Origin of the sequence: Alteribacter natronophilus (assembly GCF_006007885.1) — a bacterium.
In the GTDB taxonomy this organism is placed as follows: domain Bacteria; phylum Bacillota; class Bacilli; order Bacillales; family Salisediminibacteriaceae; genus Alteribacter; species Alteribacter natronophilus.
The window spans coordinates 74920-131773 of sequence record NZ_VCRO01000006.1 but is presented as its reverse complement, the minus strand read 5'-3'; the positions used below and the strand labels follow the sequence as shown (position 1 = coordinate 131773).

Below are 56854 nucleotides of genomic sequence, written 5' to 3'. Positions count from 1 at the left end.
ACTGTTCACGGTTCTGTTCCGTAAGTTTTACCATAGGGGAGAGCCTCCTTCTTACAGGACCGGCCGCTCAGTTGCGGAATGGGTCCTGCTCCTTAGTATCTTTTTTCCGAAAATGATTATGCTAAAACACCTGTATGAGTCAGGTTCGGGACTCGGATCCATTCCACAACACCTCCCTGGGTACTTGAGATTCCAAATAAATTAGCATCAAAAAAAGCCTTCATTCCATACGAATGAAGGCAGGTTTCTGCGCATTGCAAATAACTGTGTGATTTCGGCCACACGCCTCCATTCGTAGAGCTTTAGCACTGTACGGCATAGGACTTTGCCAGCTGCATTAGGAAACACCTTATGTCGATGAATCCAGCTGACCCATTGGCGTCTTTGGACATTTTTGGGCAGCAGCGTATCTCCGTACAGGAGCCTCACCTAACGAGGAATGTTTTTTTCAACTGTTTGCAATGATATCGAACTGCCAATCAGCTGTCAACAGAAATTAACCAACTTTACGAAATAAATATATGCCTGAATCCTGGAAAGTGCGAGCCCCTTTTTTAGGAAGGCCCTGTTAAAGTTCGTTGTTGATTTTCGCTCACTGCGCTCCCTTTCCGCGGGCACCACTGCAGCCTGCACAGATGTTAGCGTGCTTCTTCCTCTTCCAGTATCGCTTCGAAGTGTCTGCGTCGAAGCAGCTCGAAGAGGACTCACGATGTAAACGCTCGTCCCTGCGGGGTCTTCCGTTGGTGCTTCTTCCTCTGCAGGAAAAGCTCCGAAGCAGCCTGCGTCGAAGCAGATCACAGCATACTCATGAAGCAGATGTTCTTTGCTGTTCCCGCAGGAGTGTCGCGCGTTCGCTCCAATTCACTTTTAAAACAGGCTCCTGATTGTAGAGGGTTTTCTTCGCTGGTCACCGAAATAGTAGAGGATGCACGATTTGCGAAACAGGGGGAGAAGACGGAAATGGAACAACAAGTGGTAATTGAAAAACAGAGAAAACCTTTACTGAGAAGGGGATGGGTGAAAGTGACGGGCGTCGTCCTGGCCGTCCTCGTTTTTTTATCGATCGTCGCAGCAGGCACAGCATACTGGTTTGTCACGAAAAGCCACCCGGTGCTGGAAGGGGAGAAAACCCTCGCGGGGATTACAGATGAAGTGCAGGTAGTCCGTGACGGGCGTGGAGTGGCCCGGATTACTTCCGGAAACCTTGAGGATTTGTTTTATGTGCAGGGTTACGTAACCGCGCAGGATCGCCTGTTTCAGATGGACATGACCCGCCGCCTGGCTGAAGGGAGACTGTCGGAAGTGGTGGGGGAGGCGGCAATTGATTCGGACCGGTTCTTTCGGACCTACGGGATGCACCGGTATACAGAGGATATGCTTGCTCTGCCGGATCCCGAGGCGGAGCGGATGGTGAATGCCTATTCAGCGGGTGTAAATGCCTATATTGATGAAACTTTTAATGCCGGTACACAGCCTCTGGAATTTTCCATCCTTGGGTACGAGCCGGCGGACTGGACGCCGGAGGATACCGCACTCGTAATTAAATACATGGGCTACACCCTTTCCGGTAATTTCCGGAATGAAATCGAGAATTATCAGCTCGTACAGGAACTCGGGGAGGAGGCGCGTTTTCTTTTCCCGGAGTATCATGTTGACGATCACTTTCCGACAATTTATGACCAGATAGATATTGAGGAGCTGCCGTTTGATGGGGAGGCTCTCGGACGTCTTACGGCTTTCGCCCCGCACGAACATAATGGAAGCAACAACTGGGCCATTAGCGGGGAATACACGGAATCGGGTTTTCCGATTGTCGCCGATGACCCTCATCTGGGTATGGATATACCGAGCGTCTGGTACCAGACCAACCTGGAGCTTGAAGGGGAGTTTCATTCAATTGGCGTAACGGTTCCGGGCGTTCCCGGCGTCGTGTTGGGCCATAACGATCATCTTGCATGGGGTGTGACATCCCTCGCCATCGACCAGGAGGATCTGTTTCTTGAAAAAGCCCATCCGGATCTTCCGTACACCTTCCGCTACGATGACGGCTGGGAGGAAGCCGAAGTAATTGAGGAAATTATCCAGGTGGACGGCGGTGATCCGGTCGTCGAGCAGGTGACAGTAACGCGGAACGGACCGATTATGAGCCACCTGTTCCACGACGAAGATGAAGGGGAGGAGCCTGTCGTCACTTCAGATGCACCATATGACGCTATGAGTCTGCGCTGGTCCGGACGGGAAGCGGGAGAAGAGCTGAACGGGGTTCTGAAACTTAACCGGGCCACGAACGTGGACGAATTCACGGAAGGGCTCGACGACTTCGTAAATCCGGCACTCTCCTGGGTGTTTGCAGACACTGAAGGAAACATCGCGTTCCGCGGCCAGGGCAGTCTCCCGGTAAGGGAAAACTCCGATGGACTCCTGCCGGTGCCCGGCTGGGATCCGGATTACCAGTGGCAGGGTTTCATTGAGGCTGATGAACTGCCGCAGATTGTGAATCCGGAATCAGGCTACGTAATGACAGCCAACAACAAACCGGTGGACGATGAATACCCTTACGAAATCGGCCGGAGTTTTTACCCGTACCGGGCAGAGCGGCTGAAAGAAATGATCGAGGATCAGATCGAGGAAGGTGTGCCGTTCACGATGGATCAGAGCCGGGACATGCAGCTTGATTTTCTAAACACCCAGGCACGCTCCCTCGTCCCTCTCCTTACAGATGCCGCTGCCTCGGCTGACGGGGATCTTACTGAAACAGAGGAGGAAGCGCTGGAGCTGCTCCGGAACTGGGACTACGTCGAGTCAGCCGATTCACCGGAAGCTCTCGTATGGCAACAGTGGTACAACCAGTTCAAAGAGCGCATGTTTGAGCAGATCATTGATTTTGAGTATGGCAGCGCTCTTGTAATCCACAATACAATTCACGAAGCAGCAGCCGATCCTGGCGGGCAGATGTTTGCTTTTCTTGAAGATGAGAGGTATCACCGTGATTTCGAGTCATTTTCCCGGGAAACTTTTGTGCACGCAGTAGAGAAAAGCACTGAGCTTCAGGGTGGAAGTCCTTCTGACTGGGCGTGGGGAGAATGGCATACCATGACGGTCCGCCATCCGCTCAGCAGCGTCTGGCCTCTTGAGCACCTGTTTGATGTGGGGGCATTCGAAGTGGGAGGGAGCGGTGCCACCCCCGGTGCTCACTCCTACAACGAAGAAACAGGCCGTGTTACGCACGGGGCAGGATGGAGGTTCGTTGCCGATCTCAGCTTTGAAGAACCTGCCCGGGACGTTTTGAACCCGGGACAGTCCGGCCAGGTGCTCTCGCCGTTTTATTCCGACCAGGTGGATACGTGGGCCAAGGGAGGACTTTACCCGATGAACCGGATGGTTGATCCTGATGAAGAAGGGGCAAAAATGAAGCGGTTTGTTCCGGAGTAGTAGAGAACATTTGATGAATCCCCTCCTGCAGCGGCGCTGGAGGGGATTCATAATGGGACAGGAAGATAGTAATGGCAGGTAATAAACCCATTTCATTCATTTGATGGGTGAATGGCATAATCATGAGGATAATTGCGTAATTTTGATAGGAAATTGCGTATCCTGAGGAAAGTTGCATCATTTTGAAAGCGAATTATACATAATAGAAATGACATAAGTTCGCTCTTCTAATCAGGCCCACCCTTGAACCGGAACTGCTTTTTCGGTACAGTAACAGCTAGACAAGATCAGACAAGGAGAACCGGAAAATGAAATTAAACTGGTACCTGCTCGCAGCCATTTTCATCGGAGGGGCACTTGGGACGACAGTCCGCTACTGGATCAACGTCCAGACGCTGTTTACCCTGTACCCCATCGGAACACTGATTGAAAACATAGCCGGCAGCTTCCTACTCGGCATTCTTACCCGGTATGTGCTGCACCGGAAACCCCATGAAGCCTGGAAAGCAGGGCTCGGCGTGGGGTTCTGCGGATCCCTTACAACCATGTCCACACTTGCGGCAGATGCTTTCATGCTCGCGGGGGAAAATTCCATGCTCGCCTCATCCCTGTACATAAGCATGTCCCTTACAGGCGGGCTTCTCACAGCACTCGCTGGATTTGTGCTGGCCGATCGGTTTTCAAAAAAGAAGGAGGCGGTCAGCCGTGATTGAAATCCTCATTACTGCGTTCGGCGGAGGTGCGGGAGCTGTCAGCAGGTTCATGCTCGGGGCCAAAATACAGGAGCGCTGGCCGGAACCGCCAATTCCCGTAGCCATGATGATTGTCAACATACTTGGATCAATTGGCCTTGGAATCTTCTTTGGTGCCATGTTTGAAGGCATTCCGATTTATGAGTATCATAACCCGTGGTTTCTCCTCCTCGGTATCGGATTTTTCGGTGCCTTCACTACATTTTCCACGTTCAGCGTGGAGGCAGTCACTCTCCTTGAACGGCGGAAGTATAAACAGGCCGGAATATATATTATGTTGAGTATCGGGGGATCACTGGCTGGTTTTATAATCGGAATCTACTGGTTTATCTGAAACAGGACGCAAAAAAAGTGCCGGGAAATCAATCCCGGCACTTTTTTCTAATCTTCATCCTGTACAAACTCTTCAGCTTCGCCGCTGTCTATCCCCAGATGTTCCTTTACTTTTTTCGACACACGCTCTCGTTCATCCTGGGAGACTTCATAATAATAAACCCCGTCAATCGTCGTATTCTCACCTTCGATTTCAAACTGCTCGATGTTGTGGCGGGCACCGCGGTAGTTTTCAAACATGTGGCGCATCTCTTCCAGAGTCATATTTGTCCTGAGGTTGTCACTTACCACATCGAGAACATTATTTACCCTTGTAATTGAAGAAAACGAAGCACCCTCGCTGATCAGTTCGTTAAGCACCTCACGCTGACGTTCATTCCGGCCGAGATCACCCCGGGGATCCGATCGGCGCATCCGGGAATAGTGGAGCGCTTCTTCCCCGTCAAGGTGGATTTCTCCTTCAGGATAGTCGATGCCGTCCTGGCGGAATTCAAAATCATTTTCAACCGTGATACCGCCGAAAACGTCCACAAGCTGCATGAAGCCCTCCATGTTAATAGAGGCAAAGTAGTCAATCGGAATATCGAGGAACTCCTCAACCGTTTCCATCTGCATATCGGTGCCGCCGTAGGCATAGGCATGGTTGATTTTGTCCTCAAAATCACGACCCACTATCTGTGTCCGGGTATCACGGGGAATATTGAACATGTACATCGATTCCTCTTCAGGGTTGACCGTCAGCACCATGATGGAGTCGGCTCGCCCCGGGTCGTCCGGGCGGTCGCCGATTCCCATAAGAAGGATGGAGACCGGTTCCTCCTGCTCCATATCCAGAGGAACGTCACGGCGCTCCGATTCTTCTCTCTCCGATTCAACGTACACACTGTCAGCTGTCTGGACGACAGTCGACTGATAGAGATAATTCACAGCTAACCCCGCTACACCTGCCAAAAGGACAATAAGAACGCCAATTTTTATATAGATTTTTTTCCTCATAGTAAAGGGACCCCTTTTATATTCGAATAACTCTCCTAATACCGTACGCCTCTCTCTAAGACCAGTCAAGAACCCCCGCACAGACTAAGACAAAAGTACTGTTTTTAAAAGACTGGTATTTCTTTTCCCGTTTCAGCATAAAATAATACGTTGTATTTAACATTTTCTGCAGAAAAAAAAAGAGAGCCCGCAAAGGACTCTCTTTTTACATGGCTGTTACAGAAACAGGGCGAAAACGATCCCGGCAAGACCGATAATCGCCATCGTGTAAACCGGTTTGACCGGCATTTCGCCGTCGTTCTCCATCGCTTTTCCGAACATGAAGAACACGAGCGGGTGCACGAGGAACGGCATTGAGAAAATAAACGGAATGAGCAGGGCAGCTTCTGAGCCGAACATGCCTTCCTGGATCGCTGCAAACAGTCCGAAGTGGGAGATTGCAGAAGCCTGTGCCATGGCAGCGTAATCGATGGCGAGCGTGCTCATACCAAGAAACGCAAGGCCGCCGAATACCGCACACAGCTGCCACCCGAACGAAAACTGCATAAGCGCGGTTACTTCCTTACGATCCTCACCACCGGATTTTCGCAGGTTCTTAAGTGAAAGCACCGTCAGGAAGACACCAACAGCTACAATAATAAGGGCCGGTCCCATCCAGAGGCTTCCCCGGTCTGCACTTACTGCTAGCACGGAGAACACGAAAATATGTCCGAAAAACGGGATGTTAATCATGATCGGTGCACGGCTTGCGGCCGTTTTTCCGAAGTCACCGGCTGTACATGCCCCTGTCAGCCCTGAGTGGGAAAGGGCCCCTGCCATACCGGGAGCGAGATTGCGGGCATTCGCCGTCCGGGCAAAGAACATAAGAAGAGCAATTCCGCCAAACATCCATAGAAGCTGGCCGAAGAATCCGTAAACGAGTACCGAGTTAACCCCCGGAATCGCGAACGCATCCCCGATCCGTGATCCTCCCACAAGGAAGTTTGCTGCAAGAACGATCGGGATCCCGGCAAACAGAAGCGAGCGGAGTGTCGGACCAAACGTCCACTTATAGCAGACCGCCCCAAGTCCGGCGGCAATCATCATGGCAAAGAAAATCTGCGGCAGGGCAATGATCGGTGCCACCGCCTGCGCCACATAATAGGACCCTAGCAGAATACCGATGATCACGGCAATTTCAATGACACCTTTACGAAGATAGCGGTGCTTGTCCGCAATCCATGCCTTGTTGTCGATCAGAATGATGGCTGCCGCAAGACCGATGTACGCTGCAAGTGGATAGTAGCCGGCAAGAGGACTGTCCCCGCCTGTACCGAGAAGCACGTAAGTAATTGCCTGAATTCCGAGAAGAAGGAAGAATGCCCGGACGATGAAGAAAGACTGAGTCCGCGTTGTACCGAGAATCACTTCTTCTTCGGACGGGACTACCATCTCGTCAGCATCGAGTGACTTTTTCCCTAAAATTTTACGAAGTTCCTGACCACCCACAAAGAAAGAAGCAATGAGGGCGATGATTGTCGTTGCCGCCATCAGGTTGATGAACGGAAAGTTTTCAAGTCCCGGGTTCGAGACACCGGATGTTTCCAGCAGGTACCCCATTGCCAGACCGAAAATCACGATAATGAGAATCGGTGAATACCTCGTTCCTGCCACAACCGTGCGGGAAATGAGCACGATCGGGATTAGGAACAAGAGAATAATCCAGAACTGGTTGAGTAGGTGAAGATGCGTAATCTGTTCTCCAATTTCCATAGTGAGGATCCTCCATATTTTCACTGCGCCTAAGGCACAGATTAGTCTATGTTTTGTTCAAAGTTGAGCACACAAATAAATATCTTACCCTATCTTGCCCAACCGGACAATCGATGTAAGCGGTGTCTTTCGAAGTTGTTGTGAAAAGTTCAAAATAAAAGGTGTTGAATCGTTCTTTTCAGAAGAAATCCCTCGGAATCAAAAAGATGATCCTGTGATCAGAGAAGTTTTCTAACAAGGTGTTGGTTCTTCGGAAAAACCTCCAGCCGGCAGCCGGCACAGGACAAGTTTGCTTTTCCGGGACATCTAGTCATCATCCTTCCGCCCAACCTGACATAAACATGTGAGTAACAGGCTATAGGGAGGAATCATACATGACTGTTCATGATCGTGATAAAGAGTTAATCAGGGCAATAGATGAAATTACCGAAATTGCGGACGGCTTTGGACTCGATTATTATCCGATGCGCTATGAGATCTGTCCGGCAGACATCATTTACACGTTCGGTGCCTACGGCATGCCGACCCGTTTTTCCCACTGGAGCTTCGGGAAGCAGTTTCACAAAATGAAGCTGCAGTATGATCTTGGTTTGAGTAAGATTTACGAACTCGTCATCAACTCGGATCCGTGTTATGCGTTTCTGCTGGACACGAATACGCTGATTCAGAACAAGCTGATCATTGCCCACGTATTGGCACACTGTGACTTCTTTAAAAACAATGTCCGTTTTTCCAACACACGTCGGGATATGGTGGAAAGCATGACCGCCACAGCGGAGCGTGTGGCCCACTATGAAATGGTTCACGGGCGGGAAGAGGTGGAGCAGTTTCTTGATGCCGTACTCGCAATTCAGGAACATATCGACCCCAGCCTCGTGCGGCCAAAGCTCGCCTGGTCAAAAACCGATATCTGGCTTGATGAAGAGGAAGAAGACGACACGCGCGAGAGTCCCTACGACGATTTGTGGGGTCTTGATGATGCGGAAAAAGTAAAGCCGAGCCGCCATAAAAAGAAACGGAAAAAGAAGCTGCCGCCGCAGCCGGAAAAGGATATCCTGCTGTTCATTGAGGAATACAGCCGTGAGCTTGAAGACTGGCAGCGTGACATCCTAACGATGATGCGGGAGGAGATGCTCTACTTCTGGCCGCAGCTCGAAACGAAGATCATGAACGAAGGGTGGGCAAGTTTCTGGCACCAGAGGATTATCCGCGAGCTCGACCTGACCGAGGAGGAAGCGATCGAATACGCCAAGCTGAACGCAGGTGTGGTCCAGCCGTCCAAAACTCAGATCAATCCGTACTACCTCGGTATTAAAATATTCGAGGACATCGAGGAGCGTTATGACAATCCGACTGAGGACATGATCAGGCGGCAGGGCGTTAAGCCCGGCAGCGGCCGCGAGAAAATGTATGAAGTCCGGGAGATTGAGTCGGACATTTCCTTTATCCGTAACTATCTGACCAAGGATCTCGCCACCAGGGAGGATATGTATTTATTTCAGAAGAAGGGCCGGGACTACAAGATCGTGGATAAGGAGTGGCAGGCGGTCCGTGATCAGCTTATCTCGAGCCGCGTAAACGGCGGTTTCCCGTACATTACGGTCACTGACGGTGATTATCTGAAAAACGGGGAGCTCTACCTGACTCACGCCTACGAGGATATCGAACTGGATACAAAGTACCTGGAAAAGACGCTCCCGTACCTGTACCAGCTGTGGGGACGTTCGGTTCACATGGAGACGGTGCTCAGTGAGCGGAATATTGTATTCACGTATGACGGAAAGAAGATTCACAAGAGGTACCTGTAAAAAAACGTGCAGGGGTTTTAAAACTCCTGCACGTTTTTTTTGTGGTTTTTTCTGCCGCTTTTTACCAGGCACTGTTAAAGTCTGTTGTTGAGTTTCGCTCACTGCGCTCCCTTTCCGCGGGCACCACTGCAGCCTCCTCGGGAAAACCACCCTGCGGGGTCTTCCGTTGGAGCTCTTCCCGCAGGAGTGTCCCGCATTCGCTCCAAGCAAATTTTTTAAAGCAACATTAAGCTTTAATAGAGCCTTTTACAATGAGCGATCTACAGCCCATCAGACAAACGCAGAACCAGGTGGTCGAAATGAACACTGCACCAGCAATATCGGTGGGGTAGTGGGCTCCTGTTGTAATGCGACTTATGGCCACTGCAATTAATATGAGGGTGAAAAGGAGATAAAGACTCATTCTGGTTATCGGCACTTTGCTGAGATGATGAGTCAGGAATATTAAAAACAGTATTAAGATTGTCGTCCGCATCGTATGTCCGCTTGGAAAACTGTACGAAGCAAGTTCAAGGGAATACCCAAATACTTCAATCACACTCATTTCTCCAGGTCGTTCCCTCTGAAAGAGAACTTTAAGCGCATAGTTCAGGATTATTCCTCCAAATACAAGCACACCGAGCATGACAGCATTATAATAGTTTTTCTTTAAGGCCAGGCCGGCTCCAATAAGTACGGTTATAATCAGAATAAATTCTCCTGAGCCGGCATAAGTAAAGATTTGCATTGCAGATAACAAGCCCGGAGGAATGTCCGTCAGCCTTGAAATGAGAAACTCATCGAGTACCTGGAGGTCATTCCTGAGAAGAGTAACGATTAAAAAAAGTAAAAAACTGATTACTGCTGTTAACACATATTTATTTCTGATTGCTTTCATACTAATCACTCATTTCAAAATGTAAAATGAAGCAGCCACACGAATTTCGTTTCCGTGTGGCTGTGTTAAATTTAACCTGGGTCACACACACTTACTATATTTCCGGAACGCTTTTTCTCTCACCAAGCAGGCGGGTGAGATCCTTTTTACTTTTTCTTGAAACGAGAATATACAGAATATCATTTGCCTCTATAACTGTCTCGCCGTAAGGTGTTACCAGTTCACCATCACGTATGATAGCATTTATCAGTACGTCTTCGGGGAAATCAATTTCCGCAAGGTTGCGACCCACTATTTTTGTTTCCTCGTTTACAGAGTACTCCACGATTTCCGCATTAGCCTGGCCAATGGAGATCAGTTCGAGTGAGTGAAGAGGAGTTACCTTCTTCGGTCCTGATAATCCGAGCAGATTTGCAAAAGGGGATATTGTGGAACCCTGAATTAAGGCTGACGTCAGAACAACGAAAAAGACGACATTAAAGAACATCTGAGCATTTTCAAGTCCTGCTATTAAAGGGAAAGTAGCCAGAACAATCGGAACGGCGCCTCTTAACCCTGCCCAGGAAAGCAGTGTCTTTTCCTTCCACGTGTACTTGAACCCGAGTGTGGAGATAAGTACGGCCAAAGGGCGGGCAATAAGAATTAATACAAAGGATAACAGAAGACCGCGAACAATGACTTCCATTGTAAACAGCTGACCAGGGAAGACGAGAAGTCCAAGGATTACAAACATGAGAAGCTGCATCATCCAGGCAAATCCTTCGTTAAAGCGGAAAATGGTGTGACGGTATGTCAGATCCGAATTTCCGATGTAAAGGGCGGCAACATAAACCGCCAGGAGACCACTGCCACCCAGGCTGGCAGTTGCGCTGTAGGTTAAGAGAGCGAATCCCATCGCGATAATCGGGTACAAACCACCTGAATCCAGATTGACCCGGTTAATAACCCAGGATGCAATCCATCCCAGACCGAGTCCCATAATCAGCCCAAGACCCATCTGGAGCACGAAAGTTCCCACTGTGTCCCAGACAGTATAATGGTCGATCGTAATAAGCTGTATAAGTGCAAGCGTCAAAAACATGGCCATCGGGTCATTTGTTCCCGATTCCGCTTCCAGGGTCGCACCGAGCCTGGACTGAATGTTCTGGCCTTTCAAAGCTGCAAATACTGCAGCCGCATCTGTTGAGCCCACAATAGCCCCGAAGAGCAGCCCTTCAAGCCAGGTTACATCCAGAAGGAATGTCGCTGCAACTGCAACGGTAAAACTGGTCACAAGTACACCGACTGTGGCGAGCAGTAAGGAAGGAATGGCAACTGGTTTGATTGTAGACCACTTAGTGGAAAGTCCACCTTCAAAAAGAATGACCACCAGTGCAAAAATTCCGATCAGCTGTGCGTAGGACGCATTATCAAAATAGATGAGTCCCAGACCGTCACTCCCGGCAATCATGCCAATAAGTATAAATAAAATCAGTGCAGGAACACCAAGACGGGAAGAGAATTTCGTTGTTACTACCCCGATAATGAAGAAGAGAGCGAGAATGAGTATAAAATAATCTGTATTTACGATGTCTTCAAACATTGAGCGCCTCTTCCACCTTTCTACAGGTCTACATCAATCTTAAGTGAATTCTTGTTCCCCGGATCAATACCGAGGTACTCATAGGTTTTCTTTCTGCTTGAGTGGTGATATATTTTCTGAATCAGAGAGATCGCTACCCCTCTGTGATAGGCATGATACCCAAAAGTCTTACGCATTGTATGGGTTCCGATTTTACTCGTAATGCCGGCTTCACGGGCTGCCTGGTGGATAACTCTGTAGGCATGCTGCCTTGAAATGGGGAAGGGACCCCTGCTCGATTGAAACAGGTAGTCATCCGGACCCAATTTCTCTGAGAAAAGGTACTCATTAAGGGCCTGACGAGTCTGTCCGTTCAGGTAAAAGCGGTTGAAATGAGTGGATTCTTCCGGCCATGGGGAATAAAATTCAGCGATACTGCCGGAACTGTCCCATATATCCGACAATTTAATTTCAAGTAATTCCGTTATTCGGAGACCAGTATTTATACCCATTGTAAACAGAGCATAATCACGCAATGAATGCCGTTTAAGGATCTCTTTGACTTCCTTAATCCTGTTAACATCAGTGATCGGTTCTACATACTCCATACTGACCCTCCTTGTTACTTATGTTCAGTTTAACATACCATTATGTAACATTGAAAGAATTGAACTTACGATTGCATAGACCATAGTTTATCCAGGCTTCTGCAAAATGTATGGCTTTATCCTGGCCGGCTTTTCCCACAGGTGTCATGATCGTTCGCGGTAACTTATATACTGTGATTAGAAAGGGGGGATTTGCTGCTGTACCGTAAAAGGAGAATTTTATTTAGGAAAAGACGGCCGCGCAGCTTCAAAAGATACTTACTCCTTTCCCTGTTCATTTTTATTCTCCTGATGGCCAGTGCTGTGTACCTTGTCGATCATCAGATTCGTCCCATTCTTATAGATATTGCAAACAACGAGACACAGAAAATTGCTACTTCTGCAATTAATCATGCTCTTGCCACCACGCTGCAGGAAGTGGATATGAATAAGCTGATTCTTCTAAGTAAGAATGAAAGCGGAGATATAATATCTGTAGGATATGACTCGGACGTCTACAACGAGATAATGGTGGAAGCCGTGGCGAGTGCCCAGTATTACCTGAGACTCGTTGAAGAAGGAAGATTAAATGAAATTGATTCCATAAAAAAAGAAAACTACGATGAGGGGATTATTCACTATATCCCTCTTGGGGCAGTGACAAATAACGCACTGCTTTCCCACCTGGGCCCTAAAATCCCCGTCAGGTTTTCAGCCATCGGCGACGTGGGTGCGGACTTAAACGAAGAAATAAAAAACGTAGGAATTAACAACACCTGGGTAAGGGTAGCGCTGGATCTGGAGGTACAGATCGAGGTGATCATCCCATTTGGAACCGAGATGGATGTTGTATCCACAACAGTACCGGTGGGAATGAATTTAATACCGGGCGAAGTTCCCTACTTTTATGGCAGTGGTGTAAACCCCATAGCAGCTCCCGCGATCAAACCGGAACATACAGACCGTTAAAAAGTGAATTGAATACAAAACGGAAGGATGGAGGGTTTGGCCCTCCATCCTCTTAAGTGTGTATACAGAATGGTTTAACTCATTAATTCAATTTTCGCTCCCCGGCATCCGTCTGCTTTGTGACCGCCCCTATACTTAAAAAGTATTTCTGATTGATTAAAAGCAATACGAAGCCAATCAGAGACAGCATGCCAGCCGAAAAGAAGACCAACTGGACACTTGTGACATCAATCAGGTAACTGAACAGCAGAACCGAGATGGAAAATGTAAGAAGATAGGAAGCTTCCTGAGCCGCGTAGACGTATGGCAGCTCGTCCTGCTCAACGTTCATCTGAGTATAGGTGACTTCAAGCAGTGCTTTTAGCTGATTGGCAAATCCATACGTGAAGGCCAGAACTACTGCGAGAATCGGAACAGTATTTACCGACAGGGCCAGTGTACTGAGTGTCATCATCAGCGTCATGAGGAGCAGCAGCGGTTTAAATGCCTTTTCAGTTGTCGAGTACCGGACCAGTGTGAGCAGGCTGGCTGCCAGTAAGCCCGTTACTAGCAGGGAGTTCATGTATCCCCACCAGGCGGCACTGACGTTCAGTCTTTCTTCTACATAGACGTACATGATTGAAGCAAGCCAGATTATGTTGGCACTTGAGATCAGGATTCCTGACAAGGTGATTGCCAATACATCCTTTCTTCGGAGGATGAATATCCAGCCTCTTTTTGCCTCACTGCGAATTGATGGAGAGGATTGCTCCTCAAAAACCGGTTTGTGCACGTATATCCGTGAAAGCAGCAGTGTCGAAACCGTATACAGAACAGCTGTGATGACCAAAGCAGACACTGTGCCTGTAAGAGCCACTAACAGTGCACCGAGTGGCCAAATTGCAATTTCAATCGTCTGGCTGATTGATTCCAGCCAGCTGTTTGATTTCATCAGTTTATCCCTGTCAACAATTTCAGGGATCAGAGCACTGCTTGACGGGCTGGCCCATCCGTCTAAAAAACCCAGTAAACAGACAAACATGTATACCAGGTAGAGGTTGGCAGAATCCAGATAAAACAGTGTGAAAAAAAATAAAGTAACGATCGTGACTGTTTTTAAAGCCTGGCTCCAGACCAGGATGTCCTTTAGGTGAAAAAAGCGAAACAGTACAGGTGCTGCAAAAGCGCTGAAGAACCTGGAAAGTGTTGTTACGAAAGGAACCGCTGCCATCAGCAGGGCAGAGCCCGTGAGAGAGTACAGCAGCGGCATCAGTCCGATAATAAAAAGGACGTCACCTGTATTTGATGACGTCTGTCCAGTTCATAAATAAAAGAACGAATGTTTGGATTTATTCATCAGTAAGCTTCCCCTTTCAACCTCAATATTCAGTTTTAAAGTTTAGTAGGGGAAGGTTTACATATGAAGACCGCTCCTGAAATTTGAAAATTCTATTATTGTTGTTCATAATCAATTGTAGGATACTGGAAAATTAAATACAAGGTGTTTTACTGCAAAGAAGGAGGATCCTGCCGATGTGATACAAATCCCTAAATCGATATAGATAGACTTATTAGGGATGTGGAAAAAATGAATCTGTTTAAAGAACGCAATTTTCGTGTGATGTGGATCGGTCAGCTGGCAACGATTTTCGGTAACCGTTTCAGTGAAATCGCGATTCCACTCATCGTCTTACAGTTAACGGGCTCCCCCTGGCATGCAGCCCTGGTGGTGGTCTGTTCCCAGGCTGCTCCGCTTGTCCTGTCACTTCCGGTGAGCAGCTGGATCGAAACCCGCAGTAAAAGAAGCGTTGCCCTCTTTGCCCAGGCAGTCAGTTTTCTGACCATGGGTGCGCTTGTCGTTTTTGTCCTGCTGGATCTTCTTACGATCTGGACACTGGCGGGGAGTCTTCTGATTCTCGGGGCCTCCGGTTTGTTTTTCAGGGTTTCATTCGGTGCAATGGTACCAGGAGTCGTCGGGCGGGACCGCTTAATCGAGGCTCATAACAGCTTTGAAGGTGCAGATGCTGTCAGCACCCTGATCGGACCATTTCTCGCAGGAATCGTCCTTACTTTTTATGGAGCAGCTGCTGTTCTCACCATTGATGCAGCAACCTACCTCATCTCCTTTTTAGGCATCCTGTTTTTAACCTACAGAGAGCCTGTTAAGGATAAAGGTGTTAAAGAAAGCCTGTTCATTCGTATGTTACCTCAATTAAAAATATCAAATATCTGTTTAAAAACGAGTATCAGAGATTTATTACGTTCCAGCACGGTAATCTTAATTTTGCCACTACCGCTGTTACGCTAACGGTTATTATCTATACAAGTCAGACGCTGGGCATGAGCGAATGGCAGACGGGCCTTGTATTATCCGCAGCTGGAGCAGGCAACCTGGCAGGTGTCTTTCTTCTTCATAAGATCAGGCATTTCCCCTGGCGCTACCTCTTTGGAGCGCTGATGGCGGTCTCCGGTGGGGGAATATTCCTGCTGCTCTCATCCGACATGCTGATTTTTATTATGGCGGGGATGTTTTTATTTGATGGTGCCCTGTCCATGGCGTTCGTGGTTAACGGATCAGCCAGGCAGGCTGTTACCCCCGATGGGTTTCTTGCACGGGTCGGGGGAGGCGGCGTACTTCTGTCGGGGCTGGCTGCCATAGGAGGGAACCTTTTTGCAGGCGGTGTGGCTGAATGGATCGGGGCGACTGCAGCCTTGACCATTTGTGCAGTTATTATGCTGGCTGGATGTTTAGTGTCCATTTGTTTCAGAGGAGGCAAAAATCCTGTAAAGATGCTGGAACCGGTTAATTTTTAAAATCTTTATAACCGTTGGGAGAGAGAATGGAGAACTCAAATATCAATCGTCACTTTAAAACGCTGTATGAACAGAGAAAAGACTTTCTTGATGCCGTAAGCAGACTCGATGAACAAACCATCCGGACAAGCCCGCAGGCAGGTAAATGGTCGATCATTGAAACACACTATCACTTATATCTCATGGTAAAAAGACTTAGACAGTTAAACAGATTTTACTTTCCACTGTTAAAACCAATCGCCCGGCTGAGAAAGAAGCAGCCCTATTCAGCAGTTTCCGGGGATATTTATTCAGAAGAGGCAAGGCGGAATAAAAAATCGCTTAAGGCCCCCGCTGTTTTAATGCCTCCTGAAGGGGAGAAAATTAAATTGTCCCTTGCTGAGCTAACACAAATGACTGATCTGGAAACGAAAAGGCTGGAAGAGATGACGGTATGCCTGGATGAACGTGTGGCAGGTCACATCAGATACCCGGATCCGGTTGCCGGGTTCCCTAATGTTATCCAGAGCGTACATCTTCTGGCCATCCACGAAAAACACCACTTTACGCTTTGCGGCAGATATTATCATTTCAGAGCTTTGGGGAATCTTGAAAGCCTGGAATGAGAGTGGGGCGTCCGTAATCTTCTCTTTGCCTGTAGAGAGTAAAGCTGTAATACCGCAGGTTAAAGGAACTATGCCAGGGAGCATGGATAACATTATCCATGCTTTTTGCTTTGTAATACATTAGATAAAACAGTGAAGGGTTTTACATATTTTGTTATAATTATATTGAGCCTGATGGTCCAATGGTTCAGGGAGCGATACTATGAAAAGAGATTTATCAGGGTGGAAAAATCCTTCCGTTCTCCTGACTTCCACCGGCCTTGCTGGCCTCGGAGACTTTATCTATCTTGTAGCGATCAATATTCTTGTTTATCAGTTAACGGGTTCGGCTGCAGCTGTAGCGGGGTTGTGGATTATAGGACCTCTTACCAACATTTTTACGAAATTCTGGACCGGAAGCTACATTGACTATCGCAGTAAGAAAGCGATTATGATGAAGACCTACCTGATCAGGGCAGGAATCATTGCCTTAATTCCCTTTGCACCAGGCATCGTGGCCATTTACGGGATGCTGATTCTCCTGAGCATTGCCAAAGCCTTCTTTGTCCCCTCCTCGGTGACTTACATAACAATGACAGTGCCAAAGGAAAAGAGGAAGCGTTTTAATGCGATCCGTTCCTTTACTTCATCAGGTGCATTTATCGTGGGACCGGCTGTGGGTGGTGCACTCATTTTCCTGACCTCCATCGACCTCACACTGTGGCTTAATGCCCTTTTCTTTGTATTTGCAGCACTGCTGCTCATTCCTCTTCCCGATGGGGAAAAAATTGATAAAGCTTCCGTGCCATCTTTGAATTTATCCCAGGTATTATCCGATTTTACGGTTGTTCGTTCATTTATGGCCGATAATCGTTACTTCACTTTTATTTACCTGATGTTTATTGCGGTTTTGCTTTTTTCTTTTGCCATGGACGCCCAGGAAGTGGTTTTTACACAGAAGGTGATCGGGCTTTCCGAAGTGGATTACACGCTTTTAATCAGTATTACGGGGATTGGGTCTGTTACGGCCGCTATGCTCCTGTCTGTTTTCTCTCACAAAATATCCATCCGGATGATGATTGCCGCCGGATTAATCATGATGACGGCTGGTTACGTGATTTATGCGTTTTCGTGGTCATTCACGTCCATTGCCGCAGGTTTTATTATTCTCGGATTCTTCAACGTTTTTCTGAATGCAGGAATGGCTACTTTCTATCAGAACAATATCCCCGTTGAGGTTATGGGGCGGGTCACCAGCATTTTTCAGCTTGTTCAGAGCGTACTACAGGTATTTTTCATTCTAATGATCGGGGTGATCGCTGACATCGTATCGCTGCGTCTCACCATTGTCGTTCTTGCTCTTTCAATGCTCGCTGCAGCAGTGGTCTTTTCAATCGGCGTTCTAAAGCGGGACAAAGTAAGATATTACCTGGAGACGGATGAACAGACTGACGGCAAAAAGACCGGTTAGAGGCAAAGGAGGGGGAATTATATGTATCTTGAGGATGAACTTTACGGTGAACATACAGCGGGAAAAGTACTGGAGGAATTGATTTTAAGTAAGCCTATGCAGAGACTCAAAGGAGTGCACCAGGGAGGTGCAAGTTATCTGGTGAATAAAGAGTGGAATGAAACCCGTTATGATCACTCTGTAGGTGTAATGCTTCTCATTAAAACACTTGGCGGTTCAGTGGAAGAGCAGATTGCCGGGTTACTGCACGACGTCTCCCACACAGCTTTTTCCCATGTGGTGGACCATGTCTATGAAAATACGGAAGAGAATTATCATGAAAGAATCTACCGGAAAGTAATCGAAACATCTGAAATTCCGGCAATTTTAAAAAAGTACGGCTATGATTATAAGGATCTGCTGTTTGATGACAGCAGATGGACACTTCTGGAACAGCCGGCTCCGGAGTTATGTGCAGACAGGGTGGATTCCACTCTGCGTGATATGTATAAATACGGGCAGATTAGCCTTACTGAAGTTCACAGTTTTTTAAGCAGTATCACCGTTTCAGAAGGAAAAATGTACCCTGAAAACATTGAAACAGCTGAATGGTTTGTTGAAACCTACTATAAGGAAGTTATTGATTTTTTTATGGACCCGCTGAATATCTATGGCTATGATACATTAACCAGGATTCTGAAGCTTTCATTGGATAAAAATATTATCAGTAGTGAAGATTTTCTAAAGGAAGATGAAGAAGTAATGAGGAAACTGAAAGACTCCGGCGACAGGGAACTGAGTGATCTGTTAAGTATTTTAAATGCCGGTGTGCAGGTTATAGAGGATCACAGTCATTTTACAATACATAGAAAAAACAAAATCCGAATCATAGATCCTTCTGTTTTATATAACGGAAAACTGATACGTGCCTCATTGCTGTCCAGGAAGGTGAAGGATATGAACGAAGCAGCCTACAGAAAAGCTGCAAACGGCATGTATGTAAAAGTTCTGTCAGGGTAGTTTAATAAAATCATATAGTAGTAGAGAACTGGGAGTGATTTCATGAAGAAAATCGTTTTAGCCGGAGGAACCGGATTTATCGGTGAATATTTCAAACAGAAATTTAAGGGCGCAGGTTACGAGGTGAAGATCATCTCAAGGAGCAGCCCGCACATCCGATGGGAGGACAGGAAAGGCATAATGGAAGCCCTGGACGGAGCAGAACTGCTGATAAACCTTGCAGGCAAGTCCGTAAACTGCAGGTATAATGAAAAAAACAAAAAAGCAATCATGAATTCAAGGACGGAGACGACAACAATTCTCGGTGAGGCTGTAAAAGAGTGCAGCCATCCGCCCGGGGTATGGATGAATTCCAGTACAGCTACCATTTACCGGCACGCAGAAGACCGGCCGATGACAGAGGATGAAGGTGAGATCGGTTCAGGGTTTTCCGTGGATGTGGCTAAAGCGTGGGAGAAAGCGTTCTTTTCCTTCGATTTGCCTGAAACAAGGCAGATTGCCCTGCGCATCGCAATTGTGCTGGGAGAAGGCGGGGGAGTCATGACCCCTTATCGAAACCTCGTAAAGTTCGGGCTCGGGGGCGTTCAGGGTAAAGGAAATCAGATGTTCAGCTGGATCCATATTGAAGACTTGTATCAGATCGTCCTGTTCCTGAAAGACAGAGAGGATCTAAAGGGAGTATTTAACTGTTCAGCACCGCAGCCGGTGAGCAACCGTGAATTTATGAGAGCGATGAGAGAGGCTAATGGTGTGCGGTTTGGCCTTCCCTCTCCGGCCTGGATGCTGGAAATGGGCTCCGTCGTGATCAGAACCGAAACAGAGCTGGTTTTAAAAAGCCGGTGGGTGCTGCCGGAAAGTTTGGAACGGGAAGGGTACACGTTTACTTTTAAAACGATTGAGGAAACCTTGGAGACATTAAATTCATCAGACCGCAGGAAAACGGAATAAGACTCTTAAGCGCATGAACCGGAACCAGTTCGTGCGTTTTATATACTTAATCAGTAATAAGGTTATCAGCAGGGAGGAGAAAGTGTTATGGATATTGTCGTTCTTACACGTGAAGATGAACGATTTGAAGAAGCAGTTCAAGTGTTCTGGAGAGAATGGGGAAACGAGAGTAATTATAAGTTTTACAAAGATTGTATGATTCACTCTTGCATGACTCCTGATGATCTTCCCCTGTTTTATATGGCAGTTGAGGAGAATAAAATAATCGGAACTGCTGCATTAATCAGAAATGATCTCAACAGCAGGCAGGATTTATGTCCATGGCTGGCCTGTTTATTTGTAGACAAAGAGCACAGGGGTAAACAAATTGGCTCACAGCTTCTCAATTACGGGTTGAAACTTGCTGCTGATCTAGGCTGTCAAAAGCTTTATCTTACTTCTGATCTCGAAAACTATTACGAAAGGTACGGCTGGATGAGAAATGGGGTTGCCTACGGAGTGAGCGGAGAAGATATAAAAATTTATGAAAAGGTGACAGGACAGCCCAGGTATGAGATTATACGCTAAACCTGGAGGACTGCTTTTGAAAAGATTAGCCTGTGAGGGGGCGGAGAGTGAAATGAATAGCCTGCAGGAGGGATACGGTCTTGACCGTAATGGATTTATTGTAAGCGATGTGAGCCTTGAGAAAATTGATGGAATTTATCTTCCCTGCATAAGAGATGCAGTTGGGAATCTTGCAAAGCTTTTTCAGGACCAATTACACAGTGTATATGTGTATGGCAGCGTAGCACGGGGGGAAGCTGTACCGCGTAAGTCGGATCTGGACATTATGGCGCTGTTTAATGGCAGGTTGAGTTCCGATCAATCGGCTGAAGTTAAGAATGCTGCAGGAGAGTTGTCACAGAAATACGGCTCCCTGGTTCGGGAAGTTGGTATAGCTGCAGGCGGGTTCGATTACGTGACTGATACGCAGAATTACTACGAGCAGGCGTTTTTGAAGGAGCTTTGTGTATGTGTACATGGAGAAGATCTCCGAAAACAGTTCGGGCCTTACAACCTTTCCGCGGAGATAGCGATCAGCTTTAATGGGGATATTTGCAGGGTGTTTACCCGGATCATGAGTCGGCTGGAAGCGGCTTCTGACGAGGAGTTTAGAACAATTACCCAAAGCTTCTCCCGTAAGCTCATCAGAACATACTATTCGATGGTCATGGTCCGCTCCCGGATCTGGACAACCCGGCTTTCTGAGCAGGCCGAGGTTGTAATCCGTCATTTCCCTCATAAAAAAACCGCGGTTCGCACTCTGAAGAAGTGGGTGGACAATCCGGGGATGGAACGTGCATCTGTTTATAAGCTTTTTAAAAAAGAAGGTAAGTGGACTTGTGAGCACTTTTTGCGTGAAGCCGAAGCACCATCCTCATCAGATAAAAAAGAGGAATAATCCTGTCCGAAACCTGCAGATAATGTGAGAGATAGATAATTAAGATACGGAGTGTAACGATGACAATCCCATTTAACGAAATCCTCAAAGAAGAACTGACTATCAGCGGCATGCAGACGGCCATGGAGAACGGTACGATTACCTCCCGGGAACTGACCATGTTTTACCTGCAGCAGATTGAAGCATTTGACAAGAACGGTCCTGCTTTAAATGCTGTACTGGAAGTTAATCCGGATGCCATTTTTATTGCGGAAGCCCTCGACGATGAAAGGACCAGGCAGGGGGCCAGGGGGCCTCTTCACGGCATACCTGTCATGCTGAAGGATAACATTGAAACCGCTGATCGCATGCACACAAGTGCAGGCACGCTCGCCCTGGAAAAGCATACAGCCTCCAGGGACGCTTTTCTTGTGAAAAGACTGCGTGAGGCGGGGGCAGTGATTCTGGCTAAAACGAATATGACGGAACTGTCCAACGGAATGTCCACGACGATGGAGGCAGGATACAGCGCCCGGGGCGGGCAGGTGCTCAATCCGTATGGTAAGTTTTTTACGGGCGGATCCAGTACCGGTTCTGCTGTTTCTGTTTCCGCCAATATGACAGCTGCGGCGATTGGCACGGAGACAGACGGGTCCATCGTCAGCCCGGCAGTCCACAATTCCGTTGTGGGAATCAAACCAACTGTCGGGTTAATCAGCAGAAGGGGCATTATTCCTTTTACCTATTCACAGGATACGGCTGGTCCGTTTGCAAGAAACGTCACCGATGCTGCACTTGTACTCGAAGTCTTATCCGGGACGGATCAGAACGATCCGGCCACCAGTAAAGAGAGCGTGAAGGGACCTCACGGCTATACGGACGGGCTGGACAACCCGGGGCTTGAGGGCATACGGATCGGTGTGTTCAGAGGTGCTGCGGCAACGTTTTATGAGTCTGAGGAATATGATGATCTGCTGTTCCAGGGGGTGATTGACACACTCAGTAAAGGCGGTGCCGATTTGATAGAAAATGTGGAAATCCCTTCTTTTCACAGGGACTGGCACACAGAGATCGGTCGCCACGAGCTGAAGCACAGCCTCGACAACTATTTTTCGAAGCTCCCGTCACATATGCCCGTTCATTCAATCAGGGAACTGATTGCCTACAATATGAATCACGAAGCCTCGGCCCTTAAATACGGCCAGGACAACCTGTTAACGATCGAAAAGACACAGAACCCACTTAACAGCGCGGAGTATATCCAGGCAAAACTGGAAGACCTTTACTTTGCCCGTGACCAGGGGATTGATCTTGTCCTGAAACAGCATGATCTTGATGCTCTGCTGTTTCCCTCCTATGTTAATTCAACCATCAGTGCAAAAGCAGGTTATCCGAGTATTGCCGTTCCTGCGGGATACAGAGAGAATGGCCGCCCATTCGGTGTTTCCTTTGCAGGCACTGCTTTTTCAGAAAAGAAGCTTATTCAAATTGCCTATGCCTATGAACAGGCAGGGAGAATCCGTAAACCGCCGCAATTCAAATAAGACTGATCGATTCAATGGGGGAGAGAGTTTTGAAGATATTCAATTTTAATAAACAGTATGGAAAGAAGGTTACCCACTTTAACTCTGATTTTATTCTGTCCCGCGTTATGCAGATGACCGGGCAGGCACAGGTTTCCTGGATGCACCTGGAAGAGAACGGGCTCATTGGGTACCACGAAGCAAAGGTTCCCCAGGTGCTTCTTGTGGTCAAGGGAAGAGGCTGGGTGAGGGCAGGGGAAAAAGAACTGAAAATTGAAGCCGGAGAAGCGGTTTACTGGGAAAGAGGGGAATGGCATGAAACAAGGACGGAATCAGGTCTGACAGCAATCGCAATTGAGTCTGCCGATTCCGATCCGGAAATTCTGACTGAGGAAAGCGGGGAAATCAGGGGTGTTTAAGATTGATTAAACCTCGTTTGGTATCGGGGACGTTTTACCGTCGGCAGGTTACTTATGCCCATTTAATTGAAGGTGGTTTCCTCAAGTAAAACGGCATACATCTCCTGGATATCGTAAAGGATCAGTTCTTTAATCCGTAAATCACGACAGCGGAAGTATTCATTTTTCATCTTCTCTATTTCATTTTCGAAGATTTTTATTTCTGTCTTTGAAAGCAAAAGAACCATCCTTCAAATTTAGATTATACTTAGTCTATTATAATGTACCATGAATATTCCGGTAAAAGAAACAAATGCTTCAGATATTTCCATTATTATTAAAACTATTTTTCGTCAGCCACCGCAAAAAAAGCCGGGCAAGAAGGTCCGGCTTTTCTGCACTCCTCCTGATATGATTTACTGCTTTTAGTCGCTTCCATACTGCCGGAACCATTGTCTTACTTCCTCCACGTACTCATCGTGGTGTTCCTGGAGACCGTGACTGCCGTCTTCATAAACGATGAGCCTGTAGTCCCCTTCCAATGCATAAGCAAGCCGCCTGGCCTGGTCCACATCCACACGCTGATCGTTTTCACCGTGCAGGATAAGGAGAGGCACATCGATATCCTCCGGCCAGTGAACAGCTGATCTTGCCTCGTATGCGTCAGTATGGTCCTCAGGATCCCCTATCAGATCCTCCAGTACCTGGCGCATGGCAGGATCAGACTCACCGTATCCGTCAACGAGATTTGCCGGTGCCCCCACTACCGCCGCTCCAGTGAGATTCATCCCTTCTTTAGCCGCAAGGTAGGTCATCATACCTCCTCTTGAATAACCGAGCATGAACATTCTGCTGCTGTCTGCGTAGGCAAGCTCTTCGGCTACCTGTTCCAAAGCAAGAACATCTGTTACATCAGCGCCTCCAAATTCGTCTTCTCCCTCACTATCACTTGTTCCCCGGTACTGGGAAGCGAGGACCACGTATCCATCCTCAGCCCAGTCGCGAAGCTGATTGACAATCCGGTGATCAATCGCTCCGAAATCCCGGTTTCCTCCGCGGTTATAGATGAGAACAGGGAGGTTTTCCTCATCCGTATTCGGCCGCACGATAAAACCGCTGATCTGATAGCCGTCACTCATATAAGTCATCGTTTCTGTGATGGTACTGCTGTTTGTGGACACTTCATCCGTTTCCACAAGAGTATCCGTACTGCATGCCAGCAGAAGAATACAAAGTCCTGTCATAAGCAGGTATAATTTCATCCTACCCTCTCCGTTTATGTGTTGATAGTCTCATTTATATACGGCTGAACCATGGGGAAGTTCCGCACTATTTTGAACACTTTAATTCTGCTTTCCGTATATTTACATGTATGGCTCATATCTGCTCTGTATAGGGTTCCTTTTCCCGTAATCCGGCAGTTTAAGCGTGACGAACAGTAGAATCGCTGAAATGCATACATTGATGAAGAAAAGAGCTGATAAATGGATATTTATGTTAAGGTTAAAATGAATAAAGACAGGGAGTGACGGATGTGGATCAGGAACGCATTATCCTCGAAACAGAAAAGATGGTCAGGGATCAGCTGCAGGAAGAACAAACCGGACACGACTGGTTTCATATCGATCGTGTAACCAGAAACGCAGCAGCCATTGCAGAAGCAGAAAACGCTGATGTTTTTGTTGTTACGCTTGCTGCTCTGCTTCATGACCTAGCTGACGATAAAGTGGTGGATGACGAAACGGAAGCCCTGCAGGACATCGAAGACTGGCTGACTGGCAAGGGCGTTGCTGAAACCGATGTCCGGCACGTAATGAAAATCATTCAGACCATATCCTTTAAGGGCGGGAACGGACAGGCCCTGGAAAGCCTCGAGGCGAAAGTGGTACAGGATGCAGACAGGCTCGATGCCATCGGTGCTGTCGGCATCGCCCGCTGTTTTGTCTACTCGGGCAGTAAAGGAAGCCCCATGTATGGCCCGGACATCAAGGCGCGGGAAAGTATGACAAAGGAAGAGTACCGGAAAGGAAAGTCCACGGCGGTTAATCATTTTTATGAAAAACTGCTGAAGTTAAGAGATCTCATGAATACGAGACGGGGATACGAGCTGGCTGATGAGCGGCACAAGTTTATGGAGACATTTCTTGAGCAGTTTTACCGTGAGGTCGGGAGGTAGGTGATACGATGGATTACGTGAAGGATTTAAGGAAGCTGGTAGGGCACAGGCCGCTTATTTTAACCGGTTCTGTAGTCATTGTGCTGAACAGGGACGGCGAGGTGCTGCTTCAGCACAGGCGGGACGGTACATGGGGGCTTCCCGGCGGACTGATGGAACTTGGGGAAAGTCTTGAAGAGACGGCGAGGAGAGAGGTGAAGGAGGAGACGGGCCTGGAAGTGGGGCATCTCCATCTGGTGGATATTTTCTCAGGCGAAAAATATTACATGAAGGTACCGAATGGGGATGAACTGTATTCTGTCACGGCAGTCTATTACACTCGTGACATAAAAGGTACAATCACAGTCAACCGTACAGAAGGAACCGATGTAAGGTTTTTCCCTTTTCACACTCTTCCGGAAGAGCTTGGGGAAAGCTATCGCGATTTCATGGCGCCATACATAGAAAAGCATGTTAATCTGAGGTAAACCTTATGTCTGGTTACAGTTGAAGTAATGCTGCTTATCCACGGCCCTTCCATATTGGAAGGGCCGTTCATATTAGACCTGTAAGGCGGGCATGGAAAAAATTAATTTCTGCCGTTTAAATCGTTTTGTAATTCCAATTCGTTATTTTTTATGTAAGAGAAAACAATGGCGGTGGCAGTATGAATGTAAAACGACAGCTGAAAAAAATCAGGAAAGGAGACGAGGCGGCAGCAGAGGAACTGATCCGTTTTTTTTACCGGGATATTTATATTTTCGTTTATTCAAAAACCGGGGACGAGCATCACGCCTATGACATGACTCAGGAGATATTTATTAAAATGATCCGCTCACTCTCTTCCTTTCGTGATGACGGACGATTTAAATCGTGGCTGTTTACAATCGCGGCAAACCATACGAAGGATTACTATAAAAGTAATCTGTACCGGGAACGTAAACAGTCGGTTACAGAGCCGTTCGGATTTGAGGAAAACGTCGTTACCTTTTACAGCCGAAGCAGCTCAGTGCTTGATGAAGAAGATGTCGGAATCCTGCTGAATGATCTGCCCGGATTTCAGAAGGAGGCGATCCTGCTGAAATACATATACGGTTTTAAAGGAAAGGAAATTTCAGCCATTACCGGCGTGCCCGAGTCAAGTGTGAAGTCAAGAATCAGGCAGGGGCTGGAAAAGATGCGAAATAAGGTGAAGGGAGAGAATGCCGATGAGTAAACCGTATATGAAAATTCCGTTTCCGGATGAGGAAATGCAGGACAGAACGGTCAGGCGGGCAGCCTCGGAACTGCCTTTTAAGCAACAGGAGAGTCGGGATTTTCTATCTGATTTATACCGGTTTGCCGAGCAGGGAAGGGATATTGGTCCTCTTTTCTGGGGGTTAAACGGCCTGCTTTTCGTATGTGCATACTTTCTTGCTTCCAGTCCATGGTACGATCCTTTTACTGTATTCATGACGGCCTTTCCACTGCCTTTTATCTTTGGGGTCGTTCAGGCCGGTACTGCAAGACGTTTTGGAATGGAGGAACTGGAAATGAGCTGCCGAATTCATCCCGGATCACTTGCGGTAATGAGGATGACGATCGCAGGCCTGACAAACGTGACTTTCACGAGTGTATTCCTGTTTCTTTTCTGGCCGGTTATAGATGTACCTTCTTTATGGGCTTCTGCTCTCATGATCCTTTCTGTGTTTACTCTGACGGGTGCATTGGCTTTGTATGTAAGCCGGAGGTTCAGCCGTGCTGATCGCCAGCTGCTTATCGGGTTCTGGGTTATATTTTCTGCAGCCGTCACCGGCAGACCGGACTGGGTGGAAGCTCTGCAGCATGCAGGTATTATATTTCATGCTGTATGTCTGGTGATGGGGCTTTACTTGTTTTTAATGGAGTTGAAACGGTATATCCAAAGCTTACAAACAGTGGAAGGAGAAACAGAATGACTCTCGCAGTGAAATCCATTACAAAATCTTATCGGACTCAAACCGTTCTAAATAACATTTCTGCTGAATTTACAAATGGTGTGTATGCTCTGATCGGACCGAATGGCGCTGGTAAGTCAACGTTTATGAGAATTCTTGCCGGCGTCGGGAAGGCAGACAGCGGTGCCGTTTATTATAATGGACAGGATATACAGGTCATGGGAGAGAATTACAGGGACAGACTCGGTTATCTCCCGCAGGAATTCAGCACATATCCTCATTTCACTGCCGAACGGTTTCTGGCCTACCTGGGGAAACTTAAAGGGCTGAATAAAGAGGAGCTTCCTAAGAAAATAAATGAACTGCTCGTTCTGACCGGGCTGGAAAACGAACGTAAAAAGAAAGTCAGAAAGTTCTCCGGCGGGATGAAGCGGAGACTCGGTATCGCACAGGCTCTATTAAATAATCCTGATGTTCTAATTGCGGATGAACCGACTGCAGGACTCGATTCAAAGGAGCGAATGCGGTTTAGGAAGATGCTTGCGGAAATTGCGGCTGAGAGGGTAGTTATTCTGTCCACCCACATTACATCTGACATCGAATCAGTTGCCAGGCGGGTTCTGCTGCTTAAAAACGGATCCATTGAACAAAACTGCACAATTCCGGAGATGCTGGAAACGCTTTGTGGTGAGGTGTGGACCATAACCGTATCAGCTTCCGAAGCAAATAAGTTTGAAATAGATCATCAAGTGACAAACATCCGCTATGTGGAAAAGGGAGCAGAGCTTCGGATCATCAGTGCCGTTCCTCCGCATCCCAATGCAACGGCTGTTGAGCCGACACTTGAAGATGTCGTTTTCCAGGCATTTGACGGAGGATTTGAACAATGATAAAGCAGGAATTCTTTAAGATTGTAAGAAACCGCTCAGTTCCTTCAGCTTTCTTACTAATTGTTCTGATGATCGGTCTGGCGGTGTTCAGTCAGTATGTTCCGCAAAATCTTCCCGAGGATTCTTCTAACTATATGGAAGAATGGGGTGGCCCGGTTACACCTGAGCTTGAAGAGCGGGCAAGGGAACTGATGAGAGAACAGGATGAACAGGCTGCCCGGAACAGTGAAGCAGGGGCGGAAATGATGGACAGTCCTTCCTATCAGTCATCTGTACTGCATAATGTGGCATTAACAGGACAACAGAAGACGGCCATGAAAGAAAGGCTCGATCAGATCGATCATGCACTTAACGGGGAGATAGGAACTTACGAAACACGAAAACTTGAGATGGAAAAGGGAATGCTCACTCAGGCGGTGGATGTAGTCGGGTATTATCCGGTCAGAACATGGCATGATTCAGTTGGTATTATAGAGCCTGCGTTTACTTCTGTTCTTATTTCCGTTCTACTCATGATCGGTTTAAGCCCGGTTTTTAATGGAGACCTGCGTTACCGCATGTCGGGGATGGTCGGGACGTCAAGGCACGGGGCAAAGCGGCTGGTCACTGCAAAAATTCTGGCGTCCATGCTGTATGCTACCGTAATCGTATTCAGCCTTCATGCTTTTCACCTTCTGTTTAAATATATGAATTATGGGAGTCTTGAAGGCTGGAACGCCCCGTTTCAGGCGATTAGTCCCGAGAATTTTATCGTGGACTTCGGAATGAGTCCTTATTCGTTTACGGTATGGCAGTACCTGGTCGTCATGCTCGGTATTCAGTGGTTTGCAGCTCTTGCCTTTTCCATGGTGGTTCTCCTGTTTTCACAGCTGTTTCGCAGCGGTCTGATTGTCTTTTTTGCCGGTCTGTCCCTCATTGCGGCTCCACCGGTGATCGATCGGCTGAATACGGGAGGACATGCCTGGCTTGAAGGATTTGCCCGGGTAAATTACACAGAAATGTTCCGTACGGACCGGATGTTTCAGGAATTTACCGTCTTTCAAGTGTTTCAGCTTCCGGTCCTGCATCCCTGGTTTGCGATCATGGTGTATGCAGTGATTACGATTATGGTGACCCTGGTGCTTTACGGGCTTCACGAAAAGCAGCGGAGTGATATGAGTGAGGTCTAGGTGTAAATGAAATAAGATGAACATGCTACAGGATAGCTGCCTGGTGTAAAATGAATATAAGCTGGCGCCGATCGCAGAACAAATTGAGCATCCGGAAAGACAGGCTTGGGAGACCCTGTTTTCTTTGTCACCGGCGATTTTTCAGTCTTTGAAACCTGAAAAGGAGGAGAGGAAATGAAATTGATTTTCATGTATTACCCTGTAAGAGACCTGGAAACATCACTGGAATTTTACCGGGAAAAGCTTGGTTTTGATGAAGCGTGGCGTGAGGGAACGGATACGGCAGCGCTGAAACTTCCCGGTTCCGATGTACAGCTGCTGCTTGAATCGGATGAGGATGATCACAGTAAGCCAGGCGGTGTTTTTCAGGTGGAAAGTGTGGATGCATTCTTTAAAGACAATAAAGGCATACTCACCTTTGTAAAGAAACCGGTGGATATTCCACCGGGGAGATATGCCATCTATGAAGACAATGCAGGCAACCCGATCAGGATTATTGATTTTTCAGCTGAAAAAGCAGGAGTATAAGGGAATCTGAAAGCGCGTGTTTTTAAACAACACGCGCTTTTCCTGTGCCTGATATATTTCTTATTCTTTCACCCTCCCTCATAAGTCTCAGGCTGTTGAGGGTAACAAGCAGCGTGGCGCCCATGTCGGCGAGAATGGCGATCCACAGCGTGAGCCACCCCGGAAAGACGAGAAGGAGGGCGGCAGCTTTAATAGCCAGGGAAAAGGTGATGTTCTGTTTGATTATGGCCAGCGCCCGACGGCTCAGCCTGATGGTATACGGAATCTTGTTAAGGTCGTCTCCCATAAGGGCGATGTCGGCTGTCTCGAGAGCGGTATCGGTACCTGCTCCGCCCATGGCAATGCCGACAGTGGATGCAGCGAGGGCGGGAGCATCGTTTGCTCCGTCTCCGATCATGGCTGTTTTTTCACCGCGGTTCGTCATTTCTTTAATACGCTGCAGCTTTTCCTCCGGCAGAAGCTCAGATGCAATGTCAGTCACGCCGGCGATTTTGCCGACTGCCTCGGCAGTTCGCCGGTTGTCGCCCGTGAGCATGACGGTCCGTCTGATGCCTGATTTGTGAAGTTTACGTATCACCTGCGCAGCAGAGGGGCGCAGTTCATCGGCAGCTGCAATCAGACCGGAAATCTCAGTCCGGGTCCCGATTAACATGACCGTTTTTCCGTCTGTCTGCAGCGTTTCAATCTCCTTCAAAATATCAGGAGGCAGCTTTTCAAGGGTGATTTCCTCAAACAGCTTCGGGCTGCCGGCGAAGACTTCTTCTTCGTTCACAGTCGCTTTGATCCCTTTACCCGTCAGCGACTGGACGCAGTCAGCTTCAATTTTTCCGGTGTTCAGTCCGTGGTGCTCTGCTTTTTTCACGATTGCAGAAGCAAGGGGATGTCCCGATCCCCGTTCGATTGCTGCTGCGAGGGCAAGCACATCGTTTTCACTTTTACCGTCTCTAAAAGATTTCACGTCAGTTACTGCAGGAACTCCGGCAGTAAGCGTTCCTGTTTTATCAAAGGCGATCACATCGAGTGATCCGGCAGCTTCAAGGTGAATCCCCCCTTTAATGAGAACGCCGTGACGGGCAGCATTTCCGATCGCCGTTACGATGGAAACGGGGGTGGAGATGACAAGTGCACACGGGCATCCGACCACGAGAACGGTGAGGCCGCGGTAGATCCATTCATTCCATGGAAGTCCCATAAAGAGAGGAGGCACCGTAACAATCAGGAGGGCGGTTAATATGATGGCCGGTGTGTACCAGCGGGCGAACCGGTCTACAAAATGCTGTGACGGAGCTCTTTCAGCCTGGGCTTCTTCAACAAGGTGAATAATTCTGGCGAGCGTTGTATCATCTGCTGCCTTTGTAACGGTTACTTCAAGAAGTCCTTCACCGTTCAGGGTGCCGGCAAACACTTCGTCGCCTTCATTTTTTGTAACAGGGAAGGACTCACCGGTAATGGCTGCCTGGTTGAGTGTGGATGCACCTTTTCCTACGGTTCCGTCCATTGCCAGTTTTTCTCCCGGTTTAACAATCATCGTATCACCGATTCGAATATCTTCTGCACGAGCCGTCATCTCCTGTCCGTTCCGGCGGACGAGTGCTTCTTTCGGGGCAATTTCCATAAGGGACCTGATGGAATAGCGTGCTTTGTCCATGGAGTACCGTTCAAGTGCTTCGCTGATGGCAAACAGGATCACAACCACAGCTCCTTCACCCCATTCGCCAATCGCTGCAGCTCCAAGGATGGCCACGGTCATAAGTGTGGCCATATCAAAATTGAGGCGTGCCAGGTTACGGATGCCCCGGATAAATAACGTATATCCTCCGATGATGATCGATGCTGCGTACCCTGATACGGGGAGATAGTGGCCGCTTCCGAACTGAAGCTGCAGCAGGAATGCGGTCAACAGCAGAATGGCTGAAATGTAGACTTTCAGATTTTCACGCTGCCTCCAGAACGGCGCCTGATCCTCTTTCACGAGGGCAGCATCACTGATTTTCAGGTTTTCAAAGGTACCTGCTTTTTCGATTTGTTCTGGTGGAACTTTTCCTTCCACCGTAATTTTGGATGCACCGAAGTTGACCGTTGCCCCCGTAACTCCCGGCAGGTCCCTCACGTTTCTTTCAAACTGTGCGGCGCAGTTTGCACAGGTGAACCCTTTTACACGGTAGGTTTTAGACTCGTCAGCCATGGTGCCGTTCCTCTGTGGCATGATGGAGGCCTGTAACGATCAGCTGCCGTACGTGATCGTCATCCAGAGAGTAAAAGGCAAGTTTTCCTTCCTTTCTGTATTTGACCACCCCTTCTCTGTGAAGGATACGGAGGTGGTGGCTGGTGGTGGCAACAGAAGCCTCGATGATATTGGCCAGATCGCAAACGCACAGTTCATCTGCCTGACAGAGAGCATAGGCAATTTTTGTCCGGTTTTCTCCTGACAGGGCTTTAAACAGCTTCGCAGTTCGCTCGAGACCCTGGAGGTTGAGGGAGCTTCGGATGTGCTGTACTTTTTTCTCATCGTAGCAGTAAATTTCACACATAACTTTATGGCTCATGGAAAATCACCTCAATTAATTTATTCAAGTATATGTTTGAATAAATATTAACATTACTTCATTCAAGAGTATATTAGAATGAAATCCGGTTTATCCCTGAAGATGACGGACGACGTACCCATCCTCAGCACCGGGCATATCATAGGTTCTGAGAAAACAAAAGGGGATGACAAACGTGTATTACGGATCAGGGATGTACCGAGGCCCCCAGCAGAATTATCAGCTACAGCAGGCATGCGCGGCAGTTGAGGATGGCCTTAACAGAGAAGCAGGTGCCATCGACCTTTACAGCAGGCTTGCCCGGGAGGCCGGGGATGAGGAAGACCGTGCGGAGATTCTGAATGAACTGGAAAAACGGAAAGCGCAGTTTAATCACTTCGGTTATCTATATGCTTCCATGACTGGACAGCAGCCTGCCTGCCAGGCACAGACGATTCAATTCAGTGATTTTGCCGATGGCGTAAGAAAAGCACAGAAAGCAGGTGAGGATGCGTGGCAGACCTATCAGCAGTACAGCATGTCTTCTCCGTATCCTGCATTGAGCCAGGCCTTTCAGGCTGCAGCAGCCGGAAACCGTCAGTGTGCGGAGAACTTCCGTCACATGACTGGAACCAGGCAGGATGACTTCGGTACAGGGCCGTACGTTGTGGATATTGAACAGGCAACGCTCGATAATGATAACTTCCGAAGAGCGCTCTGGACCGGGGATCATTTGCAGCTTACGCTTATGAGTATTGAGCCGGGAGACGATATTGGTCTGGAAGTGCACGAGGAGGATGACCAGTTCCTGAGAATCGAGGACGGTCAGGGTATTGTTCGGATGGGGCCTACTGAAACCTATCTTGATTTCGAGGAGGAAGTGTTCCCGGATTATGCAATCTTTATTCCGGCAGGGACTTATCACAATGTAATAAACACGGGAGACCGGCCGATGAAAGTCTACTCAATCTACGCCCCGCCTCATCATCCGTTCGGAACCATTCATCAGACAAAAGCTGACGCCGAAGCAGCGGAAGCAGCTGAAGAGGATTAAAGAGACAGCTGCTTTCCGAGCGGCGGTTATAAAGCAAGGCTCCCGCAATGCAGCGGGAGCCTTGCTGTTTGTATCGTGTGCTGCCGGAACATTAAATACATCCTCAGGACTTCACCATCGTCTGATCGAGCTCCCGCATCTTATCGTACGCGTGAAGAAGGTTTTCGGGAACGAGGGTTCTGCCGTATTCCCAGGCATTCCGGTCCAGCTTTGCTCTCAGCATCCTTTTCTCGTGCTCGCCACCGAACATGAGGATTCTCATGTCGTGCCAATTGTTTTTAAAATCCAGATAGTGCCCGATCTGCCGGTACAGGATGAGCCGGACGATATTTTCGTCACTTTCCTTAATTCTGCTGCCCACCACCGCTTTATAGGCATTTACTTCAAGGTAGTTAAACTTGATCGTATTGGTGGATTTGTTATAGCTCATTGGTGCCGGAAGAGCTTCGTTGTATTCATAATTGATTTTTAAGTCGTGGCTATATAAAGTGTCTTTGATGATTTCTTCAATTTTTGATACATAAAGCATCTTCATTCACTCTCCTAAAAACTGCAGTACTGTATCTTTCGCTGTGCAGGACGGTTTTCCTTCCATAAGTCCCTAATTCTCTATCATACACGAAAGAAATATCAGGGGGAAATGGAACCCGTTCGAGAAAGTATTCGGAAAATTGCGTACAAAAAGAACGTGTGTTCCGGTATAATGGTGTTAAATCATACTGGAGGTGAGGTGCGTGGGAGGTGTCATTGAGGGGGAGATTGGAGCCGTTTTTCTGCCTGTCAGTAACATTGAAAAATCGGCTGAGTGGTACAGGGAACTTCTCGGAATAAAGGAAAAGGGAGAGGTACTTTTCGGTCACATTTATTCCGTCCCCGGGACGAAGCTCGTTCTGGACAGCAGAATTTATCCAAAGCGTTCAACGGGGACAGCTCCTCTCTTTCATTTTAATACTAAGGACATAGAAAAAGCTTACGAACAGTGCAGGGGAACTGCTGACGGAAATTGAAAACGGGCACTGGTTTAATTTCCGCGATCCGGACGGTAACGTTCTGATGGTCTGCCGCTGTTAGTCTGAAATTAATCTGGAGGTTACAAATGATAAAACATATTGCCACAATCGAAATACCCGTATCCGATCTTCATCGCTCCATTGAATGGTACACCGGCAATCTTGAACTCACATGTGCGTTTAAAGGGAAAACAAACGCCATGCTGTCATTTGGGAACACAAGCCCGACAATCTTTCTCGTAGAGACAGAGGAGGTTATCCCTCCTGCGTTCAGGAATACGTATACAGGCACAGAACACAGCGTAGTTGATTTCTACACTGCAGACCTGGCAGAAACGCACCGGAAACTGAAAGAGAACGGGGTGGAGGCAGGCCGTCTGAACGTGATGGAGGGCTCACAGATGGGCGGGTTCGGTTTTAAAGATCCGGACGGCAACCCTCTCAGCGTAACAAATGTGCTTCATGAAGGTCAGGAAGGGTTTGATCTGAAATAATGCTCGCAGATTAAGACTGGGACATCATAAGGAAAGTGTTTAGATTAAAATCTGAAAAAAAAACTTATAAGCGGATGAAATATACGCCGACTCCTGCGGGAGGAAAAGCGCAGGTGAGACCCCGCTGTGCGGAGCACGCGGAGGCTCAGCCGCTTCCCGCGGAAAGCGGCGAATATTTCAGGAGCGATTTTCCTGAACCGCTTATTGGTTGGTCGGATTTTCGTCTGTAAAACACTTCTGTCCCAGCCTTCTGTACATAACGGGAAGCAGAAGCTATGCTTGGGAGAAGTCGTAAATACATAATCATACTGCAGGTGTAGAGATTTTGAAACGCTGCGAAAAGCTTTATTCACTTATCATACTGATATCTGTAATTGCAGGACTTCTGTTTGGTATGAGTGAACCGCTGAGGGAAAGTGCCGGGTCGTTAATCGTGCCGCTTTTAATAGTGATGCTGTATGTGACATTTCTGCAGATCCGTTTTTCGGATTTGATGGACGCATTTAAGAATCGGAAGTTTACTGTGATTGCAATCCTGATCAATTTCATCTGGGTGCCGCTACTGGCAGCAGGCCTTGGTTACCTGTTTCTCGGCAGTCATCCGGCGTTGTTTATCGGTTTTATTATGTTGATGGTTACACCCTGTACAGACTGGTATCTGATTTTTACCGGCATTGCAAGAGGAAATGTGGCTCTGGCAGCAGCCATCCTGCCGGTAAACCTGCTTCTCCAGGTTGTGCTTCTGCCACTGTATCTGCTGATTTTTGCCGGCTCATCAGGCACAGTGGAGCCTGCCTGGCTTCTGGAAAGTGTAATCCTAGTACTGCTCGTACCATTAGGAATTGCAATGCTTACAAAGGGTTTGCTTAAAAATAAGCGTGGACTTGAAGAAAAGCTCCTGACACGGATCGGTGCTTTGCCGGTCATATTTCTGAGCCTGGCCATTACGGCCATGTTTACTTCCCAGGGAGAGGTTCTTCTGACGAACCTCGAGATGGTGGTACTTCTCCTGATTCCGATTGTGCTCTTTTTTGTTATTAACTACTTGGCAGGACAGTTTGCAGGCAGGCTGGCGGGTTTTTCCTACCGTGACAGAGTGAGTCTCAGTCTTACTACTCTGGCAAGGAACTCACCGCTGGCGCTGGCCATTGCCATGACTGCTTTTCCCGGCGAGCCGCTCATTGCGCTCACGCTCGTCATCGGCCCGCTATTGGAACTGCCGGTTCTGGCAGCTGTTTCACACATTCTCCTGAAAGGCAGGAAAAAAGCGGATTAGTTCGTGGTGGAGTTCATCTGGAAGCAGTCCGTACAGCAGGCGAATCTCTTCTTCCATCTCCTTACAATTCGTGTACAAACAGATTCTCCTGTGATAGTTTTGGTTGTATATGATTACCAGGAGGAGGCGGGTAAATGGACAGCATCATTTTTGATCTTGACGGTACGCTCTGGGATTCCAGAGCGACGATCGTAAAAGCCTGGAACAGCGTTCTGGAAAAACAAAGTGGCATACCCCGGGGACTGAAAATTGAAGATTTACAAAAGGTAATGGGGCTTCAGCGCAGGGAATTGGGAAATGCACTTTTTCCGGAGCTGGGGGCAAAAAACAGGGAAGAGGTGCTCGATGCCTGCTTTGGAATTGAAGGAAGCTTTCTGAGAGAGGTAGGCGGTGTTTTGTATCCCGTTGTGGAACAGGTGCTTGAAAGCCTGTCTCAAAAGTATGACCTGTTTATCGTAAGTAACTGCGAGGATGGTTATATAGAGGCTTTTTTCGATTATCACGGCCTTGGACACCACTTTAAAGACTATGAAAACCCCGGGAGAACAGGACTTTCAAAGGGAGAAAATATAAAAATAGTGATGGAGCGAAACAACCTTTCGGCCCCGGTGTACGTAGGAGATACAGAAGGAGACCGCACAGCCGCTGTTTATGCCCGGGTTCCATTTATTTATGCTGCGTACGGTTTCGGAACAGCACATACATATGATGCAAAAATCAGCCGGATTAAGGAACTCCCATCCTGCCTGAAGATATTTTGACTGTCTGACTGCAATGGGGTTATCTGATGCGCAATCCGGCCGCGGTCTTCCCCCCGGCTAGCTGAAGCCTTGCCCGCGGCAAGCGAGTGTATTTTTGAACAATCAACCATTATAGAATACAGGAAAGGACTCTCACCGAGGGTGAAAGTCCTTATCTTCAGCTGGGTTTTGTCCCGGCCTCTGCAGGGTTTTTCCTGACGGGAATCGTGATTGTAAACACGGTTCCTTTTCCTTTTTCACTGTCCACTTTTATCCTGCCACCCAGTTTGTTGATCGTACTGAAAACCATGAGCATGCCCAGTCCGGTACCTTCTTTTTTCGTAGAGTAGTAGGGTTTTCCGATCCTGGCAATCTCCTCGCGGCTCATGCCCCGGCCATTGTCTTCAATCCTGATTACAATTTTCTGGTCACGGCTTGAAATGCTGACATCAAGCTTCCCGCGACTGCCTTCCTCCACAGCTTCAACACCGTTTTTATAGAGATTGATCAGCGTCTGTTTCAGCTGATTGCGGTCAAACGTCGTCTCAAGCGTATTCGAAAAGGAAAAGTTCACATCCACACGGTGCATTTTTGCATACGGGATCATGATGTTGTTTACGTAATCAGCTTCGGCCTTCAGGTCTGACGTAACCATATTTTCCGCCTGCGGTTTGGCGAGGGAGAGAAAGTCCGTAACGATCGTTTCCGCCCGTTTTACTTCCTGCATGCTCAGGTCCACGTAACGCCTGTCATTTTTCCCGAGTGAATCAGATCTGGTAAGCAGCTGCAGAAACCCGCTGGTTACAGTAAGAGGGTTCCGGATTTCATGGGAAATACTGGCTGAAAGTTCACTGATGACATTAAGCCGTTCCGATTCCATCATCCGTTCCCGTACCTTAATATTGCTGAAGATCTTTTCGATAATGACCATGATAATGGCTGTTCCCAGGAAGTAAATAGTCAGAAGGTGGGCTGTGCTCAGCCAGAATTCCCTGTTGAGCGATTCATAAAACAGCGCAAGCGTACTAAGATAAAATGCTGTCGTGGTCATGGCAATCACTACCGCTGCCTGAATCCGTTTCACCGGCTCAAGCTCAAGGAAACGTCTGCTGTAAAGAGGGACAACGATAAACACAATAGTGGAAAAAAGAAGAGAAAGAAAGATCCCGTCCCCTCCGACAATAAACCGGTAAAGGTTCAGGATCACGTATAAGGGAAATGCGATTGCGTATCCGCCGAAAAGTGAGCCAAGTAAAAACGGTATGTAGCGCAGATCATAGATGAATCCGAGTTCCAGTCTGATCGGAAAGCTCATGGAAAGAACCATGGATATGGCTGCAAAAATAAACAGCAGAGTTTTATAATTATGCCTGTTTACTCTGTTTTCGAAAAAGATTACATACATGAGGACGGGAAAAAGAAGGAAGAGAAAGTTGATTAATAGTGTTTCGGTCATGAGAGCGGCATCCTTTCGTTCGATCGTACCACGTTAATGGTACCAGATTACAGGGACCATGTTAACAGTACGCCCATGGTTTAGGGAAAAGTTGGGGAGGAAACGGGTTATGTCTGCTCCCTTTTTCGGAATATTCCTGCTATAGTAAATGGAAGGAAAGCCGGGAGGGGAAAGACATGAAACAAGGTTGGGAACGAATGAATGGGCTGGAACCGCTCAGCCTTAAAGATGCCGAAAAGACTGTTCGCATAATTAAACCCGATGCCGTTGCAGTCTGTGCCATCCCGCTGGAGACGGGACTGAGCAGCAGCAATTACAGAATTGAGCTGGATGATGGCGCAAAAGTGGTTCTGAGGCTTCCCAGGAACAGTGGACTTCTTGAAAAAGAAGAGGCAATACACGGACTGCTGGCAGCCAACACCACCGTTCCCTGGTTCAGAACTGCTGGGCAGGCAGCTCTTCTCGAATGGAAGGATGGGATCCTCTTAAGAGATGTACTGGAACAAGGCTCGGATTTAATGGATGCAGGCCGGTCGGCCGGACAGACGCTTGGAGGCCTCAGAAAGGCGGCCGCGTTTAATGAGGAGGGAGACCTTACAGCAGATCTCGAGGTGGGATTTCGTTTTTCCCTTACACCGGATTTTTTTAAAGAGACGATCGAGTACTTCTTTTCTACCGGAAAAGCGGGAAGTCATATGGAGCCTGGGCTTGCAGAAGAAGTGAAGAGGTTTGCAGAGGCAAACGGGTACCTCCTTGAAAAAGACGATACAGGCGCGGGCCTCGTGCATGGCGATTTTAATGGCCTGAACATTCTTATGGAAGGGTCGAATGTCAGTGCCGTGCTGGACTGGGAATACGCCATGTCCGGTTCCCTGTACATAGATATCGGCAACATGATTCGCTACGACACGTATCCGGGGTTTGAACTGTTTGAAAAAGGAATGATCGAGGGACTTGAAAGGACAGGCTTTCACCTGTCCGGTGACTGGAAACAACTTGCGAGAATCGCAGATCTCGTATCGCTCTGCAGCATGCTCGATCACGATACAATCGGACCGAACCGGAAAGCTGATTTGATCCGGCTGATCCGGAGAACGGTACGTGAACCGATTTATTAGTCATTCTGCTGAGGCTGGTGCATGACGAAGCAGGAGAACTCAATCAGGGAAAAAGGAGAGGATCGATATGATTTTTCCGGAAAAATTAAAACGGGGAGACGAAATCCGGGTCGTTGCACCCTCACGGAGTCTCGGGATCATCAGTGAGGACGTGAGGAAACTGGCAATTGAGAGACTCGAAGCTCTCGGTCTGAAGGTAACATTCGGCCGGCACGTGGAGGAAGAAAACCGGTTCCATTCCTCGGCTGTAGAATCCCGTCTCACCGATCTTCATGAAGCGTTCGAGGATGCTGATGTAAAAGGAATCCTCACCGTTATCGGCGGTCATAACAGTAATCAGCTCCTTCGGGATCTCGACTATGAGGTGATCCGCGCGAATCCGAAGGTGCTCTGCGGGTACTCCGATATTACGGCCCTCAGTAACGCCATACTGGCAAAAACCGGTCTGGTTACCTACTCCGGGCCTCATTTTTCCTCCTTTGGCATGAAAAAAGGGCTCGATTACACCCTCGATTACTTTGAAAGGTGTCTGATGAAGAATGATGCATTTAAAGTGGAGGCTTCTGAAAGCTGGAGTGACGATCCCTGGTATATGGATCAGGAGAACCGGAATTTTGTTCCGAATGAAGGGTACCACGTAATCTCAAAAGGCAAGGCTGAAGGCCGGATCATTGGAGGGAACCTTTGCACACTGAACCTGCTCCAGGGAACCGGATTCATGCCGGATCTGAAGGGGGCAGTTCTTTTTCTGGAAGACGATTTCCTTGTTGATGCCGGAACATTTGACCGTGATCTTCAGTCGCTTCTCCATCTTCCTGAAGCAGAAGGGATCCGTGGAATTGTAATCGGCCGCTTTCAGAAGAAATCAGAAATGACGCCGGTGGATGTGGCAGCGGTAATCGGCTCCAAACCGGAGCTGGACGATATACCGGTTATTTATGGAGCGGATTTTGGCCATACAACCCCGCACCTCACCTTCCCGGTGGGCGGGACAGTCCGCTTTAAGGCCATTGGGGAGGCGGTTAGTCTGGAAATTATGGAACACTAGTTGACGTGTAACCATCAGGTTTCGTATAATCGGCGTATGTTACGAAACCATTTGGTTACATTTTAACTGAGGAGTGTTGCAAATTGAGTCATGTACCTGAAATTAGAAAGGAAACCGTTTTTAATGCGCCGATCGATCGTGTCTGGTCGGCTGTAGCTACAGCAGAGGGAATTGCCTCCTGGTTTATGGATAACGATTTCCGTGCCGAAAAAGATGCCTCGTTTACAATTCAGTCCCCATTCGGCCCTGTGCCGTGCCGGGTGGCCGTGCTTGAGCCTCCTCGGGAATTGACATTTACTTGGGGCGATAACGGCTGGGTAGTGTCGTTCCTTCTGGAGGAAAAAGGTGAAAAAACAGCATTTACACTCGTTCACAGTGGATGGGGAGATGCTGATGAAATCGTTCCGGGACCAGGACCTGATCAGACGCAAGCGGAGATCCGTGAACGGATGAACAACGGGTGGGACAAAATCGTACTTGAAGACCTTCGAAATGTGGTAGAAAAGTAAATGGCAGCTGAGAGGAAGCATGATGTTTTTCAGGCTGTAGCAGATCCTACCCGCCGGGAAATTGTGCAGATGCTGGCAAATGAGGACATGGCGGTGACCAGGATCAGCAGCCGGTTTGCCATGAGCCGTCCGGCAATTTCAAAGCACCTCAAAGTGCTGGCTGAAGCAGAACTGGTTTCTGTGAGAAAAGCCGGAAGGGAAAAACGGTACCGGCTGGAGCCTGAAGCCCTGAATGAGCTTCGCGAGTGGCTCGCCTGGTTCGACCGATTCTGGGATAACAAACTCGAAAAGCTGCGCCATGAAGTTGAAGACAGGCCCGGGCATATCCGTGCTGTGGAAGAAGAGTAGAAACTTCAGAGGTGTGGGGAAAGAAAAGAGGCTGGGACAGAAGAAAAGTGTTTAGGTGATAATCCGAACAAAAAGCTGGCAAGCGGATGAAATATTCGCCGACTCCTGCGGGAGGAAAAGCGCAGGTGAGACCCCGCAGTGCGAAGCACGCGGAGGCTCAGCCGCTTCCCGCGGAAAGCGGCGAATATTTCAGGAGCGATTTACCTGCAGCGCATAGTGATTGTTCGGATTTTCATCTATATAAACACTTCTGTCCCAGCCTGTTCTGTCCCGGATGCACAACTTATCAACCTTAAATCACTGAATATCCACGAAACGGCACAATTCCGCACGCCCACAGCCCAACCAGCGCTATGTACTACCGCACACGTCCGGCACTCCGGGAGATAATAAACAGGAAACCCACAGTAATAATACTTAAAACAATAACCATCATATGAGCATCATCCATCCGGTTCGCCTGTACGGCGTCATAAATGGCAATGGAGAGAGTCTGTGTCTGTCCGGGAATGTTGCCGGCGACCATAAGTGTAGCACCGAATTCCCCCATGGCTCTCGCAAAACCTAAGACTACCCCTGCCACTATTCCCGGGATTGAAAGGGGAAGGATGATCCTGATTAGAAGCTGCCATTGATTGGCACCGTCCAGCTGAGCGGCTTCAAGGCTTTGACGGCTGATGGATTCAAACGCTGCCTGCACAGGCCGAACTACCAGCGGCAGTGCCGCAATCGCGGCGGCAATGACGGCCGCCTGCCATGTGAAGACGATCGGGGAACCGGTAATTGCTTCATACCACTGACCGAGAGGGCTTCTCCGCCCGAGTCCCACGAGCAGGTAATAACCGAGGACTGTGGGAGGAAGGACGAGAGGGAGCATGGTCAAAAGGCTGAGGCCCTCGGTCCAGATATTTTTCTTCATTGTAAAAAGCCACGCAAGGAGTACACCGGCAAAAAACGCAATCATTGTTGCAATAGCGGCGACTTTCAGTGAAAGGAGCAGTGGAACCCACAAAGTATCCATCGATCAGTCCTCCGGAAACAGAAACCCGTGATCCCTGAGAATCTGCTGTCCTGTTCCGGTGGTGAGAAAGTCGGAAAATGCTTCAGCACCGCTTCGGTTTTCTGCCTGCTCGGTTATACCGAGAGCCATCACAATAGGATTGTGATCTGTAAGAGGAATTTCCTGAAACTCCAGTGAACTGTTTTCTTCCATTAATGCCAGTGATACAACCCCCACATCGGCATTACCGGTTTCCACGTGCTGATAGGACTGGCGGATATTATCGCCATAAATCACTTTATCCTCAACTTCATCCCAAATCCCCCATGTTTCCATCGCTTCCTTGGCAGCTTTCCCGTATGGCGCGTGTTCCGGGTTGGCAATGGCAATACGGTTCACGTGATCTTCTGTCAGCGTTTCAGCCGATACAGGGGTCCCCATAACGTCCTCCTCAAATACAAGGCCGATAACACCGTATGCGAAGGGGAAAAAGGAATCTTCATCAATGTGGCCTGATCTGGTCAGGTCGTAAACGTAATCTTCGCCTGCAGCAGCGAACAGATCATAGGGAGCCCCTTCCTCAATCTGCCTGCTGATCTGTCCGGTTGAACTGAAGGTGAAGATCACTTCTATACCCGTTTCTTCTTCAAATTCCTTTCCTATATCGGTAAAAGCATGATACATGCTGGCAGCAGCTGCTGCATGAACGGTGCTGTTTTCTTCAGCCGCCTCATTTGCACAGCCGCCGACAAGCAGCATAGTGCCTGCTGGCAGGAACCATCTTCTCATTGCAGTACGCCCTTTCTTTCTTGTTGGTTATATACCAGTTTACCAGAGATCGAACGTTTTACCATTGCTCAAAACGGTAATGAGATATGTAACGATAAGAAGGAGGCTGATCTCATGGCTGATAACAAAGAAAGTGTATCCGACAAGGTAAAAAGCGCTGTCAGCAAAACAAAAGGAGAATTCAAGGATCAGGCAGGAAATGCCTCAGATGACCGGAACCTCCAGAAAGAAGGAAAGAAGGATAAAGTAAAAGGCGAGTTCCAGGAAGCTTCAGGGAAAGTAAAAGAAGACCGCTAAATTATGCCCCGGCTGTTCACGAGAGTGAGGCCGGGGATTTTTCATGCTCACAACAGAAGACATTTGTGGTACTCTGAATTCATATAATTCTGACTAAAAAGGAGCTGGCATTATGAGAGGAAGCGGGATACCGGCAGCTGTCTGTCTATTTTCAGCAGCTGCAGTCTGGGTTGTAACATTTACCGCTCCTGCGGTCACTCTGCCTTTTACAGCTGTACCACTCTGGATCGTGAATCTGATCCTCACTCCGGCGGGATTGATTTTTTCCGGTATTACACTGAACCGGAACGTGAAGCAGGGACTTCCGCTCATGATCGGCAACCTTGTTCTTTTTCCGGGGATTATGATTTTTATCCTGTCTCTCATTGAGGCATTAAACAGCAGTTTCTGACCAATATGAATAAGGGGGCGTTTCCGTGAATAAGTGGGGAACGGTTGTGTTTGCAGTCATTCTCTCTGCAGCAGGAATTCTGAGTGTGTACTTTACAGCATCGTCAGGTCCGGAAGAGGCGGAAGCAGAGGAAAAGCTGATGGTTTTTTTTGAAGACGAGCACCTCCGTGAAGTTCTTCTCGGAGAAGGTGTTTATGTTGAAGACATTGTCCGTGCTGCACCGGGGTTTTACCGTGTGTACGGGGAATATGAAGTTTACCTTGTAGAGATTACAGAAACCGGATCCGGGCATACGTACACGGTCTATCATGAAGGGGAAACGGTGACTAAATTCAATGAGTAGGGAAGGGGCCGGTCAGAGTGAAAATGGAAGCGTTTTTAAGTACAGTGGGGGAGTTTTTTCCGGAAAAAGTGCTGCAGGAATTCTCTGATGACTGGGGCGTTACGTTTAATGCGGATAAAGAGATGTATCGGATCGGTTATGCCGTTAATTTGTCCCCGGAAGTCATTGAAAAGGCCGCAAATGCAGACGTGGACCTGCTCGTTACTCATCACGACGCCTGGGACGACATCCTGTATGGAATGAAAGAAACTTGTCAAAAGCTGCTTCAAAAAAACAGCATGTCTCACTTTTACGTTCACGGCCCTCTGGATTTCAGCTGGTTCGGCACAGCTCCGTCGCTTGCGGTAAAGGTCGGAGCCGAAGTGATCACCCACTCGGGCTGGGAAACGCAGGAAACACCGGCTGTTGCCGGGCTGCCTCAGCCCCTCAGCCTGAAAAGCCTCTCGGACAGGATACAGTCAGTCCTCGGTGAACCCGTCCGGGTGTGGAAAAACAATGATAAAAAAATCGAGCGAATCGGCATTCTTACAGGAGCGGGAAATCTCACCGGTCACTTGAAGTATGCCAACGATCAGAACTGTGACACCTACATAACCGGAGAGGCAACCCTCTACTCGATTCAGTATGCCGAGTTTCTCGGTCTTAATATGATTGTCGGCAGTCACACATATACGGAGCTGTTCGGAGTGGAGACTTTTGCAAAGAAGGTGGCGTGGGTTCATCCCGAAACAGAGGTTGTACATATCGAAGAACAGCATCTGGAAGCAGGCGGGATGGCTGGATGCTGATCTGTAATACCGCTCTGCCCGGGGAAACAGACTTACTAACAGAAGTGTTTTTACAGAAGAACAATCACTATGCGGTGCAGGTAAATCGCTCCTGAAATATACGCCGCTTTCCGCGGGAAGCGGCTGAGCCTCCGCGTGCTTCGCTACTTAAGGGGTCTCACCTGCGCTTTTCCTCCCGCAGGAGTCGGCGAATATTACATCCGCTTGTCAGCTTTTTGTTCGGATTCTCATCTAAAAACTTTCCTTATGTCCAGCCTCTTCCTGCGTCAGTTATTCTGACGCCTTCTTTTTCGTTTGTTCAGCATGTGCACGCCCATCACTACTGCAATAAGCTCTTCATCTGTCAGTACATCCGAATGGTTGATCAGTTCAAAGGAGCCCGACTGGAAAAAGGCGCTTGTCCGGTGAAAGTCCCCGTGCATATAACCATCCTCACCCGCTATCGTATACTGATGGGAAAAAGGTTCTCCCTCGATCCGGTACGTGCCGCGGCTTCCGGCCCGGTATTCAAACTTTCTGCTGAAAAGAGTGAAATTCTGCTTCAGTACACCTGTTTCCTCTCCCCGATCGCCCGTGATTTTCCACTGGTTCAGGAGAAAAGCGAGGCTTCCCTGCATAAGCATCTCGCCGTTACGTGACAGAATATCCACATTGGAATTAAATGCACTCTGCAGGTCCAGACTTCCTGTCTCTTCTCCGGCTTCGTTATAAATGGGTGTTTTTCCGGCGGAGAAGAAGTTATCCGAAAAGAAGACCCGGTTTGATTTAGTAGTCATAAGAAATGCCTCCCTGAAAATGAACTGCTGTCTTTTTTACGAAAGAAATGACGGGAGGTTTCATACAATTACTGTTGGCGGGGGCGCCCTGCGGCAAGGGCGGTCTTTTTCCAGCGTCCTTTCATTTTGGATACGGTGACTTTATTATGGGGGCGGTACGTATGAAGGATACGGCCTTTTCCTATATACAGGGCAACATGTCCAATTTTTGAGATGCCTTCACGTTTCCTGCGTCGACGGGTAGTGAAAAACAGGAGGTCCCCGGGCTGAAGGTCATCAATGGCAACGGGTGTGCAGGCAAGGTACTGCTGGCGGGAGGTACGCGGGAGGGCGACCCCATGCTCGCTGTGAATATGCTGGATAAACGAGCTGCAGTCGAAGTTTTTCGTCTGAAGCGGCCGGGCATTAAATTTATAAGGCTTCCCAAGCTGGCTCAGCCCGGTGCGGATCAGGCTTTCGGGATTCACAGAGGTCACCTCCTCTCTTTTTCTATCATTTTATTAGGAAATTAGAAGAATGACTGGACACTTCCAATCCGCTATAATGGAAAAAGACTGCACAATCTTCAGGAGGACTTATGAGTAAAAAAACTATCGTATTCACGGGCGGCGGAACGGCCGGACACGTGACGCCCAATATTGCTGTTATCGATGAAATGGACCGGAGTAAATGGGACATTCAATACATTGGTTCAAAAAAGGGAATTGAAAAAGAGCTGATCGAGAAGATCGGTGTTCCCTATCACGGCATCAGAAGCGGAAAGCTGAGACGCTACATTGATTTCGAAAACCTGGTCGATATGTTCCGGGTTGTGAAAGGCTGTCACGAAGCGCGCAGGGTTCTAAAGCGTCTGAAGCCCGATCTTGTGTTTTCAAAAGGCGGATTTGTTTCCGTCCCGGTTATTATCGCGGCTAAATCACTGCGTATCCCCATCTTTATCCATGAAAGCGACATGACTCCGGGTCTTGCAAACAAAATCTCACAGCGTTTTTCCACGAAGATCTTTACATCTTTCGAGGAAACAAAAAAGTATTTCCCTGCATCCAAAACGACCGTGATCGGGTCGCCGATCCGAAAAGGCATTCTTACCGGATCAGCAGGGGATGGAAGGCAGTTTCTCGGTTTCCATGAGCAAAAACCCGTCCTCACGATCATGGGTGGAAGCCTTGGAGCGAAGCGGATCAACGAAACCGTACGTGAAAACCTTGATGAACTTACAAAAACCTACCAGATTGTTCATCTCTGCGGAAAAAACAATCTCGATGAGGAGCTTGAAGGGCGGGAGGGGTACCGTCAGTTCGAGTATGTCAATGAGGAACTGGCCGATATTCTCGCTGCCACAAACCTCGTCATTACCCGTGGCGGTTCGAATGCGATCTTTGAATTTCTTGCGTTGCAGATCCCGATGATTATCATTCCGCTTACACGGAAGCAGAGCCGCGGCGACCAGATTATGAACGCCCAGTCCTTTGAGGATAAAGGCTTTGCCATCAAGCTGGAGGAAGAGGACCTCACAAAGGATTCCCTTGCCAAAGCGCTTGATCAGGTAAACGAAAAACGTACGATGTATGTAGAAACGATGAAAGCTTCAGGCCAGGGAAGCGCACTGGATGTAATCGTCCGGGAAATTGAAAATGTGTAAGGATTGAATAGAGGAAGACCGCTCCCACAGCTTTGGGGGCGGTTTTTTTGCTGCCTTTTTCAAATGGTTATTTGAGGGGGATACGAAAACTAATAAACCTGCACAGCCGGATTTACAATTGCATAAACTGGAAAAACAGAGTATACTACATTACATCACTAATGCACTATGTCAGATAGGGGGTGTTCGCTTTTGAATCTTAATACCGACGGGGCCAAGCCGATTTACATACAAATCTCGGAGTGGCTGGAAACCGAAATTTTAAACGGAAACTTCGGCTACGATGAGAAGGTTTTTTCGCAGTATCAGCTCGCGGAAATGTTCAATATCAATCCGGCTACGGCAGCAAAAGGACTGACGAAGCTGGTGGAAGAGGAAATACTCTACAAAAAACGGGGACTCGGTATGTTTGTAGCAGGCGGCGCCAGGGAGGCGATCCTCGAAAAAAGGAAGGATCAGACGTTGAGACGGCTCGTGGAGGAAATTGTGGCAGAGGCGAAGCACCTGAATATAAGCGAAGAGGAAGTCATCCGCATGATCAGGGAAGTCAATCAGAAGGGGGAGGGTGAGGAAAAATGACCACAGCTGTTCAATGCAGGGAGATTACGAAGACATATAAAAACAAGCGGGCTCTCAACGAGCTTTCGTGCACGATTGAGAAGAACAAAATCACAGGGATCATTGGTAGAAACGGAGCAGGAAAAACAACACTTCTGAATATGATTGCCGGGCACAGGCGAGTGACTGACGGGGAAATACAGGTATTTGGGGCGAATCCTTTTAACTCCCTGACGGTTTCGGCCAATATCGTTTTTATCAATGATACTATGAATCTTCCAAACGGCCTTACATGCTTGGAAATTCTTGAGGAGGGACAGAATTTTTACCGGAACTGGGATCATGAACTGGCAGGCAGGCTGTTTGAGTATTTCGGCTTCACCAGGCATGACATTCATGAGCGGCTGTCCAAAGGGAAAAGAAGTATGTTTAACGCGATTTTTGGCCTCGCCTCGCGCTCCCCGCTCACGATTTTCGATGAGCCGACTACAGGAATGGATGAAGCTGTCCGTAAGGATTTTTACCGGGCACTGTTAAAGGATTATATTGCTCACCCGAGGACGGTTCTTCTATCCAGCCATCATCTGAGCGAAATTGAGGATCTGCTTGAAGATGTGCTGCTCATTAAAAACGGCCGGGAACACCTGCATATGCCGGTTTCTGATCTGAAAGAATACGCTGTTTCTATACAGGGCAGCGAGCGTGCGGTTACGAACTGGCTGGGCGGAAAGAACATCATTGCAAGAAGAAGTGGGCCTGCAGGCCGGCTATACGCCGTCGTGGAAAATACGATTCACGACACACATATAAAAGAGGCCAGGGAAAAACAGCTCGATCTTTCTCCTGTTTCCGCAAGTGATGTGTGCGTCTATCTCACCGATGAACGGAAAGGGGGAATCGATGATGTCTTTGAATGAAATCAGCACCGGTGATGTAATTAAAAAGCAGATCATATATAAGATGCGCACTTATAAAGGAGCATTTACAACTCTAATGTTTGTTCAGCTGCTCGGTATTCTTTTTTCCCTCGGTGGTACAGGTTCATTTTCAATGGGAGGAATTTACACAGTTGCCGGTACTCAGTATTCTTCAATGACTGTCATTATTTTTACAGGTATCTGGGCATTTGTTACAGCTGTTCTGCTTACAACAAAAGAGGATCGAAAACATGACTTTGTGTTTGTAACAAACCGGCTGACAAGTAACGTGTCCAATGCTGTTTTTCTCGGTATTATCAGCGTGATCAGCGGTATAACCGCCATACTGTCTGGATTTCTGCTTGCCGTCATTCTGATATTGATTAACAGTGAAATCATATTACACCTTGGCGGAGGCATGTATGGAGTCAGCACGGCTGCAGCAGGGATCTTTTCTACAAGTTTATATATTCTGATGGCCGCTGCTCTCGGTTATCTGGCGGGAAGTGCCGTTCAGCTCCATCCTGTAATGAAGGTTGTTATTCCGGCTGCATTTTTCGGTTTTCTTTTCAGCGGATGGGTGGTCGAAGCCGGACCGTTATTTGCAATGGTTTTTCTGGAAGAATCCATTTGGCTTTTTTTAGTAAAAATGCTTGGCCTGGCAGCTCTATGCTTTGGTCTGTCAGCCTGGATGACCGATCGCCTGGAGGTGATGTAAGTGGGAGCGACAAACTTAATTATCGTTCTCGGTCTGATCATTTTAGCCGGGGTTTTCCTTATGATCGGAAAGAGTCAGACTTTTGGCGTCAGGCCGGGCATGCGCCGTGTACGCAACTTTGTCCTTGCAGGCTATGGAGCAGTGCTTGCGGCCAGTGTCCTGATCGTATTCCTCTTTCATTCCGGCGGTGAGTTCCATCCGGATGATTATTATGAGGCGGAAAATGAAGCTCTGCTGGATCGTGTTTCAGCAGGAAACCTGAATCAGATTGACGAAAAATTCCTGAGAGGACATTATACGTTTACTTATGTGGGAAACGAGCTTGATCTGGAGATGCTGATGAACAGCCACGGCAATGTGTCGCTGGTTACTGAACCGGCTGACGGCAATAACATCGAACTGTACCACTTTTCTGGATCATCGCACATCAACGGGTACGACATTACAGACAGGTTTGAACCATTCAGGGCAGGGCTGAATGAGCTGGAGGAGCAGCTGTGGGTCTCCATCCCGGAGGATGACCGTATCAGTGTAAGTATTTTTGAAGCGGTTTTCCCTGCACGGCAGTTTGCCGATGGGGGAGTCTCTGCCACTTTTTACAGTGATTATAAACAGGGTCCTCATATTATTTATCTTAAGATTCCTGAAAACATCAGCTTCAGTTACGAGACTTATGATTTTTTCGACGTTACTGAAGTGGAAGGATGATAATGGGACGGGTGGCTGGGACAGAAGTATTTTTACAGACGAAAATCCGAACAGCCAATATGCGGTGCAGGTAAATCGCTACTGAAATATTCGCCGCTTTCCGCGGGAAGCGGCTGAGCCTCCGCGTGCTTCGCACTGCGGGGTCTCACCTGCGCTTTTCCTCCCGCAGGAGTCGGCGAATATTTCATCCGCTTATCAGCTTTTTGTTCGGATTCTAATCTAAACACTTTCCTTATGTCCCAGACTCTTTTTTTATTGCACCATTGTTTGTTCAGATATATGATAATAGTAACCTGAGAAAGGAAGGTACCTGAGGCGATGGATAACTAATTCTGTTTATACGGATCTAAATGAATGAAACAAACATTTAGTCTGGAGACAGGATTCGTCTGCGCTTTTTCAGGTAAACTTCAACTCGGATATAGAGAAACGGCAGTCTGCAGTACTGCTGTGTCTTTTTGCCGTACCTGAACACGTACACGACTCCTCTCCGGATTTCGGGGAGGTTTTTTAATGCTTTTAATGAAGATCAGTGATCTTGAAAAACAATACGGGGACCGTACGGTGGTAAAAACCGGCGACCTCGCAGTATATGAAAATGACCGGATCGGCATTGTCGGAAGAAACGGGGAAGGAAAATCGACACTATTGAAAATGCTTGTGGGTGAGCTTGAACCTGATGGTGGAACCGTGTCTCTTGATGGTGAGGCGGCATACATTCCCCAGCTGGAGAGGATGGATGACCTGTCGACCCCTGAACTCGGAAGCAAATGGCACGTGCCTGACCGGGTTAATCTGAGCGGGGGAGAGGCGACCAGAAAAAAGATTGCCGAAGCACTTGCACAGGAAGCAAAGCTTATTGCTGCTGATGAGCCGGGGAGTCATCTTGATATTAAAGGAATGGAAAAGCTGGAGGAGGAACTGCTTGCGTTCCGGGGAGCAGTACTTCTTATCGCTCACGACAGGGAAATGCTTGACCGGATCTGCACGCAGATCTGGGAAGTGGAAGATGGCCGGGTGAACGTGTACGAAGGCAATTACACTGAGTATGTGAGTCTGAAGGAACAGCAGGTCGAGCGGCAGTGGTTTGAATACAACGAGTACGAAAAGGAAAAAAAACGGCTTGAAGAGGCTAAAACGGAGAGGTCACAGAAGTCCGCCTCGATCAGAAAAGCCCCGCGCAGGATGGGGAACTCGGAAGCAAGGCTGCACAAACGGAGCAGCGGAAAACAGAAGGCGAAGCTCGATAAAGGGGCAAAGGCTATTCAGAGCAGGATTGATCAGCTTGAAGTAAAGGAAAAGCCCCGGAATGCCCGGAAGGTGACTTTCGATCTTCAGCGCTTCCCGGCAATTCACAGCCGCAGCGTCATCAATTTCGACCGTACAGCCGTATCCGCCGGAGGGCGGGAGCTTTTCAATGGACTGACAGGATCCGTAAAGCCCGGAACAAAGGTAGCCATCACAGGGGCAAACGGAGCGGGGAAGTCGACGCTTCTTTATGCGATTGCCAGTGAGACCCGGGGAATCCGCATCGCCGAACCAGCGAGGATTGGGATGTTTTATCAGCAGCTCGAGGATCTTAATGAAAGAAAGAGTGTTCTGGGGAATGTGGTGGACAAAAGCCGGTACGATGAGACGTTTATCAGAATTGTTCTTGCCCGGCTTGGATTCACGCGTGAATCGGTCCAGCGGCCCGTATCGGTGCTTAGCGGTGGGGAGAAGGTAAAAACATCACTGGCCAGGGTGTTTCTCGGTGATTATAATCTCCTGCTTCTCGATGAGCCGACCAATTTTCTCGACCTTATGTCCCGGGAGGCTCTGGGGGATGTACTCTGTGCCTATCCGGGAACGGTTCTCTTTGTATCTCACGATCGCTTTCTTATACGCCAGGTTGCGGATGAAATCCTGGAGATCAGCAACGAACAGGCAGTCCTGCGTGGTGTTAATGAAGGAACGCAAACCCTTAAGGAGGAAGAGGAGCGGATGGATGCCCTCACGCTCGACCTGAAGCTGTCGGAGATCTCAGGCAGACTGACAGAGGTCCGGGATGATAAGGAAAAAGAAAAGCTCGAGAAAGAGTATAGTGAGCTGATTGAAATGAAAAAGAGGATGTAGAGGCTGGCGCCCCCTTGTTGGGGCGTCTGTTTTTTGTTTGATGGGGGGTTTGAGGCTTTTTGGCGGGAATATCACATTCAGCTTTAAGTGGAAGTGGATTTAGTGGTTAGTAAATTTATTCAGCTTTTAGCACGAGTGATTTAGTGGTTAGTTTTTTTATTCAGTTTTTAGCACGAGTGATTTAGTGGTTAAATTTCTTATTCAGCTATTATCTCTCATTACCCTAAGATACAGCCGATGCCCGGGCACTTCCGAATAAGGACTAAAGATTAGGGAAAAGTCCCGCAATTTTGACTTTGGCTTGCCTGCTTACAGCCGCCTCAACCAGCGTCTCGTGCTCTCTCATGCTCTTAAACGGCAAATATTGCGATTAGGGGAAGCTGCCGGAGGAATGTTTGCGCTTTCATTCACTATTTCCCCGTTATCCTCACTACCTTCACTGTACCCCTTGAACTGATTTTTCATAGTGTTACGATTAATATCGTTGTGAAAACGAACGTGAAAACACATTATCTCAAAAGAGGAGCGCGATACAGATATGAATAAAGACATGCGTGTTGCATTTATCGGAGCAGGAAATATGGCGGAAGCAATGATCTCTGGAATTGTAAAAACGAAAACACTTGAACCACAGCAGGTGCTGGTAACGAACCACAGCAATGAAGACCGTCTGCTTGAACTTCATAACCGTTACGGTGTTCAGGGAATTGTCCGCGATAAGCTGCCTATTGCAACAGCTGATGTCATCATTCTCGCGATGAAGCCCAAAGATGCGGAACAGTCTCTTCTGTCCATAAAGGATCAGATTAAGCCAAACCAGGTGGTCATGAGTGTTCTTGCCGGAATCAGCACGTCCTTTATGGAGGAGCACCTCAATGAAGGCCAGCAGGTCATCCGCGTTATGCCGAATACGTCCAGTATGCTGCAGGAATCAGCAACAGCCATTTCACCGGGCGGCCACTGCACGATGAACAATGTGGTAATGGCAAAAGAGCTGCTTCGTGCAATCGGTGAAGTGTACGTGATTGAAGAGGAACAGATGGACCTTTTCACAGGCATCGCCGGAAGCGGACCGGCTTACTACTATTATCTGATGGAGCATATTGAAAAAACAGCCCGTGAAAACGGGATGGATCCGGCGCAGGCACGTGAGATCGGCGCACAGACGATTCTCGGTGCAGCAAAAATGATGCTTGAACGGGAAGAAACGCCGGCCCAGCTCCGTAAAAACATTACGTCCAAAAACGGTACGACCGCTTCCGGTCTTGACGCCCTCGCAGAAAACGGCGGCGGAAGAGCCATCAAAGCAGCCGTCGAAGGCGCCATGAACCGCTCAAAGGAAATCAGCGAACAGCTCGAAAAAGCACCAGTAGAACAATAACACTTCGATGCTGAGTAGAGCGCACAGGAGCAGAAATCAGCAAACAACTGAAAAAAAGGATTAAGTGGAGGGCGGCGATTCCGACGGGAAAAGCATCGACTGAAGACCCCGCAGGGTGATCTTCACGAGGAGGCTGAAGTGATGCCCGTGGAAAGCGCCGGCCTGTAACGATATAGATATAAAAGATAATTGTGAAACCAACACAAAACAAAGGAGTTTTCATAGAATGTCGTCTACTAAAAGAGTTGTGATCAAGATTGGAAGCAGCTCACTCACAAGCCAGTCCGGGGATATCAGCAGAAGAAAACTGGAAAAACTCACAGATCAGGTTGCCGAACTGAAGGATCAGGGCCACGAAGTGCTCCTCGTCTCCTCCGGTGCAGTGGCAGCAGGCTACCGCACTCTCGGCTTCGTCAACCGCCCGGATACGCTTCCTGAAAAGCAGGCAGCCGCCTCCGTTGGTCAGGGCCGTCTGATTGAGACGTACTCCGAACTGCTCTCTTCCCACGGATACGCCGCTTCCCAGATCCTGATTACACGAGGCGACTTCTCTGACGAGAAACGCTATAACAATGTCCGAAACACGATTAATGTTGTCCTTGAGCGGGGTATCGTGCCGATTGTCAACGAAAACGACACGATTACAACGGATCGCCTCCGTTTCGGCGATAATGACACACTTTCTGCCAAAGTGGCAGGTCTTGTGGACGCCGACCAGCTCATTATTCTGTCTGACATTGACGGACTGTACGACGATGATCCGCGCAAAAACGAAAACGCGGAACTGCTTCCAAAAGTAACGGAAATTACAGATGAAATCGAGGACATGGCAGGAGAACCGGGATCAAGTGTCGGTACAGGGGGCATGCGTTCCAAGATTGATGCCTTCAAAATTGCCATGGCATCGGGTATTCCTTCATTCCTCGGCCGCTCAAATATAAAATGGATCATCGTTGACGCGGTGGCTGAAACTGCACGGGGCACGTATTTCACATGTGAGGAAACCGAATGCAATCTCGATCATAAGCGCCAGTGGATTGCATTTAACTCAGGCCCGGAAGCGGAAATTACCATCGTGGACGAAGCGCGCGAGGCAATTGTTGAAGACAAAAACAACCTTCTTCCGAGCCAGGTATACCAGATCAACGGTCACTTTAAAAAAGGATCCGTTGTACGGATCAAAGATGTTCAGGGCACAGCCCTTGGTCTCGGCATGATGAACTATTCATCGGAGGATCTGACCCGCTTTCAGCTCGAAAAGTCCAGAGACCATAAAATGGACGGTGCTGTTATGAATAGTGAAGCGTTTGTCTGCGAACTTGAAGTTGCGATTCCGGTAGGGGTATAACAGGCCCGGTCAATTCGAAAAAGCGAATAGTAATCAGAAAAAAAGTAAATTTACCATTTCAACAGCAACAGGAATTAAACAGCCGGTTAAAGGCTGAAATCATACAGGGAGTGATTGGGTGACGACTACAGTCGGACCAGTAAACGTAAAAGAACAGGCACAGATGGCACAGAAAGCTTCCAAATATCTCGGCATGCTTTCAACTGAGAAGAAAAACGAAGCGCTTCATACCATTGCCGACTACCTTGACCAGAATACAGCAGCGATTCTGACTGCCAATGAACAGGACCTTCAGAACGGCCGTAAAGCAGGCTACGACGAGGCGTATATGGACCGTCTTTCACTAAGCGAGGCACGTGTAAACGAATTTGCACAGGGCCTTCGCGACGTGGCGAAACTCGAGGATCCGGCAGGTGAAATCGTATCGGACTGGACGCTTGACAATGGTCTGCAGGTGGAAACGGTTCGCGTACCGCTCGGCGTCATCGGCATGATTTATGAGGCACGCCCTAACGTAACCGTAGACGCAACAGGGCTTGCTCTTAAATCAGGTAATGCCATCGTTCTTAAAGGTGGTTCCTCTGCCATCCATTCAAACCGTACGATCGTGCGTCTTATGAAAGAGGCACTGGCAAACACAGAAGTTTCAGCTGATGCTGTACAGTTCATCGACAGCACGGACCGCGACGCGACTGAGCAGCTGTTCACCATGAAAGAACACATCGATGTGCTCATCCCCCGAGGCGGCGGCAAGCTCATCTCCGCGGTGGTGAACAACGCGACCGTACCTGTCCTTGAGACTGGTGTCGGAAACTGCCACATCTACATTGACAAAGAGGCTGATGTGGAAAAAGCGATTAATATTTTCGTCAACGCCAAGACAGACCGCCCGGCGGTTTGTAATGCAGCGGAAACGCTTATTATTCACAGTGAGTGGCTTGCTGAAAATAAGGAAGCTCTCGTAAGTGCCCTTAAAGAACATGGCATCGGCGTTTACGGCTGTGACCGTGCTGTTGGGGAGTTCCCTGGTGCGGAAAAAGCGACAGAAGACCACTGGGCAAATGAATTTCTCAGTCTTGACGTTGCAGTGAAAATTGTGGATGACGCGTCAGAAGCAGTCGAACACATCGACGCGTATGGTACCAAGCATTCCGAAGCGATCGTAACGGAAGACGCCCGGACTGCTGCACAGTTCACAGGTCTTGTAGACGCAGCAGCTATTTACCATAATGCATCAACCCGTTTTACCGACGGAAGTGCACTCGGCTTTGGTGCTGAGATCGGGATCTCCACACAAAAGCTTCATGCCCGCGGCCCAATGGGACTTCCGGCTCTTACTACAGTGAAATATGTTATGAAAGGAAGCGGCCAGGTACGTTAAACCGCTGATCATTAAGATAGCCCGGAGAGGAAACCGCTCTCCGGGCTTTTTTGTGTGAAAAAAGGATCATGCTGGGGAAATAATACGATAGAGCCGGAATCGTATTATAACGGAGAAAGAAGAGAGAGACATAATACGATAAAGCCTGAATCGTATTAAAACGCAGAGAGAAGAAAGGGAAATAATACGATAGAGCCGGAATCGTATCAAAACGCAGAAAGAAGAAAGGGAAATAATACGATAGAGCCGGAATCGTATTA

Annotated in this window: 61 protein-coding genes, 1 pseudogene and 1 riboswitch (1 of these 63 cut by a window edge); of the genes and pseudogenes, 44 read left to right on the top strand and 18 right to left on the bottom strand. The window is 48.2% G+C overall.

Annotated elements, in window-relative coordinates:
- Positions 1–34, bottom strand: the 5' portion of a protein-coding gene (mgtE, locus tag FGB90_RS17095) for a magnesium transporter (protein WP_138812082.1). 1331 nt of this gene lie to the left of the window's left edge; only the first 34 of its 1365 coding nucleotides appear in the window; its start codon is at positions 32–34; its stop codon lies beyond the left edge, outside the window.
- 246 nt (positions 35–280) lie between these two features.
- Positions 281–444, bottom strand: a riboswitch (M-box (ykoK) riboswitch).
- A gap of 516 nt (positions 445–960) precedes the next feature.
- Here mgtE and FGB90_RS17090 point away from each other — a divergent pair.
- The 3 genes from FGB90_RS17090 to crcB all read left to right on the top strand — a co-directional run bounded on the left by FGB90_RS17090 (position 961) and on the right by crcB (position 4518).
- The gene (locus FGB90_RS17090) at positions 961–3432 is read left to right on the top strand and encodes a penicillin acylase family protein (RefSeq protein WP_171051895.1); all 2472 of its coding nucleotides are present in this window, start codon (positions 961–963) and stop codon (positions 3430–3432) included.
- A 308-nt stretch (positions 3433–3740) separates the two neighbouring features.
- Complete coding sequence (locus FGB90_RS17085) at positions 3741–4145, top strand: fluoride efflux transporter FluC (RefSeq protein ID WP_138812080.1); 405 nt, start codon at positions 3741–3743, stop codon at positions 4143–4145.
- Positions 4138–4518 carry a fluoride efflux transporter CrcB gene (gene crcB, locus FGB90_RS17080; protein WP_306419244.1) on the top strand — a complete coding sequence of 127 codons (381 nt, stop codon included), beginning with the start codon at positions 4138–4140 and terminating at the stop codon, positions 4516–4518. Before FGB90_RS17085 ends, crcB begins: the two co-directional genes overlap by 8 nt.
- A 47-nt stretch (positions 4519–4565) precedes the next feature.
- On the opposite strand, the gene FGB90_RS17075 is transcribed toward crcB, so the two are convergent.
- Together FGB90_RS17075 and FGB90_RS17070 are read right to left on the bottom strand one after the other, a co-directional pair.
- The gene (locus tag FGB90_RS17075) at positions 4566–5513 is read right to left on the bottom strand and encodes an LCP family glycopolymer transferase (protein ID WP_138812079.1); all 948 of its coding nucleotides are present in this window, start codon (positions 5511–5513) and stop codon (positions 4566–4568) included.
- A gap of 216 nt (positions 5514–5729) precedes the next feature.
- Positions 5730–7265, bottom strand: a complete 1536-nt coding sequence (locus FGB90_RS17070) for a hypothetical protein (protein WP_138812078.1) — start codon at positions 7263–7265, stop codon at positions 5730–5732.
- A 374-nt stretch (positions 7266–7639) separates the two neighbouring features.
- Here FGB90_RS17070 and FGB90_RS17065 point away from each other — a divergent pair, with 374 nt between their 5' ends.
- Entirely contained in the window at positions 7640–9073 is a 1434-nt protein-coding gene (locus FGB90_RS17065; protein WP_138812077.1) for a SpoVR family protein, read from the top strand.
- Between the two features lie 226 nt (positions 9074–9299).
- Here FGB90_RS17065 and FGB90_RS17060 read toward each other — a convergent pair whose 3' ends face one another.
- From FGB90_RS17060 to FGB90_RS17050, 3 genes are all read right to left on the bottom strand, one after another.
- Positions 9300–9950: a phosphatase PAP2 family protein gene (locus tag FGB90_RS17060; RefSeq protein ID WP_138812076.1), complete on the bottom strand. Its 651-nt coding sequence runs from the start codon at positions 9948–9950 to the stop codon at positions 9300–9302.
- Positions 9951–10044: 94 nt separating this feature from the next.
- Complete coding sequence (locus FGB90_RS17055) at positions 10045–11532, bottom strand: potassium/proton antiporter (protein ID WP_138812075.1); 1488 nt, start codon at positions 11530–11532, stop codon at positions 10045–10047.
- A gap of 20 nt (positions 11533–11552) precedes the next feature.
- A complete protein-coding gene (locus tag FGB90_RS17050; protein ID WP_138812074.1) occupies positions 11553–12119 on the bottom strand; it encodes a tyrosine-type recombinase/integrase in 567 nt (188 codons plus the stop codon).
- Between the two features lie 192 nt (positions 12120–12311).
- Here FGB90_RS17050 and yunB point away from each other — a divergent pair, with 192 nt between their 5' ends.
- Positions 12312–13067, top strand: coding sequence for a sporulation protein YunB (gene yunB, locus FGB90_RS17045; protein WP_281280071.1), 756 nt, complete (start codon positions 12312–12314; stop codon positions 13065–13067).
- A gap of 82 nt (positions 13068–13149) precedes the next feature.
- Here the strand turns inward: yunB and FGB90_RS17040 are convergent.
- Positions 13150–14343 (bottom strand): annotated as a pseudogene (locus FGB90_RS17040) (MFS transporter); the annotation flags it as partial.
- A gap of 291 nt (positions 14344–14634) precedes the next feature.
- Between FGB90_RS17040 and FGB90_RS17035 the strand changes: the two are divergent.
- The 10 genes from FGB90_RS17035 to FGB90_RS16990 all read left to right on the top strand — a co-directional run bounded on the left by FGB90_RS17035 (position 14635) and on the right by FGB90_RS16990 (position 23227).
- A complete protein-coding gene (locus FGB90_RS17035; RefSeq protein ID WP_138812072.1) occupies positions 14635–15354 on the top strand; it encodes an MFS transporter in 720 nt (239 codons plus the stop codon).
- Between the two features lie 32 nt (positions 15355–15386).
- On the top strand, positions 15387–15860 hold the full coding sequence (locus FGB90_RS17030; RefSeq protein WP_138812071.1) for an MFS transporter: 474 nt from the start codon (positions 15387–15389) through the stop codon (positions 15858–15860).
- Between the two features lie 26 nt (positions 15861–15886).
- On the top strand, positions 15887–16465 hold the full coding sequence (locus FGB90_RS17025) for a DinB family protein (protein WP_138812070.1): 579 nt from the start codon (positions 15887–15889) through the stop codon (positions 16463–16465).
- 202 nt (positions 16466–16667) lie between these two features.
- Positions 16668–17915, top strand: coding sequence for an MFS transporter (locus FGB90_RS17020; protein WP_138812069.1), 1248 nt, complete (start codon positions 16668–16670; stop codon positions 17913–17915).
- 21 nt (positions 17916–17936) lie between these two features.
- Positions 17937–18914, top strand: a complete 978-nt coding sequence (locus tag FGB90_RS17015; protein WP_138812068.1) for an HD domain-containing protein — start codon at positions 17937–17939, stop codon at positions 18912–18914.
- A gap of 42 nt (positions 18915–18956) precedes the next feature.
- Positions 18957–19862: a TIGR01777 family oxidoreductase gene (locus FGB90_RS17010; protein ID WP_138812067.1), complete on the top strand. Its 906-nt coding sequence runs from the start codon at positions 18957–18959 to the stop codon at positions 19860–19862.
- An 87-nt stretch (positions 19863–19949) separates the two neighbouring features.
- Entirely contained in the window at positions 19950–20429 is a 480-nt protein-coding gene (locus tag FGB90_RS17005) for a GNAT family N-acetyltransferase (protein WP_138812066.1), read from the top strand.
- A gap of 52 nt (positions 20430–20481) precedes the next feature.
- A complete protein-coding gene (locus tag FGB90_RS17000; RefSeq protein WP_138812065.1) occupies positions 20482–21306 on the top strand; it encodes a nucleotidyltransferase domain-containing protein in 825 nt (274 codons plus the stop codon).
- Between the two features lie 59 nt (positions 21307–21365).
- Positions 21366–22829 carry an amidase family protein gene (locus FGB90_RS16995; RefSeq protein WP_138812064.1) on the top strand — a complete coding sequence of 488 codons (1464 nt, stop codon included), beginning with the start codon at positions 21366–21368 and terminating at the stop codon, positions 22827–22829.
- Positions 22830–22858: 29 nt separating this feature from the next.
- Positions 22859–23227 carry a cupin domain-containing protein gene (locus tag FGB90_RS16990; protein WP_138812063.1) on the top strand — a complete coding sequence of 123 codons (369 nt, stop codon included), beginning with the start codon at positions 22859–22861 and terminating at the stop codon, positions 23225–23227.
- Between the two features lie 62 nt (positions 23228–23289).
- Here the strand turns inward: FGB90_RS16990 and FGB90_RS19780 are convergent, their stop codons facing one another.
- Positions 23290–23445, bottom strand: coding sequence for a hypothetical protein (locus FGB90_RS19780; protein WP_171051894.1), 156 nt, complete (start codon positions 23443–23445; stop codon positions 23290–23292).
- Between the two features lie 186 nt (positions 23446–23631).
- Positions 23632–24468, bottom strand: a complete 837-nt coding sequence (locus FGB90_RS16985) for an alpha/beta hydrolase family protein (RefSeq protein WP_138812062.1) — start codon at positions 24466–24468, stop codon at positions 23632–23634.
- Positions 24469–24740: 272 nt separating this feature from the next.
- Here FGB90_RS16985 and FGB90_RS16980 point away from each other — a divergent pair, with 272 nt between their 5' ends.
- From FGB90_RS16980 to FGB90_RS16950, 7 genes are all read left to right on the top strand, one after another.
- Positions 24741–25382 carry an HD domain-containing protein gene (locus FGB90_RS16980; protein WP_138812061.1) on the top strand — a complete coding sequence of 214 codons (642 nt, stop codon included), beginning with the start codon at positions 24741–24743 and terminating at the stop codon, positions 25380–25382.
- Between the two features lie 8 nt (positions 25383–25390).
- Positions 25391–25849, top strand: a complete 459-nt coding sequence (locus tag FGB90_RS16975; protein ID WP_138812060.1) for an NUDIX hydrolase — start codon at positions 25391–25393, stop codon at positions 25847–25849.
- A gap of 179 nt (positions 25850–26028) precedes the next feature.
- On the top strand, positions 26029–26577 hold the full coding sequence (locus FGB90_RS16970) for an RNA polymerase sigma factor (RefSeq protein WP_138812059.1): 549 nt from the start codon (positions 26029–26031) through the stop codon (positions 26575–26577).
- Positions 26570–27298 carry a hypothetical protein gene (locus tag FGB90_RS16965; RefSeq protein ID WP_138812058.1) on the top strand — a complete coding sequence of 243 codons (729 nt, stop codon included), beginning with the start codon at positions 26570–26572 and terminating at the stop codon, positions 27296–27298. Before FGB90_RS16970 ends, FGB90_RS16965 begins: the two co-directional genes overlap by 8 nt.
- Complete coding sequence (locus FGB90_RS16960; RefSeq protein WP_138812057.1) at positions 27295–28167, top strand: ABC transporter ATP-binding protein; 873 nt, start codon at positions 27295–27297, stop codon at positions 28165–28167. The genes FGB90_RS16965 and FGB90_RS16960 overlap by 4 nt, the downstream gene beginning before the upstream one ends.
- Positions 28164–29336, top strand: coding sequence for a hypothetical protein (locus FGB90_RS16955; RefSeq protein WP_138812056.1), 1173 nt, complete (start codon positions 28164–28166; stop codon positions 29334–29336). Before FGB90_RS16960 ends, FGB90_RS16955 begins: the two co-directional genes overlap by 4 nt.
- A 174-nt stretch (positions 29337–29510) precedes the next feature.
- A complete protein-coding gene (locus tag FGB90_RS16950) occupies positions 29511–29864 on the top strand; it encodes a VOC family protein (RefSeq protein WP_138812055.1) in 354 nt (117 codons plus the stop codon).
- Positions 29865–29886: 22 nt separating this feature from the next.
- Here the strand turns inward: FGB90_RS16950 and FGB90_RS16945 are convergent, their stop codons facing one another.
- Both FGB90_RS16945 and FGB90_RS16940 read right to left on the bottom strand, forming a co-directional pair.
- Entirely contained in the window at positions 29887–32073 is a 2187-nt protein-coding gene (locus FGB90_RS16945; RefSeq protein ID WP_438502711.1) for a heavy metal translocating P-type ATPase, read from the bottom strand.
- Complete coding sequence (locus FGB90_RS16940; RefSeq protein ID WP_138812053.1) at positions 32042–32410, bottom strand: ArsR/SmtB family transcription factor; 369 nt, start codon at positions 32408–32410, stop codon at positions 32042–32044. Before FGB90_RS16940 ends, FGB90_RS16945 begins: the two co-directional genes overlap by 32 nt.
- A 175-nt stretch (positions 32411–32585) precedes the next feature.
- Between FGB90_RS16940 and FGB90_RS16935 the strand changes: the two genes are divergently transcribed.
- Positions 32586–33443 (top strand): cupin domain-containing protein, encoded by an 858-nt coding sequence (locus FGB90_RS16935; RefSeq protein WP_246056227.1) that lies wholly within the window; start codon positions 32586–32588, stop codon positions 33441–33443.
- Between the two features lie 103 nt (positions 33444–33546).
- On the opposite strand, the gene FGB90_RS16930 is transcribed toward FGB90_RS16935, so the two are convergent.
- On the bottom strand, positions 33547–33978 hold the full coding sequence (locus tag FGB90_RS16930; RefSeq protein WP_306419243.1) for a hypothetical protein: 432 nt from the start codon (positions 33976–33978) through the stop codon (positions 33547–33549).
- A 199-nt stretch (positions 33979–34177) separates the two neighbouring features.
- On the opposite strand from FGB90_RS16930, the gene FGB90_RS16925 reads away from it, so the two are divergent.
- The 4 genes from FGB90_RS16925 to FGB90_RS16910 all read left to right on the top strand — a co-directional run bounded on the left by FGB90_RS16925 (position 34178) and on the right by FGB90_RS16910 (position 36984).
- The gene (locus tag FGB90_RS16925; RefSeq protein ID WP_306419242.1) at positions 34178–34450 is read left to right on the top strand and encodes a VOC family protein; all 273 of its coding nucleotides are present in this window, start codon (positions 34178–34180) and stop codon (positions 34448–34450) included.
- Positions 34451–34539: 89 nt separating this feature from the next.
- A complete protein-coding gene (locus tag FGB90_RS16920; protein WP_138812051.1) occupies positions 34540–34947 on the top strand; it encodes a VOC family protein in 408 nt (135 codons plus the stop codon).
- Positions 34948–35272: 325 nt separating this feature from the next.
- Positions 35273–36223, top strand: coding sequence for an arsenic resistance protein (locus FGB90_RS16915; protein ID WP_138812050.1), 951 nt, complete (start codon positions 35273–35275; stop codon positions 36221–36223).
- 134 nt (positions 36224–36357) lie between these two features.
- A complete protein-coding gene (locus tag FGB90_RS16910; protein WP_138812049.1) occupies positions 36358–36984 on the top strand; it encodes an HAD family hydrolase in 627 nt (208 codons plus the stop codon).
- A gap of 157 nt (positions 36985–37141) precedes the next feature.
- Here the strand turns inward: FGB90_RS16910 and FGB90_RS16905 are convergent, their stop codons facing one another.
- On the bottom strand, positions 37142–38419 hold the full coding sequence (locus FGB90_RS16905; protein WP_138812048.1) for an ATP-binding protein: 1278 nt from the start codon (positions 38417–38419) through the stop codon (positions 37142–37144).
- Between the two features lie 176 nt (positions 38420–38595).
- On the opposite strand from FGB90_RS16905, the gene FGB90_RS16900 reads away from it, so the two are divergent.
- The 4 genes from FGB90_RS16900 (at position 38596) to FGB90_RS16885 (ending at position 41442) form a co-directional block, all read left to right on the top strand.
- Positions 38596–39537 (top strand): phosphotransferase family protein, encoded by a 942-nt coding sequence (locus tag FGB90_RS16900; RefSeq protein ID WP_138812047.1) that lies wholly within the window; start codon positions 38596–38598, stop codon positions 39535–39537.
- A 70-nt stretch (positions 39538–39607) separates the two neighbouring features.
- Positions 39608–40585: a S66 family peptidase gene (locus FGB90_RS16895; protein WP_138812165.1), complete on the top strand. Its 978-nt coding sequence runs from the start codon at positions 39608–39610 to the stop codon at positions 40583–40585.
- 83 nt (positions 40586–40668) lie between these two features.
- Positions 40669–41094 (top strand): SRPBCC family protein, encoded by a 426-nt coding sequence (locus FGB90_RS16890; RefSeq protein WP_138812046.1) that lies wholly within the window; start codon positions 40669–40671, stop codon positions 41092–41094.
- Complete coding sequence (locus FGB90_RS16885) at positions 41095–41442, top strand: ArsR/SmtB family transcription factor (protein WP_138812045.1); 348 nt, start codon at positions 41095–41097, stop codon at positions 41440–41442.
- 358 nt (positions 41443–41800) lie between these two features.
- Here the strand turns inward: FGB90_RS16885 and modB are convergent, their stop codons facing one another.
- Entirely contained in the window at positions 41801–42463 is a 663-nt protein-coding gene (modB, locus tag FGB90_RS16880; protein ID WP_138812044.1) for a molybdate ABC transporter permease subunit, read from the bottom strand.
- A gap of 3 nt (positions 42464–42466) precedes the next feature.
- A complete protein-coding gene (gene modA / locus FGB90_RS16875; protein ID WP_138812043.1) occupies positions 42467–43231 on the bottom strand; it encodes a molybdate ABC transporter substrate-binding protein in 765 nt (254 codons plus the stop codon).
- 114 nt (positions 43232–43345) lie between these two features.
- Between modA and FGB90_RS16870 the strand changes: the two genes are divergently transcribed.
- The 4 genes from FGB90_RS16870 to FGB90_RS16855 all read left to right on the top strand — a co-directional run bounded on the left by FGB90_RS16870 (position 43346) and on the right by FGB90_RS16855 (position 45050).
- A complete protein-coding gene (locus tag FGB90_RS16870) occupies positions 43346–43528 on the top strand; it encodes a CsbD family protein (protein ID WP_138812042.1) in 183 nt (60 codons plus the stop codon).
- Between the two features lie 112 nt (positions 43529–43640).
- Positions 43641–43919 (top strand): hypothetical protein, encoded by a 279-nt coding sequence (locus FGB90_RS16865; RefSeq protein ID WP_138812041.1) that lies wholly within the window; start codon positions 43641–43643, stop codon positions 43917–43919.
- A gap of 25 nt (positions 43920–43944) precedes the next feature.
- Positions 43945–44262, top strand: a complete 318-nt coding sequence (locus FGB90_RS16860; RefSeq protein ID WP_138812040.1) for a hypothetical protein — start codon at positions 43945–43947, stop codon at positions 44260–44262.
- A 23-nt stretch (positions 44263–44285) separates the two neighbouring features.
- Positions 44286–45050: a Nif3-like dinuclear metal center hexameric protein gene (locus FGB90_RS16855; RefSeq protein ID WP_246056246.1), complete on the top strand. Its 765-nt coding sequence runs from the start codon at positions 44286–44288 to the stop codon at positions 45048–45050.
- A gap of 266 nt (positions 45051–45316) precedes the next feature.
- On the opposite strand, the gene FGB90_RS16850 is transcribed toward FGB90_RS16855, so the two are convergent.
- Positions 45317–45826: an LURP-one-related/scramblase family protein gene (locus FGB90_RS16850; protein WP_138812038.1), complete on the bottom strand. Its 510-nt coding sequence runs from the start codon at positions 45824–45826 to the stop codon at positions 45317–45319.
- 68 nt (positions 45827–45894) lie between these two features.
- On the bottom strand, positions 45895–46293 hold the full coding sequence (locus FGB90_RS16845; protein WP_171051893.1) for a C40 family peptidase: 399 nt from the start codon (positions 46291–46293) through the stop codon (positions 45895–45897).
- 110 nt (positions 46294–46403) lie between these two features.
- Between FGB90_RS16845 and murG the strand changes: the two genes are divergently transcribed.
- From murG to FGB90_RS16800, 9 genes are all read left to right on the top strand, one after another.
- A complete protein-coding gene (gene murG, locus FGB90_RS16840; RefSeq protein ID WP_138812036.1) occupies positions 46404–47468 on the top strand; it encodes an undecaprenyldiphospho-muramoylpentapeptide beta-N-acetylglucosaminyltransferase in 1065 nt (354 codons plus the stop codon).
- Between the two features lie 192 nt (positions 47469–47660).
- Positions 47661–48047 (top strand): GntR family transcriptional regulator, encoded by a 387-nt coding sequence (locus FGB90_RS16835; protein WP_138812035.1) that lies wholly within the window; start codon positions 47661–47663, stop codon positions 48045–48047.
- Positions 48044–48943: an ATP-binding cassette domain-containing protein gene (locus FGB90_RS16830; RefSeq protein ID WP_138812034.1), complete on the top strand. Its 900-nt coding sequence runs from the start codon at positions 48044–48046 to the stop codon at positions 48941–48943. The genes FGB90_RS16835 and FGB90_RS16830 overlap by 4 nt, the downstream gene beginning before the upstream one ends.
- A complete protein-coding gene (locus tag FGB90_RS16825; protein WP_138812033.1) occupies positions 48927–49661 on the top strand; it encodes a hypothetical protein in 735 nt (244 codons plus the stop codon). The genes FGB90_RS16830 and FGB90_RS16825 overlap by 17 nt, the downstream gene beginning before the upstream one ends.
- A complete protein-coding gene (locus tag FGB90_RS16820) occupies positions 49662–50369 on the top strand; it encodes a hypothetical protein (protein WP_138812032.1) in 708 nt (235 codons plus the stop codon).
- Positions 50370–50882: 513 nt separating this feature from the next.
- On the top strand, positions 50883–52484 hold the full coding sequence (gene abc-f, locus FGB90_RS16815; RefSeq protein WP_138812031.1) for a ribosomal protection-like ABC-F family protein: 1602 nt from the start codon (positions 50883–50885) through the stop codon (positions 52482–52484).
- Positions 52485–53022: 538 nt separating this feature from the next.
- Entirely contained in the window at positions 53023–53865 is an 843-nt protein-coding gene (proC, locus tag FGB90_RS16810; RefSeq protein WP_138812030.1) for a pyrroline-5-carboxylate reductase, read from the top strand.
- Between the two features lie 226 nt (positions 53866–54091).
- A complete protein-coding gene (gene proB / locus FGB90_RS16805) occupies positions 54092–55213 on the top strand; it encodes a glutamate 5-kinase (protein WP_138812029.1) in 1122 nt (373 codons plus the stop codon).
- 118 nt (positions 55214–55331) lie between these two features.
- Entirely contained in the window at positions 55332–56594 is a 1263-nt protein-coding gene (locus tag FGB90_RS16800) for a glutamate-5-semialdehyde dehydrogenase (RefSeq protein WP_281280070.1), read from the top strand.
- Here FGB90_RS16800 and FGB90_RS19855 read toward each other — a convergent pair.
- The coding region (locus FGB90_RS19855) for a hypothetical protein (RefSeq protein ID WP_210237256.1) at positions 56566–56854 on the bottom strand (289 nt) is incomplete at its 5' end. The two genes, FGB90_RS16800 and FGB90_RS19855, sit on opposite strands and share 29 nt — an antisense overlap.

Excerpts from the sequence above, each read along its gene's own strand:
- FGB90_RS17090 (WP_171051895.1), top strand. The coding sequence starts at position 961 with ATGGAACAACAAGTGGTAATTGAAAAACAGAGAAAACCTTTACTGAGA.
- FGB90_RS17085 (WP_138812080.1), top strand. The coding sequence starts at position 3,741 with ATGAAATTAAACTGGTACCTGCTCGCAGCCATTTTCATCGGAGGGGCA.
- FGB90_RS17075 (WP_138812079.1), bottom strand. The coding sequence starts at position 5,513 with ATGAGGAAAAAAATCTATATAAAAATTGGCGTTCTTATTGTCCTTTTG.
- FGB90_RS17070 (WP_138812078.1), bottom strand. The coding sequence starts at position 7,265 with ATGGAAATTGGAGAACAGATTACGCATCTTCACCTACTCAACCAGTTC.
- FGB90_RS17065 (WP_138812077.1), top strand. The coding sequence starts at position 7,640 with ATGACTGTTCATGATCGTGATAAAGAGTTAATCAGGGCAATAGATGAA.
- FGB90_RS17060 (WP_138812076.1), bottom strand. The coding sequence starts at position 9,950 with ATGAAAGCAATCAGAAATAAATATGTGTTAACAGCAGTAATCAGTTTT.
- FGB90_RS17055 (WP_138812075.1), bottom strand. The coding sequence starts at position 11,532 with ATGTTTGAAGACATCGTAAATACAGATTATTTTATACTCATTCTCGCT.
- FGB90_RS17050 (WP_138812074.1), bottom strand. The coding sequence starts at position 12,119 with ATGGAGTATGTAGAACCGATCACTGATGTTAACAGGATTAAGGAAGTC.
- FGB90_RS17035 (WP_138812072.1), top strand. The coding sequence starts at position 14,635 with ATGAATCTGTTTAAAGAACGCAATTTTCGTGTGATGTGGATCGGTCAG.
- FGB90_RS17030 (WP_138812071.1), top strand. The coding sequence starts at position 15,387 with ATGAGCGAATGGCAGACGGGCCTTGTATTATCCGCAGCTGGAGCAGGC.
- FGB90_RS17025 (WP_138812070.1), top strand. The coding sequence starts at position 15,887 with ATGGAGAACTCAAATATCAATCGTCACTTTAAAACGCTGTATGAACAG.
- FGB90_RS17020 (WP_138812069.1), top strand. The coding sequence starts at position 16,668 with ATGAAAAGAGATTTATCAGGGTGGAAAAATCCTTCCGTTCTCCTGACT.
- FGB90_RS17015 (WP_138812068.1), top strand. The coding sequence starts at position 17,937 with ATGTATCTTGAGGATGAACTTTACGGTGAACATACAGCGGGAAAAGTA.
- FGB90_RS17010 (WP_138812067.1), top strand. The coding sequence starts at position 18,957 with ATGAAGAAAATCGTTTTAGCCGGAGGAACCGGATTTATCGGTGAATAT.
- FGB90_RS17005 (WP_138812066.1), top strand. The coding sequence starts at position 19,950 with ATGGATATTGTCGTTCTTACACGTGAAGATGAACGATTTGAAGAAGCA.
- FGB90_RS17000 (WP_138812065.1), top strand. The coding sequence starts at position 20,482 with ATGAATAGCCTGCAGGAGGGATACGGTCTTGACCGTAATGGATTTATT.
- FGB90_RS16995 (WP_138812064.1), top strand. The coding sequence starts at position 21,366 with ATGACAATCCCATTTAACGAAATCCTCAAAGAAGAACTGACTATCAGC.
- FGB90_RS16985 (WP_138812062.1), bottom strand. The coding sequence starts at position 24,468 with ATGAAATTATACCTGCTTATGACAGGACTTTGTATTCTTCTGCTGGCA.
- FGB90_RS16975 (WP_138812060.1), top strand. The coding sequence starts at position 25,391 with ATGGATTACGTGAAGGATTTAAGGAAGCTGGTAGGGCACAGGCCGCTT.
- FGB90_RS16970 (WP_138812059.1), top strand. The coding sequence starts at position 26,029 with ATGAATGTAAAACGACAGCTGAAAAAAATCAGGAAAGGAGACGAGGCG.
- FGB90_RS16965 (WP_138812058.1), top strand. The coding sequence starts at position 26,570 with ATGAGTAAACCGTATATGAAAATTCCGTTTCCGGATGAGGAAATGCAG.
- FGB90_RS16960 (WP_138812057.1), top strand. The coding sequence starts at position 27,295 with ATGACTCTCGCAGTGAAATCCATTACAAAATCTTATCGGACTCAAACC.
- FGB90_RS16955 (WP_138812056.1), top strand. The coding sequence starts at position 28,164 with ATGATAAAGCAGGAATTCTTTAAGATTGTAAGAAACCGCTCAGTTCCT.
- FGB90_RS16950 (WP_138812055.1), top strand. The coding sequence starts at position 29,511 with ATGAAATTGATTTTCATGTATTACCCTGTAAGAGACCTGGAAACATCA.
- FGB90_RS16940 (WP_138812053.1), bottom strand. The coding sequence starts at position 32,410 with ATGAGCCATAAAGTTATGTGTGAAATTTACTGCTACGATGAGAAAAAA.
- FGB90_RS16930 (WP_306419243.1), bottom strand. The coding sequence starts at position 33,978 with ATGAAGATGCTTTATGTATCAAAAATTGAAGAAATCATCAAAGACACT.
- FGB90_RS16920 (WP_138812051.1), top strand. The coding sequence starts at position 34,540 with ATGATAAAACATATTGCCACAATCGAAATACCCGTATCCGATCTTCAT.
- FGB90_RS16910 (WP_138812049.1), top strand. The coding sequence starts at position 36,358 with ATGGACAGCATCATTTTTGATCTTGACGGTACGCTCTGGGATTCCAGA.
- FGB90_RS16905 (WP_138812048.1), bottom strand. The coding sequence starts at position 38,419 with ATGACCGAAACACTATTAATCAACTTTCTCTTCCTTCTTTTTCCCGTC.
- FGB90_RS16900 (WP_138812047.1), top strand. The coding sequence starts at position 38,596 with ATGAAACAAGGTTGGGAACGAATGAATGGGCTGGAACCGCTCAGCCTT.
- FGB90_RS16885 (WP_138812045.1), top strand. The coding sequence starts at position 41,095 with ATGGCAGCTGAGAGGAAGCATGATGTTTTTCAGGCTGTAGCAGATCCT.
- modB (WP_138812044.1), bottom strand. The coding sequence starts at position 42,463 with ATGGATACTTTGTGGGTTCCACTGCTCCTTTCACTGAAAGTCGCCGCT.
- modA (WP_138812043.1), bottom strand. The coding sequence starts at position 43,231 with ATGAGAAGATGGTTCCTGCCAGCAGGCACTATGCTGCTTGTCGGCGGC.
- FGB90_RS16870 (WP_138812042.1), top strand. The coding sequence starts at position 43,346 with ATGGCTGATAACAAAGAAAGTGTATCCGACAAGGTAAAAAGCGCTGTC.
- FGB90_RS16865 (WP_138812041.1), top strand. The coding sequence starts at position 43,641 with ATGAGAGGAAGCGGGATACCGGCAGCTGTCTGTCTATTTTCAGCAGCT.
- FGB90_RS16855 (WP_246056246.1), top strand. The coding sequence starts at position 44,286 with ATGGAAGCGTTTTTAAGTACAGTGGGGGAGTTTTTTCCGGAAAAAGTG.
- FGB90_RS16850 (WP_138812038.1), bottom strand. The coding sequence starts at position 45,826 with ATGACTACTAAATCAAACCGGGTCTTCTTTTCGGATAACTTCTTCTCC.
- murG (WP_138812036.1), top strand. The coding sequence starts at position 46,404 with ATGAGTAAAAAAACTATCGTATTCACGGGCGGCGGAACGGCCGGACAC.
- FGB90_RS16830 (WP_138812034.1), top strand. The coding sequence starts at position 48,044 with ATGACCACAGCTGTTCAATGCAGGGAGATTACGAAGACATATAAAAAC.
- FGB90_RS16825 (WP_138812033.1), top strand. The coding sequence starts at position 48,927 with ATGATGTCTTTGAATGAAATCAGCACCGGTGATGTAATTAAAAAGCAG.
- abc-f (WP_138812031.1), top strand. The coding sequence starts at position 50,883 with ATGCTTTTAATGAAGATCAGTGATCTTGAAAAACAATACGGGGACCGT.
- proC (WP_138812030.1), top strand. The coding sequence starts at position 53,023 with ATGAATAAAGACATGCGTGTTGCATTTATCGGAGCAGGAAATATGGCG.
- proB (WP_138812029.1), top strand. The coding sequence starts at position 54,092 with ATGTCGTCTACTAAAAGAGTTGTGATCAAGATTGGAAGCAGCTCACTC.